We start from the raw sequence: 57,671 nt of genomic DNA on the forward strand, positions 1-57,671 counted from the left end.
TGACGTAACAAAAAGATTCCTTCATCTTTGTCTGCCTAAAAAGGCTTTATAAAGATTTATAATGACGGAAAGAAGTAGAAATCAAAAATCCGTCATTGCGAGGAGAGAAGGACGAAGCAATCTGTAACAAATAATAGTGTCATATCGAGCGGAGTTGAGATAAAAAGGAAATAAAAGTTGTCATTCCTGCGTAGGCAGGAATCCAAATCTATAATTTATAGTAAAGCATGACGAAGCAATCTGTAACAAATAAACCATCATCCTGAATTTATTTAACTCCGTTGAATCGTTGATTTCAGGATATTATGAAAATAAGTATAAGACAAGATGCTGAAATAAATTCAGCATGACGTAATAGAAAAGCATCGTTAATTAAAGTTTTCTAATTCCAATAAAATAAAAAAAACTATTTTTGAACAAAATAAAAAATAATATGAAACAGTGGATAATGGCATTGTTACTAATGTTAGCTATTTTTAATATTCAAGAGGCAACAGCACAGGTAAGTGCAAGTCAAATGGCAGCTATTGATATAGATAGCATGTCAGATGAACAAATTTTAACTTATTGGAATAAAGCAAAAGCAGAAGGATACACATTAGAACAGCTAGAAGTATTGGCTAAATCAAAAGGAATGTCAGCTGTTCAGTTTTCAAAATTAAAGAGTAGAATTAATAAACTAAAATATTCAGAATCTATTTCTGAAAGTTCATCTTCTGAAAAGTCAAATGCAACAGAAATTTCTGATTTGGAAAAATTCGGACTAGAAGGGGGAATTATAGATGAAGAAATTGAGAAAAACCCTTTATTTGGTTACGATTTTTTTAGCAATCCAAATATTTCATTTACACCAAATTTAAATTTGGCAACACCGGCAACATACCAATTAGGTCCTGGAGATGAACTGTTAATTGATATATGGGGAGCTGCGGAGAATAATTATAGAAGACAAGTTGATAGAGAAGGAGCAATTCGTCTTGAAAATATCGGACCTATTTATGTAAGTGGCTTGTCTATAGATAAAGCAAAAGAAAAAATAATAGCCTATTTAAAACGTATTTATAGCGGTATTGGTGCTTCAAGCTCAAGTTACAATAAAGTATATGCCGATGTTTCTTTGGTTGGAGTTAGAACAGTTCAGGTAAATATAATTGGAGAAGTTAAAGTGCCGGGAACATATTCTTTAAGTGCTCTTTCAACAGTTTTAAATGCCTTATATGCTGCCGGAGGTCCAACTGAAAATGGAACATTTAGAAATATAAAAGTAGTTAGAGGTGGAGAAATATTTGGAATTTTTGATATTTATAATTATTTAATTGAAGGTTCAGAAGAAGGAAATGTAATGTTGCGTGATCAGGATATTATCATTGTACAACCGTACATAGGTATAGTTAAGGTTAGTGGTGAAGTAAAACGCCCCGGATTGTATGAAATAAAAAACGGAGAGACCATAAATAACCTTATTCATTACTTTAGTGGATTTACTTCTGATGCTTATAAAAACAGATTGGTTGTAGAAAGAGTAAATGGAGAACAAAAAGAAGTGAATGAAATTGATTTAAACCTTCAGAAAGATTTTATGTTGCGAGATGGTGATAGCATAGCTGTTGGAGCAGTAATTGATCGTTACAAAAATAGGGTAAGTATTGAAGGTGCAGTTTATAGACCGGGAGATTATGAGCTAAGTAAAGGGCTTTTATTGTCAGATTTGATTCAAAAAGCAGCCGGTGTTATGGACAATGCTTTTTTAGACAGAGGTATTATTTATAGAACTATTGACGATGTGAAGCAGGAAATTGTTTCGTTTTCGGTACAACAAGTATTAGATAAAAGCTTTGATATTGAGTTAAAAAGAGAAGATAAAGTACAAATTTTTGATAAATATAGTTTAAAAGAAAAATATACGGTTTCTATAAATGGAGCTGTAAATAACCCTAAAACATTTCAATTCTATGAAAGGATGCGTGTTGAAGATTTAATTGCAATGGCAGGTGGATTTAAAGAAGGAGCTAATGTTGAAGTGATTGATATTTCAAGAAGAGTGGCAGATGGTACTTTTGAAAATATAAGTAAAAATATAAAATACATTAGTTCGAATAATTTAAAGGTTAATTCAAAAGAGGTATATCTTGAACCTTTTGACAGAGTTTCAGTTCGTTATATAAAAGGATTTACAGCTCAAAAAAATGTAAGCATTACAGGTGAAGTTAATTACCCGGGAGATTACTCAATTACAAATAAAGATGAACGTATTTCTGATTTAATTGATAAAGCCGGAGGGCTATCACCTTATGCATATATTAAAGGCGCAACATTAGTAAGAAAATTATCCGAATCTTCTGAAAAAGAACAGATAAAATTGTTAGAAACAATGATAGAACAAGATACAACTTTAGTTGATATTGAAACAGATGTGAAAGAGTTTAAGATTGGGATTGATTTGGGAGAAATTTTAAGTTCAAAAGGTAAAAAATCTAAATACGATTTAATTTTGAATGAAGGAGATGTATTAATTGTACCTTCTGAAAAACAGACGGTAGAAGTTAGAGGTGAAATTTTAGCACCTTCATTGGTGAGATACGATAAATCAAATTCTTTTAAAGATTATATCAATAGTTCAGGAGGTTTTTCTCAAGAAGCTAAAAAGAGTAAAGGCTATGTAATTTATTCAAATGGAGATGTTAGAAGCACTAAAAACTTTCTCTTTTTTAAGTCTTATCCAAAAATAGAACCGGGAGCGTTAATTGTAATTCCTCAAAAAGCTGAAAGAACCAGAATGTCAATACAAGAAGTTTTAGGAATCACCACAGGAATCACCACACTTGGTATTTTAATTGATAATTTAGTAAAATAAAATAGTGTCATTACGAGGAGTGAAACGATGAAGTAAAATATAACAAATAATACTGTCATTCCTGCTCAGGCAGGAATCTAAACTCCGTCATTGCGAGGAGAAAAAGGACGAAGCAATCTGTAACAAAAGAAACGTCATCCTGAACAAGTTTCAGGATCTCATAAAAGCAAGTACAAAACAATAATAAGATGCTGAAACAAGTTTAGCATGACGAAAAAATAATACTGTCATTCCTGCGTAGGCAGGAATCTAAATCCGTCATTGCGAGGAGAGAAGGACGAAGCAATCTGTAACAAAAGAAACGTCATCCTGAACAAGTTTCAGGATCTCATAAAAGCAAGTACAAAATAATAATAAGATGCTGAAACAATACTTCGGCTCCGCTCAGTAACCGGTTCAGCATAACGAAAAAATAATACTGTCATTCCTGCGCAGGCAGGAATCTAAACACCGTCATTGCGAGGAGAGAAGGACGAAGCAATCTGTAACAAAAGAAACGTCATCCTGAATTTTAAACTGAACTGTATCGAAGTAAAGTAAAGGCAGGAATCTAAATAAACATAAAAACCGTCATCCTGAACAAGTTTCAGGATCACATAAAAGCAAGTACAAAACAATAATAAGATGCTGAAACAATACTTCAGCTCCGCTCAGTAACCGGTTCAGTATAACAAGCTGTTGAAATCAACAACTCAAAGGAGTTAAACAAGTTCAGCATAACGAAAAAATAATACTATCATTCCTGCGCAGTCAGGAATCTAAATCGGTCATTGCGAGGAGAGAAGGACGAAGCAATCTGTAACAAAAGAAACGTCATCCTGAATTTTAAACTGAACTGTATCGAAGTAAAGTAAAGGTGGGAATCTAAATAAACATAAAAACCTTCATCCTGAACAAGTTTCAGGATATCATGAAACAAGGACAAAACAATAATAAGATGCTGAAACAATACTTCGGCTCCGCTCAGTAACCGGTTCAGCATAACGAAAAAATAATACTGTCATTCCTGCGCAAGCAGGAATCTAAACTCCGTCATTGCGAGGAGAGAAGGACGAAGCAATCTGTAACAAAAGAAACGTCATCCTGAATTTTAAACTGAACTGTATCGAAGTAAAGTAAAGGCAGGAATCTAAATAAACATAAAAACCGTCATCCTGAACAAGTTTCAGGATCTCATGAAACAAGTACAAAATAATAATAAGATGCTGAAACAATACTTCGGCTCCGCTCAGTAACCGGTTCAGCATGACGAAATAATAATACTATCATTCCTGCGCAGTCAGGAATCTAAATCGGTCATTGCGAGGAGAGAAGGACGAAGCAATCTGTAACAAAAGAAACGTCATCCTGAATTTTAAACTGAACTGTATCGAAGTAAAGTAAAGGCAGGAATCTAAATAAACATAAAAACCGTCATCCTGAACAAGTTTCAGGATCACATAAAAGCAAGTACAAAACAATAATAAGATGCTGAAACAATACTTCGGCTCCGCTCAGTAACCGGTTCAGCATAACGAAAAAATAATACTGTCATTCCTGCGCAGGCAGGAATCTAAACAAATCCAAATCATATAAATTCCAGAATCACATAAAAAATATGACAAAAGATACTACAAAACTACCCGAACATCCAATAGAAGATGATGAAATAGACTTAATCGCACTGGCAAAAACTCTATGGAATGGTCGAAAAACTATAATTAAAACTACGTTGATTTTTATGGCAATAGGTCTGTTTATTGCTATTTTTTCTCAAAAAGAATATACAGCATCTACTACTTTTGTGCCCCAAACTTCTAATAGTAAAGTAGGCGGTAGTTTAGGCGGTTTAGCAGCAATGGCTGGTATTAATTTAGGAGGAATGAGTTCAGAATCTGGAATACCGCCGACATTATATCCACAAATAATCACTAGTATTCCGTTTCAAAAAGAATTACTGCAAAACCCTTTAACAATTGAAGGACAATCACAACCAGTAAGTTTTACCGAATATTATACAACTATTTATAGCCCCGGAATATTAGGGTATATAAAAAAATACACGATTGGTTTACCGGGAATCCTTATCAAAGCCATACAAGGAAAGTCTACGAGTAACCAGAGACTAACAACCAACAACCAAATACTAACCATTAGTGAAGAAGAAAAAGAATTAATTGAGAGATTAAATAATCAAGTTTCTTTGTCAGTCAACGATAAAGAAGGTTATATCACTTTATCATCAAATATGCCGGAGGCTTTAAACGCTGCAGAATTAACAAAAAATGCGCAAGAATTATTACAACAGTATATTATAAATTTTAAAGTCCAAAAATCTGCTGAACAGTTAAAATTTATTCAAGAACGCTATACTGAAAAAGAAAAAGAGTTTAGAATTGCGCAACAGCAATTAGCGAGTTTCAATGATCGAAATCTATTTATGAATTCTGCATTGGCGCAAACAACATTAACCAGATTACAATCTGAATATGATTTAGCATATAGTGTGTACTCAGAATTAGCCAAGCAAGTAGAAACCCAACAAATCCAAGTAAAAGAAGATACGCCTGTTTTTACAGTTGTAAAGCCCGTAGTGGTGCCTATTGAAAAATCAAAGCCTAAAAGATTTATGATTTTAGTTATTTTTGTTTTTGTAGGAGTTGTGGTCAGTATAACAGTAGTATTAGGAAGAAAGGTTTTGAGAGATTTAAAGAGGAGTTGGAATAAAGAAATATAAGTAGCAAAGATCAATGAAAATATTAGTTACAGATGCAGCCGGATTTATAGGTTTTCATTTAGGATAAGCTTTATCAAGCAGAGGATATAAGGTTGTAGGGATTGATAATATAAATTTAAAATACGAGAAATTAAATGAATCAGGAATTTTAAGAAATTTAATTGATTCAAATGGGAGTTTGGTAAAAAGAAAGAAGTATCCTAACTATTCTTTTGCTAAAATAGATATTATTGATTTTAAAAAATTAGAAATTATTTTTCAGCAAAAAAAATTACACATGTAATTAATTTGGTAACACAAGCTGGAGTTAGGTACTCCTTAGAAAACCCTAATGCATATATATAATATAGTTGGTTTTGTAAATGTATTAGAATGTTGTAGAGATAATAATATTCAACATTTAGAATGTGCTTCTAGTTCCTCAGTATATGGTGCGAATTCAAAAATTCCATTTTCTGAAGAGGATAGAGTAGATAACCCTGTTAGTTTGTATGCAGCTACTAAAAAGAGTAATGAATTGATGGCATATACCCTATAGTCATTTGTATAATTTATCAATAACTGGTCTTCGCTTTTTTACAGTATATAGATGGGGTAGGCCAGATATAGCACTGATGATTTTTGCAAATGCAATATTTAAAGGAGAGCCAATAAAAGTATTTAACAACGGAGATATGCAACGCGATTTCACTTATATAAATGATATTGTTGAAGGAGTTGTTCGCTGTATAACTACGTTGCCAATAAAACAACCAAAGGCTAAAGTTTTTAATATAGGGAATTCTAAACCTGTTGATTTGATGGAATTTATTATAATAATGGAAACTTGTTTGGGTAAAAAAGCCACTAAAAATTTTTTACCGATGCAAGAAGGGGATGTAAAAATGACTTATGCCGATACTACTCATTTAAAACAAAGCATAAAATACAATCCTTTAACACCACTAAAAAAAGGAATTATTGAATTTACAAACTGGTTTTATAATTATACTAAAATAATTAATGATACAGAGATTTAAAAGTATATTTAAAAAAAATAAAACGTTAATTCATAATTTTAGTTACTTGTCAATTTTACAAGTATTTAATTTGCTGCTACCCTTAATTACGTATCCTTATTTAATTAGGGTTCTAGGTGGTGATCGATATGGATTAGTAATATTTACTCAATCAGTAATAGGTTATTTAGTTATATTAGTAAGTTTTGGTTTCAATATATCGGCGACAAAGGAAATAAGTATTTACAGAGATAACAAAAATAAATTGGATGAAATAGTAAGTTCAACCTTATTAAGTAAATTTTTATTATTTATAATATCTTTTTTAATATTGGGTATATTATTATATATACTTCCCCAAGCTAAAGATTATAAAACACTTTTTATATTGACTATGTGGATGTGTCTCTATGAAGCCATATTTCCTATGTGGTATTTTCAAGGGTTGGAAAAAATGAAATATATAACTTTTATTACCTTAATTAGCCGGTTAATTTTTCTAGGATTAATATTTGTTTTTATTCACCATCCATCAGATTATTTATATATACCCATAATTAATGGGATAGGGGCTATTATAGCAGGAATAATATCATTGATAATTGTTTTTAAAATTGATAAAATTAATTTTATCATTCCTAAATTAAGTACTTTTAAGAATAATTTAGAAGATTCTTATCCTCTATTTATTTCTAGAGTTTCTAGCATTAAAGATAATACTCCGATATTTTTAATAGGAATGTTTATGGGGAATCAAGCCGTGGCATATTATGATTTATCTTATAAAGTAATAAAAATAATTATTTCAATTTTTGATAATGTTACAAATGTAGTATTTCCTAAAATAGCGAATAGTAAAAACCATACGATGCTTAAAAAAATAGTAAAAGTTGAATTCTTATTGCTTATTTGTAGTTATTTATTAATTACAGCCTTAAGCAAATACATAATTCTATTTTTAGGAGGATCAAGTATGTTACCTGCACAACCTCTATTTTTTATAACAGGTGTTCTTTTATTAAGACCTTTAAGTTCTATTATAGGGTCTAGTGTATTGATAATAAACGGATTAACTAAGGAGTTTATGTTAAATTTAATATATTCTACCATTTTTTATTTTTTTATTACAATAGTACTTATTCCTCTTGGGTATATTAATATTTATACATTATCTTCTACTATTGTCTTAGCACAAATCTTTGAGTTTATTCACAGAATATATATTATTAAAAAAAATAACTTAATACATTGGGTAGTATGAGCGTGTTTCCTTTAGTAACAATTATGATTCCTACTTACAATCAGGAGCAATATATAGAAAAAACAATTCGTAGTGCTTTATATCAAGATTATAATAATTTAGAAATTATTGTTTCTGATGATTGTTCTAGTGATAATACTGAAAATATTATTAAAAAATTAGTTTCAGAGTTTCCTCAAATTAAATATTTTAGAAATTTTAACAATATAGGTAGAGTGAAAAATTATCGAAAACTACTCTATGAATATGCAACCGGCGAATATGTAGTGAATTTGGATGGGGATGACTTTTTTATATATAAAAAATTTATTTCAGATTCAGTAATAAATATAAAAGAAGAAGAAATAAAAGGGAATAAAATTATGTTTTTAATGGCATGTAAAAGATTTTTTTCTCCAGAAAAAGGATTTGAGCTAATTCATAAAATAGATAATCAAGAGCTTGTTATACCTGGAAAAGAATTTATTTTGGGTTTGTTTAGTAAGTATTATTTTTCACATTTAACCACTTTGTATAATAGAAAGGAAGCACTTAAAATAGATTTTTATCGAAGTAATATTATATCCAGTGATTTAGAATGTATTGGAAGGTTAGCTATACAAGGGGATGTTATTTTGACTAAGAAAATTGTTGGACAATGGAATGGCACAGGTAATAATGAAAGTAAAGTACCAGATGTTTCTAAGCAGATAGTAAATTGTAAGTGGATTGAAAGTGTCGCTAACGAATTAAGAGGTAAGGTTTCTTTATTTAAATATTATTACTGGAAATTAAAAGCAAAAATATATTATTCATCATTTATTGCATCAGCTTTATTTAGAGAAAGAAAAATAACTAGTAAAGATTTAATTAAGATGAGCGAGAATAAAATGGTTCTTCCATTCATTTTATTCATTTTGATTAGTCCATTAAAAAAAATATTAGTAAAATAATTATGGAAGAACCTAAGTCAATAGTATTTGTAATGCCTAATTTAGGAGGAGGTGGAGCAGAGAGAGTAATATCTATATTACTAAATAATTTAGATAGAAAATTATTTAAACCAAAATTAATAATAATAAAAAAAGAAGGGGTAAATGTATATATTGATGATTTAAAAGAAGACATAGAAATAGTAAATTTAGGCATCAAGCATGGTTTGAAATTTTCTACTTTGACTTTTTTATCTAAACTATTAGTTTATATAAAAAAAGACACGCCAGATATTTTATTTATGGGAGCAGGAACAATAAACGCTTTTATTTCTCCTTTTTTATTTTTGTTTCCAAAAGGGATTAAAAAAATCGCAAGAGAATCTAATTTACCATCACTATTTGAAAGGTTTAAGATTATAAAATATTTTTATAAAAAGTTTTATAATAATTATGATGCTATAATAGCACAATCAGATGATATGGTTAATGAACTTGTTACTAATTTTAATGTAGATAAGAATAAAATTAAAAAAATAAATAATCCTGTAGATAGTAATTATATTTTTAATAAATTAAAAGAAAGTGATGATTTTAAGTTAGATGATAATAAGGTTAATTTGTTAGCAGCTGGAAGATTAACATACCAAAAAGGTTTTGATTTATTGATAAATGAATTTTCAAAAATAACTAATAATAATTATTTTTTAATCATTTTAGGGGATGGTGAAGATAAAGAAATTTTAAAAAAGCAAGTAAAAAAATTAGAGTTAGAAGATAAGATTAAGTTTTTAGGGAATGTTAAAAATCCATATATCTATATGCAAAAGGCAGATTTATTTATTTTGAGTTCAAGATTTGAAGGTTTTCCAAATGTTTTATTAGAATCTTTAATATGTGGTTGCCCTATATTAGCTAATGACTGTCCAGGGGGAATTAGAGAAATAGTTGAAGAGGGCATCAATGGATATATTTATTCTTATAATGAACAGAATTTTAAAAGTAAATTAGAAAAAATAAAAAATATGGATTTTGACAATAAGATTATAAGGCAAAATGCCCTTAAAAAATATGGTATAGAATCAATAATTCCAGTTTATTCTAAATTATTATTGGAAATATAAAACTTATATTTTAAAGAATTAATGACTTCCTTTGGACTTGTTTGGGTTTTATTATGTATAAGTACTTTTTTTTTACCAAAAAAGTACTTAGCAGGGCTTCTTATTTTTTCTTGTGTATTTCAAACAGCAGGTGTCCTACAGTTTGGTGGTAAAAGTTTATCTCCTTTGTTTGTAACAGAATGTTTTTGTGTTTTAAGGTTAACTCCTATTATATTTCAAAAGAAAAAAATTAGAATTAACACTATTCTTAAGTATCTTGGGGTTTTTGTCTTAATTGCTGTTATTACAACTATTTTTTTGCCCTTAATATTTGAAAATAAGGTTAGGGTTTATAGTACTGATATGGGAATAGATACTAATTATTTTATGGGTGGAGTACCGCTAAGACTATCTTTCTCTAGTGTAATTCAAATAGTTTTTTTAAGCTTACATTATTTAGTGCTGCTCTTGTTGTTCACTGCTAGAGGTAAATTAGGTGATAAAATATTTTATACAAAAAGTTTTATTTTCTCCATTGTATTTGTGGTATTCATTGGTTTATGGGAATTTGTATCTAAATTTTATAATTTAATTTATTTTCCTAAAAGTTTCTTTATTACAGATATACGTAGTTTAGATCAACAAACTGCTTTAGGGGGATTGATGCGTTTAAATGCTACTTTTTTAGAGCCGTCTTTTGCAGGAGCTTTTTTAGCGGCTTCTTTTTGGGCGGTATATGTTTCTAAATTTAGATTTTCGAAGTTATTAAGTGTTTTTATACTTATAGCTTTGGTTTTTAATCTTTCGGGCACAGGAATTGTAAGTTTTATTTTTGGAGCAGTTATATATATATTAACAAATAACATGAAGAAAATATTCTGGATTATTCCGGTTGTAATAGTAGGATATTTAGGTTTAGTATATTCGGGATATTTTGATATAATTATGTTATTGATAACAAGTAAGGGAGATAGCCATTCAGGAGGAGTAAGATTGGGAGCTGTTTTGTTCTCTTGGGAGTTATTTGTAAATACTTATATGTTAGGTGTAGGTTTAGGAAATCATAGGGGAGCTAGTTTTATTTTAAATATATTAACGACTACAGGATTAATAGGAGCTATTCTTTTTGGTCTTTTTTATCTAAGATTAATGAAATATCTTTATAAGAAAAATAATGATAAAGCTTCTTCATTATTTATTTTTTATTTTGCTCTTGTTTTGATGTTTGCGCAAATTATTGCCATTCCAGATTTAAGTTTTTCTCCCTTTTGGATGTGGATTTTTTACATGTTTTTAACCATTCAATTAACTTCTAAAGAAGAAGTAAGTGTGTTAGGTTGAAAATTAATTTCATTTTTAGAAAAGGGATTATTAAACAATTATAGAAAATAATAATATAATTTTTTAGAGATGTCAAAAAAAATAATTTATATAAATGCACGTTTTTTAACCCAACCCATAACGGGCGTTCAGCGTTTTGCTATAGAGATTTCTAAGCAATTAAAAGAAATATTAGGAGATGAACTACAATTGGTATCCCCAAAAAATATTTTAGATATTAATTTAGCAACGGAGTTGGGCGTAAAAATAATCGGGAGAAAAAAAGGTCATGTATGGGAACAAATAGATTTGCCTAATTACTTAAATAAAAATAATAGTCCTTTATTGTTGAATTTTTGTAATACAGCACCCTTATTTTATAAAAATAAAATTAGTACAGTACATGATATTGCATTCATTAAATATCCTGAATCATATTCTTTTTTATTTAAACTTATTTATAAAAATATAATTCCTAGATTGTTAAGTGTTAGTAAGCATGTTTTGACGGTAAGTGAATTTTCAAAAAAGGAAATATGTGATTATTATAATATTGAATCTAATAAGATAAGTGTAGTTTACAATGCTGTATCAAAAAAAATTAAGAATAAAGAAGAAAAAAGAGAGAAATTTATTCTAGCATTATCATCTTTAAATCTTCAAAAAAATTTTCATGGAATGCTTAAAGCATTTGAGATGGTTGGATGTATAGAAACCAAATTATTAATTGTGGGAGGTAATAGTAAAAGTTTTTCAAACGTGAATCTAATTGGTAGAAATAAAAATGTTAAGTTTTTAGGAAGAATAACCGATGATGAATTGGTTGATCTTTATAATAAAGCTAAACTATTTGTTTTTCCTTCATTTTATGAAGGGTTTGGGATACCTCCATTAGAAGCTCAATCTTGTGGTTGTCCTTGCTTAGTTTCTAATCAAGCTTCATTACCCGAAGTATATGGTGAGTCTGTGGTTTATTTTAATCCTTATGATATTTCAGAAATGTCAAGTAAGATAAGATTGGCGCTTAATGATGAAAAATTATTAGAAGAATTAAAATTTAAAGGATTGAAAAATTCAAAAAAGTATGACTGGGAAGTTTCTGCTCAAAAAATATTAAAAATATTAGAAATTGGAAAATAAATTAGAAGGAAAAAAAATAGTATTATCAGCTGATTGGCTAGATAAATATGGAGGAGCTGAGCGTGTAATTTCAGCTTTAAATGAAGTGTTCGATTTTTCATCTTGCTTTACATTGGTTAATTTAATGAAAGAAGAAGATATAAAAAAGACATTTGTAGGAAAAAAAGTTAAGGTTATTAATTCAAATTTACAATTTTTTGGATTTTCATTTAGAAAATTAATTTTGTTATTTCCTTTTTTTGTGAATAATTTAAATAAAAAGGCGAGAAAAAGTAAAGCAGATTTGATAATAAGTTCATCTTTTGCTACAGCTAAGTCTTTAAAAATATCTAATGCATTTCATATAAGTTATTTCCAAGCTAGAAATATGAAATATATTTGGGACGAGGTCGATTTGTATTTTAATTCTTACCGAAAGATTTTTAGATTTATTTTACCTTTACTAAGGAAATATGATATAAAACAGGCCTCAAACCCGAATGTTATCATTGTCAATTCTATTTTTGTTCAGCAATGGGTTAAAAACATTTATGGAAGAGATTCGATAGTTATTTATCCTCCCGTAGATGTAGACTATTTTAAACCAATGGATATCAAGGAAGAATACTATGTTACTGTCGGTAGGATTGTTGAATATAAGCGGTTTGATACTATTGTTGAGGCGTTTAATAAGAATAAAAAGAGATTAGTTATTGTTGGAAGTGGGTCAATGCTTACTAAGCTAAAGAAGAAGGCGTCTTCCAATATTGAATTTACAGGTTTTCTTGATAAATCTCAAGTTTATGAAAAAATTTCAAAAGCCAAAGCATTTATATATGCAGGAGTAGAAGATTTTGGTATTTCCTTGGTAGAGGCCCAAGCCTGTGGGACACCTGTTATAGCTTACGATAAAGCAGGAGCGAAAGAAATAGTAATAGATGGGAAGACTGGTGTTTTGTTTAAAGAACAGACGGCTAATTGTATAAATAGTTCAATAGATAAATTTGAAAATAACCCTAAGCCCTTCAGTTCAAATGAAGCTCGAGAAAATTCACTAAGATTTTCAAAAGATAGATTCAAGAAAGAAATTTCGGATTTTGTAAATATGTATTTTAAAACAGAATTATAAAAAATACAACAATGAAAGTAATGCAAACAATCATTCCCGATGTTTTAATTTTTGAACCTAAAGTTTTTGGAGATTCAAGAGGCTATTTTTTAGAATCTTTTCGAGAAGATGTTATAAAAGAGTACATTGGAAATGTGAATTTTGTGCAAGACAATGAATCTTTTTCACAATATGGAGTTTTAAGAGGATTGCATTTTCAACGTCCACCATTTACACAAGGAAAATTAGTCCGTGTTTTACAAGGAGAAGTATTAGATGTAGCAGTAGATATTCGGTTAGATTCTCCAACATATGGAAAACACGTAGCGGTAAAACTTTCAGAACAAAATAAACGTCAGTTATGGGTGCCAAGAGGGTTTGCGCATGGTTTTGTGGTGTTGAGTGAAACAGCATTGTTTAGTTATAAATGTGACAATTATTATACACCAAGTCATGATGGCGGAATTAGCTGGAAAGACCCAACTATAGGAATAGACTGGTTATTAGAAGAAAAGGATATTCAGCTATCTGAAAAAGATAAAAAGCATCCTTCTATTTCAGAAATTAAAGATTTTACATACGAATTATTTAAAAAAGAAAATGTTTATTAAGTAAACATAAAATGAGTAATGAATATACTTGTAACAGGAGCCAATGGACAATTGGGGAGTGAAATTAGAAAAAGAGAAAACGAATATAAAAGTTGGAATTTTGTGTATGTAGATTTACCGGAATTGGATATCACTAATTTAGCAAAAATTAAAGAGGTTGTTCAGCGTAAATCAATTACGGCTATTATAAACTGTGCAGCTTATACAGCAGTAGATAAGGCAGAAACAGTTGCCGAAACAGCCTATAATGTAAATGTTACTGGTGCGGAAAATTTGGCGAAAGTTGCTGCTGAATTTAAATTAAAATTGATCCACATTTCTACAGATTTTGTGTTTGACGGACATTCTTATTTGCCTTATATTGAGTCTGATACGCCAAATCCATTGAGTGTTTATGGAAAAACAAAATTAGAAGGAGAAGAAAAAGTGATGCAAGTACATCCTTCTTCAATAATACTACGAACCGCTTGGTTATATTCAACATATGGAACTAATTTTGTAAAAACCATGCGGAAGTTAGGTAATGAAAGAGAGGAATTGAAAGTAATTTTTGATCAAGTTGGTACACCAACATGGGCAGGAGATTTGACAGCATCAATTTTAATAATTCTTTCAAGTTTAGAAGAGGGGAATGAAAAAAGAGGCATGTATCATTTTTCAAATGAAGGAGTTGCTTCTTGGTATGATTTTGCTGTTGAAATTATGGCACTTTCTAAAATTAAATGTGTGGTGCTTCCTATTGAAACAAAGGAATACCCAACGTCGGCTCCAAGACCTTCATACAGTGTATTAAATAAGAAAAAAATAAAAACTGATTTTGCGATTGAAATTCCTCATTGGAAAGAAAGCTTGCGAAAATGTATTTTAGAAATTGAACAAAAAGAATATCTGCAACATGAAAAATAAAACAATTTTAATTACTGGAGGTGCGGGTTTCATTGGCTCTCATGTAGTTCGTTTATTCGTTACTAAATATCCAAATTACCATATCGTAAATTTAGATAAATTAACCTATGCAGGAAATTTAGCAAATTTAAAAGATATTGAAAACCAACCAAATTATGAGTTTGTAAAAGCTGATATTGTTGATAGTGAAGCTATGTTTCAATTATTTGAAGAAAAACAGTTTGATGCGGTAATTCATTTAGCAGCGGAATCTCATGTAGATAGATCAATTACAAATCCAACTGAATTCGTCTTTACCAATGTAATAGGAACTGTTAATTTGTTAAATGCCGCAAAAAATAGTTGGAAAGATAAATTAGAAGATAAATTATTTTATCATATTTCAACAGATGAAGTGTATGGTTCATTAGGTGAAGAAGGAATTTTTACGGAGAATACAAAGTATGATCCTCATAGTCCATATTCAGCATCTAAAGCAAGTTCAGATCATTTTGTAAGAGCATATTACGATACTTTTGGAGTTCCCTCACTAATTTCAAACTGTTCTAATAATTATGGTTCATTTCAATTTCCTGAAAAATTAATTCCTTTATTTATCAATAACATTAAAAACAACAAACTGTTGCCTGTTTATGGAAAAGGAGAAAATATACGAGATTGGCTGTGGGTTGAAGACCATGCACGAGCAATTGATGTTATTTTTCATCAAGGGAAAGTTGGAGAAACCTATAATATTGGAGGACATAACGAATGGAAAAATATAGACTTGATTAAAATAATGTGTGCTATTATGGATAGAAAACTTGGAAGAGATTTAGGAACTTCTGAAAAATTAATTACTTATGTGAAAGACAGAGCAGGACACGATTTGCGTTATGCGATTGATTCCACAAAATTACAAAAAGAGCTTAATTGGATACCAAGTTTACAATTTGAAGAAGGTATTGAAAAAACCATTGATTGGTACTTGGAAAATGAAACCTGGATGCAAAATGTAACGAGTGGAGATTACCAAAAATATTATGAAAATCAATATCAAAAGAGATAATTTATGATGAAAGGAATAATTTTAGCAGGTGGTTCAGGTACGCGTTTGTATCCAATTACTAAAGGGATCTCAAAACAATTATTACCGGTATATGATAAACCAATGATCTATTATCCGTTAAGTGTATTGATGTTAGCGGGAATTCGAGAAATACTAATTATATCAACACCTCAAGACACACCCTTATTTGAAAATTTATTAGGAAGTGGAGCACAATGGGGCTTAAAATTATCGTATAAAGTACAACCTTCGCCGGATGGATTGGCTCAGGCTTTTATATTAGGAGAAGAATTTATTAGAAATGATAATGTATGTTTGGTTTTAGGTGATAATATTTTTTACGGACACGGTTTTCCAAGTTTATTAAAAGAAGCTGTTAAAACTGTAGAAGAAGAGGGGAAAGCACGTATTTTTGGATATTATGTTGGTGATCCGGAACGTTATGGGGTGGCAGAATTTGATGAAAATGAAAATGTGATAAGCATTGAGGAAAAACCCTTAAAACCAAAATCTAATTTTGCAGTAGTAGGATTGTATTTTTATCCAAATTCAGTTGTTAAAATTGCTAAAAATATAAAACGATCTGCACGTGGAGAGCTTGAAATCACTACAGTAAATGAAATGTATTTAAAACAAAATCAATTAAAACTTAGTTTAATGGGACGTGGTTTTGCTTGGTTAGATACAGGTACACATCACTCTTTATTACAAGCTGCAAATTACATTGAAGCAATTCAAACACGTCAAGGGTTGATGGCTTCTTGTTTAGAAGAAATTGCTTGGAGAAATAAATGGATTACCGATAAAGAATTAAAAAAACAAGCAAATGATTTGTCTAAAAATAGCTATGGACAATATTTGCTTAAATTATTGAAGTAATATTTATAAAATTAAATTAAAACCGAGCATTTGATTGCTCGGTTTTTTTATTGAATTACTAAAATATAAACTAAAAAAATAAATTTTATTTTTAAATATGGGCTATAAAAAACTATATTTGTATTGCTATACAAAAAGAATATATATGAACGCCCCAATAGTATTTGATCAAATTCTTTTCCTTTTATCAAGTAATATCTTTTTTATTTTTAATTATAACACGTCAATAAAACTTCAAAGAAGTTATTGTCAAGGTTTTTTAAAGTGTCATTTTATTGATTTTTAATTTTTAAGAAATAAAATTTCATTAATTTTATAATAATAATTTATTTGTTATGCCTAAAGGAAAAACTAAATTCATACCTCTAATTGATTTTACAGTTGATATTTTACTCTTATTTTTATCTTTTTTTATTGCAAGTTGTATAAGGTTTGGAGGTATAATACCTGATAATTTATTTTACTATTCGTTATTTTTAGGCTGGGTTATTTTGTGGATTATAATAGTTTTGAAATTCAATTTATATGAAATTCCGAGAATTATTTATATTCATAAAGTTGTATCAAAAAACTTAAAAGCATTACTAACTTTTGCGTTTTTAAGTGCTGCACTAATTTATTTAATAACGGATTATAAATTCTCAAGAGTATTTTTTGTTATTGCAATAGTTGATTTTACTGTATTGGTGTTACTTTGGAGAGTTTTTATGGTAAAATTTTTCAAAAACTATAGACACCGAGGCTATAATTTTAGAAAAATAGTATTGGTTGGCTATAATGAAAATATGGAAAAACTGTTTGATAAAGTTTTTTTGAACCCTGATTTCGGTTATCAAATTGAAGGATTTTTTACCGATGTGAAGCTAGAAAACCATTTAAAAGAGTATTATAAAGGAACACTGGATGAAGTAATTGGTTATTGTGAAGAAAATAAGGTTGATGATATGATTATTTCTTTACCACATCATAAAAGTGATTTGATAAATGATTTACTGCGCTTTGGGGATAATAACATGATACGAGTTAAAATTATACCGGAGTTTTCAGAATACTTATCTCAAGTATTTTCAATTGAATATATCCAAAACATACCAATTTTAAAATTCAGGGAAGAGCCTTTGCAAAGTTTAGCAAATAGAATTTTAAAAAGAGGTTTTGATGTTGTTTTTTCTTCGTTGGTAGTATTGCTTTTATTTTCGTGGTTATTTCCTGTAATTGCGGTCATTATAAAATTGACAAGTAAGGGACCTGTATTTTTTTCTCAAGAACGTACAGGGAGAAATGGAATCCCATTTAAATGTTTGAAATTTAGAAGTATGAAAGTAAATGCAGAGTCTGATACTTTACAGGCGACTAAAGGAGATTGTAGAATTACTCCGTTTGGTGCTTTTATGAGAAAAACCAGTATTGATGAATTACCTCAAATTTTAAACGTATTGGCAAACCACATGTCTTTGGTAGGACCAAGACCTCATATGCTAAAACATACAGATGAATATAGAGTGCTTGTAGATAAATTTATGGTGCGTCATTTTGCCAAACCGGGTGTAACAGGATGGGCTCAAATAAATGGCTTTAGAGGCGAAACAAAAACAGTACAAGATATGGCTAATAGAGCGGAAGCCGATATATGGTATATTGAGAACTGGAGCTTTATGCTGGATATGAGAATTATTTTTATGACAGTATGGACAATGCTCTTTAGAAGAGATGAAAACGCATATTAGTAATATTTCTTTTAGATAAATCGTTTAATTAGGCTATATATTTTATCTATATTTAGATTTTGTTAGTATGATAAAATATGAACCCAAAAATTTACCTTTCTCCACCGCATCTTTCTTCTACAGAATATGATTTTGTTGATGAAGCATTGAGAAGTAACTGGATTGCTCCTATAGGTCCATACATAGATAAATTTGAAAATGAACTACAAAAATATATTTTCAATTCTTCAAAAAAAGCATTTCTTCAAAATAACATATTAGCATTAAATTCCGGTACTGCAGCAATACATTTAGGTTTAAAACTTTTGGGTATTTCAAAAGGAGATGTGGTAATTTGTCAATCATTTACGTTTATGGCAACAGCAAATCCAATTTTATACTTGGAAGCAGAGCCTGTTTTTGTGGATAGTGAAAAAGAAACTTGGAATATGTGTCCTGTTCTATTGGAAAAAGCCATTCAAAACGTAATAAAAAAGAAAAAAAAGCCAAAAGCTATTATTGCTGTGCATAGCTACGGTATGCCTTATAATGTTGAGAAAATTCATGCAATTGCAAAAAAGTATGAAATTTCAGTAATAGAAGATAGTGCTGAAGCTTTGGGAAGTAAGTTTAAAAAGGAGTTTTGTGGAACTTTTGGTGATTTCTCTGTATTTTCATTCAATGGAAATAAAATTATTACTACATCAGGTGGTGGTGCATTAATTTGTAAGAATGCTGAAATAAAAGCAAAAGGACTTTACTTGGCAACGCAAGCACGAGACAAAGGAAGTAATTATATACACAATGAAATAGGTTATAATTACAGAATGAGCAATATTAGTGCAGCTATTGGATGTGGGCAAATGACTGTGATTGATAAGAGAGTTAAAGCTCGAAGAAATAACCATCAGTTTTATAAAGAAGAATTAAAAGAATGCACTGACATTGAGTTTTTAAATGAACCTAAAGGTTTCTATTCTAACAGATGGTTGTCTTGCATTTTAACTTCATCCCAAAAAATGAGAGATGAGATTATTTTTGCTTTAAAAGCGGAAAATATAGAATCCAGAACTTTTTGGAAACCCTTACACACACAACCTGTTTTTAGAGACAATAATGCTTTTGTAAATGGTATTTCAGAAGATTTATATAGCAAAGGAGTATGTTTGCCAAGTGGTTCAAATTTATCTGAAAATGATTTACAAAAAATTACTGCTGTTATAAAAAAAGTATATAGGTTATCTTTATAAGAAAAAGAAGTGTTTAAATGAATTTAGAAAAGTTACTTAATAATGATTTTCAGTTTAAAATAACTGATCAGGTAAAAGCAACACTTAAAAATAAAACTATTTTAATTACAGGTGTAGCAGGATCAATAGGCAGTGAAATTTCAAAAATAATAGCTGAAGAAAATTGTTGTGAATTGATTTTGTTGGATCAGGCGGAATCTGATTTATACAATCTTCAGCAAGAATTAATTCTTAAAAATTATAAAAATCATACAATTGTAGTTGGTGATGTTTGTGATAAGGCTTTAATGGAAGTTTTGTATAAAAAATACCAACCTCAAATTGTTTACCATATAGCAGCGTATAAACACGTACCATTGATGGAAGATCATCCATATTTAGCAGTAAAAGTAAATGTTTTGGGTACTAAAATTATAGCAGATTTATCAAAAAAGTATTCCGTTTTACACTTTATATTAGTTTCTACAGATAAAGCAGTAAATCCTGTAAGCGTAATGGGAGCGACTAAAAGAATTGCAGAATTGTATGTAGGTAATTTAAATGATGAAACTTCCAAAGTATTTAAAGTGGTTAGGTTTGGAAATGTTCCATATTCTAAAGGCTCTGTAATCCCTCTTTTTAAAAAGCAATTGTATCTAAATCAGAAAATTACCATAACAGATACTATGATATCCCGATATTTTATAACAATGAAAAATGTATGCAAATTATTAATACAAGCACTTGTTATTAACGATTGCAATTTACTGATTTATAATATGGGAAAGTCTGTTCCTATTGAAGAGTTAGCAATTAAACTTATAGAACAAGAAGGACTTGCCATAGAAAATATTAAAATAGAAAAAATAGGATTACGTCCCGGTGAAAAATTGAATGAAGAAATAGTATATGGTGATGAAATTGAAATACGAACAGATACTAAGGCTGATATAAAAAAGTATAATTTAATTTTAGATGAAGATATCAATACTAAAATTAAAAAATTGACAGCAATTACTCCTGATTTTTCAAGAGAAAAAATCATCGATTTATTGCAAGATATAGTACCTCAATACAGTTAATTTATGAATGATGAAGTTAACACTACATATCAAAACAGATTGACTTTTAATCAGAAAGTTATCAAAAGGGTTTTTGATTTCATTTTTTCATTTTCAGGGATTTTAATAGTTGGTTGGTTTATCATCCTATTAATATTTTTAGCTTCTGTTGATACCAAAAAGTTTGGATTATTCGTTCAAAAAAGAGTAGGATATAGGGGTAAGTTGTTCAATATTTATAAGATACGAACATATAAAGAAGAAAAAGGAAATTTAAAAACCACTTTTTTTGGTAAATTTCTTCGGAACACAAAATTGGATGAATTACCTCAACTTTTCAATGTTTTATTAGGAAATATGAGTTTTGTTGGGCCAAGACCTGATGTTGTTGGTTTTGCAGATGAGTTGAAAGGTGAAAACAGATTAATTTTATTAGTAAAACCGGGTATAACCGGACCTGCAACGTTGTATTTTAAAAATGAGGAAATAGTATTGGAGTCTCAAAAAAATCCTGATAAATATAACGAACAAGTTATATGGCCTAAAAAGGTTGAATTAAATCTTAACTATGTGAAAAACTACAGTTTTAAAAGAGATTTACGTTACATTTTAAAAACCATCGGTTTAGTAGGCTAGGAAAAGTTGCAATTGTTAAATCGTACTTTTCCGCTGTTTATTTTGTTGTTTAAATTTAATTCTTCTATTTAGCATAATGAAGCAATTTTTTTAACCATTGTTAGGCAACGTTTTTATCTTCAAATTTTTTTATTTCCTGCAGTTCTGCTTTTTTTTCATCCCTTTCTTCCTCTATATCGAAATCATCTTGAAGTCCAAGCCAGAATTTAGCTGAATTCCCAAAATATTTACTTAAGCGTAGTGCTGTATCGGCTGTTATTCTACGTCTGCCTTTTATGATTTCAGAAATTCTTGTCTGTGGTATTTTCAAGTCTTTTGAAAGTCTGTAAGCTGTAATTTCTAAAGGTTTAAGAAATTCAAAGTTTAAGATTTCTCCAGGATGTACATTTGCTAACTTTTCCATTTTTTCTTTTATTTTAGTGATAATCTATAATTTCAACTTCACTTGCGTTTCCATTATTCCATTGAAAAACGATTCTCCATTGTTTGTTAATTCTAATACTGTGAAATTCGTTTAGCTTTCCTGTCAGTTTTTCAAGTCGATTAGAAGGAGGAATTCTCAAATCCATAATATCTTGTGAGTTGTTCAACATTCTTAATTTTCGACGTCCCATATTTTGTATTTCAATCGGCATTTTTTTGATTCGGACACCATTCCATATTTTTTCTGTTTCTTTCGAGCCAAACGAAATTATCATAATTCTATTTTGCGTTACTAACGTCAAAGGTAAGTATAAGTTTTCTAATATCCTAGTGTTGCCTAACTCAGGTTAAAAAATACCGTTTTTCGTTAATTTTATATAACCTCCAAAATTATCCGGTCTGTATGTTCCGGTATCAAAAGCAGCTCCCAAAGATATGTTGAATGGCAATTGATTGAATTCAGGTAAATAAAATTCAAACAATCCTGAAAATTGCTTCGGATTTGGGTCGTATTCCTCCTCAAACCAGCCATAATAAGTGGTATAACTTAAGATTGTTTTATACTGAACGTTCTTTAAATTACCTTTAAATCCAAGGTTTAAAGCTAAAAATCGGTTGTCTTGTAAAATGGTACCTTCCGTAATTCCGTTAACTTCAGGTTTTGGAGTAAAATAAGGAGTACCAATAATGTCTCCAAAATAAGTCCAACCAGAACGATAAACACCATTATTAAAATACTCGTCACGCCCACTAGCTGCATGAGCTACTCCTTGGTCATCAACATAATGAGGCGCATCACCGCTTACATCTTTAGTGTATGTAACCTCTGTTAGTAAATGGGTTATAACTGCTTCCGGTTTTTTAAAATCGATAAAAAGACCGTACAAAGCATCAGGATAGTTTGTTAACTCTCTACCTGATCTATCTTCAAAAGGGTGCGACCAATAAAAGTTCCAGTTTGTTTTTTCTCCTTTATAATCCAATTGAACCAAGTAAGCTCCTACATGATTTCCCAAAGCATTGATTTGGTCACCTTCCAGGGCATTGCTACCACCTTCTTTACCGGTAATTATTTTTATATAATCTTTAAAGCCGGAAGGTTGTTTTCCTGTAGTTAAAGAAGTTCCTCCCCATTGCGCATAATGATCTAAACCTACTATTAAATCTAATTTTTGATTCAATTTCGATTTAAAATACAAACTTTTATGGTGTAAACGTGTATTGTCAACAAAACGTTTATCATTCATCAAATAATCACCATAACTTGCTTTAAACGATAGCCAACTTTTGGCAAAAGGTAGCTTTACATAGTCAATCAATTGAAAATTATAACCTGGGTATGCTCTTGAATTGGTTGATTTGATAAAGTTTCCGTTAGATGATGATAAACCTTCCCACTTAATTTCATCGTATTTACTGCCTAAATCTAATTGTAATTTATTTAATTTAAAGCTTAAATAGAGTTGATTAATAATTATATCATTTTTATCAGCTATACTTGCCGAAGTTTGAATTCCATAACTGATTCCATGGTTATAATAAGATTTTTCATCAAAATCTTTAAACAAACCAAAGCTTAAAATTCCGTTATTATTATTTGGAACAGCACCAAATTTATTGGCAACCATCCAAAAAGGCAATGTGTTCTCAGTAGAAACGTTCGATTGTAAATCTACACTATAACTCAATTCTTTATGTTGAGCATATCCGTTACATAAAATAAAAAGTGAAATTGCTGAAAGAGAAATGTGAATTTTTTTCATTGGTATGAACAAGTTTTTATGCAAATGTAACTAAAATTTAAATGTTTAAATTTATTGTAAGTTTCACAATTTTTGGAAAAAATTGAAAAATAAGCGAACTTTACAGAAACTAAAGTTATGATGCGTATCGATAACATAAAAAATAATTTGATAGACAGAATTCTTGCAACAAAAAATGAAAAATTGTTGCAAGCAATCAAGAACATTTTTGATTCTACCCTAGTAGCTGATGAAATTGTTACTTTATCATCTGAACAGATTGAAATGTTATTAATGAGTGAAAAAGATATTGAAAATGATAATCTTATTTCGGAATCTGAATTAAATGATATAGACTCTGAATGGATGAATTAAATATATTTTGGACAAAAACTGCTATCAAACAGAGAAATCATATTTTTGAATATTGGAATAGTAGAAACAAAAACACAAGCTATTCTAAAAGATTAAACTAAAGTATTAAAGAAAGAATTAACATTCTAAAAACAAATCCTGAATTAGGTAAGAAAACTGAATTTGGTGAAACTAGGGTTATTTCATTAGGTCATTATAGTATTCTTTACAAAAAAGTTGATTTAAAAATAATAATTACCGGTTTTTGGGATAACAGGCAGGATTCTAAAAAACTATGGCAACTTTTATTAGAAAATCAAAATAGTGTAAATAGTATCTAAATTATATTTTGATAGATTTTTTGCAAATAATTTTTTTGTTTAAGAAATTAATTGTGATGGTGTCAAAACTTGCTGATTTTTCTGTAATGATTATATAACTTATACGAATGTATGAAATATTTTCTTCGAAATAAATTTAAATAATCAGTATTAAATACCTAAAAATTATAGTTAAGAAAGGTAAATCTGGTAAAAATTATATGTTTTTATTATTATTTCAATAACGATGTTTAATTTTTGTAAAAAAATATTGTTTTTTTAAAATTAATGTATAGATTTGTCGGACAAAAATGAATTATGACAACATTTAACACTTGGAACAGCTTCTATTTTTACTTTTATTTTAGCAATAAGAGGTGAGGCTTTGTATGTGTTATTTTAAAAAATATAAATAAAAAAGTCTCGAAATATTTCGGGATTTTTTTTTGATAAAAATCTAATAATGAAAGTAGCAATTCAGGGAATTAAGGGTTCTTTTCATCATATTGTAGCCGAAGAATATTTCGGTAAAAATATTGAATTGATTGAGTGCATGTCATTTAGTGAAATGCCGGGTCTTTTGCACGATAAAAAAGCAGAGGTTGTTATTATGGCTATCGAAAATTCTATTGCCGGAGCCATTTTACCAAATTATGCACTTATTGATGAGAACAAACTGACAATTTGTGGTGAATACCATTTACCAATTCATCATAATTTAATGGCATTAGAGGGACAAAAAATTGAAGATATAACAGAAGTATACTCACATCCAATGGCATTATTACAGTGCCATAAATTTTTTAAAGACTTTCCTCATATCAAATTAATTGAAGATAAAGATACGGCAGTTGTTGCTAAAAGAATTCAGGAAGGAAAACTTAAAGGTGTTGGAGCCATTGCCAGTAAGTTGGCAGCCGAAACCTATGGTTTAGAAATTTTAGCTTCTGAAATTCAAACGATAAAAGGAAATGCAACGAGGTTTTTTATTTTAACAAATTCTGAAAATAAAAGCAGCGTTTCGGCAGATAAAGCATCTATAAAATTTATTACAAGTAATGAAACGGGAAGTTTGGCTTTGGTTTTAACAATTTTGGCTAAACACGATTTAAATTTATCTAAAATTCAATCGATGCCGGTAATTGATACACCCTGGAAATATGCTTTTTTTGCTGATTTTATTTTTAAAAGTTATGCCGATTATTTCAATGCAATTAATGAAGTAAAAGAAAAAGTTGAAATGTTAAAAGTTTTGGGTGAATACACTAAAAGTAAAAGATAATGATACAAAAAGCTGACAGATTAAATGATGTAAAAGAATACTACTTTTCAAAAAAATTGAGAGAAGTGGCAGCTTTAAAAAGTGAAGGAAAACCAATTATAAATATAGCTATTGGAAGTCCTGACTTACATCCGCCTTTAAGTGTTATTGAAGAGTTAAAAAACGCTGTAAATTTATCAAATGCACATCAATATCAAAGTTATCAAGGAATCCCGGAATTAAGAAATGGGATAAGTGATTTTTATCAAAAAAAATACAATGTTAAACTAAATGCAAATACCGAAATTTTGCCTTTAATGGGTTCAAAAGAAGGTATTATGCATATTTCAATGGCATTTTTAAATAAAGGTGATAAAGTTTTAATTCCTAATCCTGGATATCCAACGTATGCATCAGTCACCAAGTTGGTAGAAGCTGAACCGGTTTTTTACAATTTAAGTGAAGAAGAAAATTGGCTGCCAAACTTTGAAGAAATTGAAAAAGAAGATTTATCAGGTGTAAAAATTATGTGGGTAAATTACCCTCACATGCCAACTGGAGCATTAGCAAGTAAAGAAGATTTTAAGCAATTAATAGATTTTGCCAAAAAGCACCAAATTTTAATTGTGAACGATAATCCGTACAGTTTTATATTGAATGATAATCCTATAAGCATATTAGAGGCAGAGGGAGCAAAAGAAGTTGCTATTGAATTGAATTCATTAAGTAAAACTTTTAATATGGCGGGCTGGCGTATTGGAATGGTAGTTGGCGATGCGCAAATTATCAAAACAATTTTAGAGGTGAAAAGTAATATGGATTCGGGTATGTTTTTAGGAATTCAAAAAGGTGCTGTTGAAGCTCTAAAACTTTCGGATGATTGGTTTAAAAAACAAGATGAAATATACAAAAATAGAAGAAAGTTGGTTTGGCAAATTTTTGATGCTTTAGAGTGTACATACAACAAAAATATTGGAGGCTTATTTGTATGGGCTAAATTGCCAAAAGATGCAGATGCCAAAGAATTTACAGATAAATTATTGTACAATAATGATGTATTTATAGCACCGGGTACAGTTTTTGGAACTAATGGTGAAGGTTATATAAGAGCATCGTTATGTGTTTCGGAAGAACAATTAACGCAAGTTTTAAGTAAATTAATAACAGCAAAAGTTTAAAAATGGAAAAATTAGTTGTTATCGGTTTAGGTTTAATAGGAGGTTCTTTAGCATTGGATTTGAAGAAAAGAGTTAATTTTAAAGTTTATGGTATAGACCAAAATCCTAATCATGTTACAAAAGCTTTGGAATTGGGTATTATTGATGAAGAAATTGATTTTGAAAAAATTTCAGATGCTTCGGTAGTAATTATTGCAGTACCTGTAAATGTAGCTGCTGATGTTACCAATGAAGTTTTAAATAGAATTTCAAAAAATACATTGGTTTTTGATGTAGGTTCAGTAAAACAAGGGATTTGCGAAACCATTTTAAACCATCCTAAACGTAAAAACTTTGTGGCTGCACATCCTTTGGCGGGAACAGAATTTTCCGGTCCGGAGGCGGCTATATACAATTTATTTGACGATAAGGTAAACATTATTTGTGAAGCTGATAAAAGCGATTGGCAAATTTTAGATAAAGCAATAAGTATATTTAAAAAATTGAATATGCGTATAAAAATGATGAATCCTGAAGAGCACGACAGACACATTGCGTATGTTTCGCATTTGTCTCACGTAAGCTCATTTATGCTCGGTAAAACAGTGTTGGAAATTGAAAAAAACGAACAGCATATTTTTGATATGGCCAGTACAGGTTTTGCTTCAACAGTACGTTTGGCAAAAAGTTCAGCAAATACATGGACACCAATTTTCCTTCAAAATAAAAAAAATATCATTCGTTCTTTAGAAGAGTACATCAAAAATCTAAATGAATTTAAAGAAATGATTGAAAATGACGATGCTGTTGCTTTAAATGAAATAATGAATAACACAAACTATATCAAGACAATTTTAAACGGAATAAGACATAACAACTAAGAAAAGAACTTAACGAAATGGAAATTACAAAAGAAAATAGAAAGTGGTTAGATGGCATGAATTTGTCGCATCCAATAGTAATTGCAGGACCATGTAGTGCTGAAACAGAAGAACAAGTTTTAAAAACAGCTCATTTATTGAAAGATACAGACACAAATGTTTTTAGAGCCGGTATTTGGAAACCGAGAACTCGTCCGGGAGGTTTTGAAGGTGTTGGTGAGAAAGGGTTGCCTTGGTTGCAAAAAGTAAAACAAGAAACGGGTATGCTTATTACTACTGAGGTTGGTAATACAGATCATGTTGAAAAAGCGTTGAAACACGGAATTGATATTTTATGGATTGGAGCACGAACTACAGTTAATCCTTTTGTAGTACAAGAAATTGCGGATGCTTTAAAAGGAGTTGATATACCTGTTTTGGTAAAAAATCCTGTAAATCCCGATTTACCTTTATGGTTAGGTGCTGTTGAGCGTTTTCAGGCAGCCGGTATTTCACAGTTAGGAGTTATTCACAGAGGTTTTTCTACCTATAATTCTTTGCATTACCGTAATAAACCAAAATGGCATATTGCAATTGAATTGAAAAAAGAATTTCCTGATTTACCTTTAATTTTAGATCCTTCTCATATTTGTGGGCGAAGAGATACTATTTTTGATGTTTCACAAACAGGGTTAGATTTAAATTACGACGGATTGATGATTGAAACGCATATCGATCCGGATAATGCTTGGAGTGATGCCAAACAACAAATTACACCTGCAAGATTAGTTGAAATAACCCAAGAGTTAATAATCAGACAAAAAAACAGTACTAAAGAAGAGTTTCAACGTAAGTTGAATATGTACAGAAAAGAATTGGATTTGCTGGACAGTAATTTAATTGATTTATTAAAAGACAGAATGTCTATATCTGAAGAAATAGGCAGATTAAAACACAAAGAGAATGTAGCTATTCTGCAAAGTGGACGATGGTCTGAAATTTTGGAAAGCATGATTCAAGCCGGTGAAGAAAAAGGGTTGAACAAAGAATTTGTTGAAGAAATTTTCAAAGCAATTCATGTAGAATCAATCAACATTCAACACAATGTAAAATAATAAAAAGGGAAGCAATTGCTTCCCTTTTTTATTCAGTAGTCAAACATACTTTAAAACTTTAAAGTATATTTGTGTTTACGAAAAAAGTAAAATGAAAGGAGTTGTAACAAAATCTACCGGAAGTTGGTATACGGTTTTTACCGAAAACAAAAACAGTATTGATTGTAGGTTAAAAGGAAAGTTTAGAATTAAAGGCATTAAAAGCACAAATCCTGTTGCTGTTGGAGATCATGTTATTTTTGAATTTGAAGAAGGTAAAGAAACTGGCGTAATCAACCAAATAGTAGACAGAAAAAACTACATCATTCGTAAATCTGTAAATCTTTCAAAACAAACTCATATTATTGCTGCAAATATTGATATAGCATTTTTATTAGTCACTATTGATAATCCACCAACATTTACCGGTTTTATAGACAGATTTTTAGCAACTGCCGAGGCATATGGCATTAAAGCAGTTATTCTTTTTAATAAAATAGACATGTATTCATCTGAATTGTTGGAAAAAAAAGAGGAATTAGAAAAAATATATACTTCAATAGGTTATAAATGTATTGATGTTTCAGCTACTGAAAATATCAATTTAGAGAAGGTTAAAGAGTTAATGAAAGGGAAAACCACCATGTTTTCAGGGCATTCGGGTGTTGGAAAATCTACCTTAATAAATGCAATTGAACCTTTATTGAATTTAAAAACAGCCGAAATATCCAAACAACACAAACAAGGATTGCACACCACAACTTTTGCCGAAATGTTTGAGTTAAGTTTTGGTGGTTTTATAATTGACACTCCGGGTATTAAAGGTTTTGGAGTGGTTGATTTCGAACCTCAAGAAATTACAGATTATTTTCCTGAATTTTTTAAGTTGAAGTCTGAGTGTAAATTCAATAATTGTCTTCATATCAACGAACCAAATTGTGCCATTAAAGAAGCACTTGCTAACGATAAAATTGCATTTTCACGTTATAAAAGTTATTTACAAATAATTGAAGGTGAAGAAGAAAATTACAGAACCGATATTTACGCTTAAATTATGAGAGCAGTTATTCAAAGAGTATCAAAAGCTTCTGTAACAATAAACAAGGTTAAGGTAAGTGCTATTAACAATGGTATTTTAATTTTATTGGGAATTGAAGACGATGATAGTATTGATGATATTCAATGGCTAAGCAAAAAAATTGTCAATCTCAGAATTTTTAATGATGAAAATGAGGTAATGAATAAATCTTTGATTGATGTTAATGGTGATGCTATAGTTGTGAGTCAATTTACACTTCATGCAAGTACTAAAAAAGGAAACAGACCTTCTTATATAAAGGCAGCAAAGCCCAATATAGCAATTCCTTTATATAAAAGTTTTATACAACAAATTGAGCAAGACCTAAATAAAAAAGTTGGTACAGGTGAGTTTGGTGCCGATATGAAAGTTGAACTTATAAATGATGGACCGGTTACCATAATAATAGATACAAAAAAAAGGGAATAATTTTTTCATTAAAAAAAGATTTTTTTATCTTTATATAAAGATAAATTTCTATGAAAAAATTAAAAATTGCCCCATTTTTATTGTTTTTTATCACATTCTCCTATTCTCAAGACTTCAATTTTAAAGAGTTATCAATTCCTGAAGCGTTAAAAAAAGACGCTAATTCTGTTGTTAGATTTGAAAACCTTTCGCTAGAGATGAAATCTCAACAAGAAATGATTATCAAAGTTGACAAAGCTATTACAGTTTATAATAATTTAGCTGACGGATATGCAGACCTCACAGTATATTATGATAAACGAACCGATGTAAAAAATATCAAAGGCTATGTTTATGATAAAAATGGAGAGGAAATAAAGAAGATTAGAAAAAGTGATTTTAAAGATTATAGTGCTTCCGGCGGTTCACTTTATACAGATAATAGAGTTTTATATTATGACTATATCCCAACAGTTTATCCATTTACAATACACTATTATTACGAGGTTAAAACGTCAAATACTGCCTTTATTATACCATGGTTTCCTGTAGATTCATATTATCAAAGTGTACAAAAATCAACCTATAGTTTAAAATATCCGTCTGATGTTACATTTGCAAAAGCTGAAAACAATTTTGAAGAGTATACTATTAAAAAAGAAGAAGCCGAAGGAATATTAACTTATGAAATAGAAAATGTAGCTTCTATAGAGCGAGAACCATATTCACCTCCATTTAGAAATTTTTCACCTAATGTGAGATTTGGAGTAAATAAGTATAATCTTGAAGGAGTTAATGGTGAAGCAAATGATTGGAAAGAATTTGGAAAATGGTACTATGAAAACCTACTTAAAAACACGTTTGAATTATCGGAAGCTACAAAAATAGAAATGCAAAACTTAACTTCAACTATTGATGATCCAATCCAAAAAGCAAAAATTATTTATGAATATGTACAAAATAAAGTGCGATATATAAGTATACAAGTTGGTATTGGAGGTTATAAACCAATGTTGGCAAGTGAAGTTGATAAATTAGGTTATGGCGATTGTAAAGCGTTAACTAACTACACCAAAGCATTGTTAGATGCTGTTGGAATTTCATCAAACTATACGGTAATATACGGGGATAATGATAAAAGAGATATTACGAACAGATTTTTATCTATTCAAGGAAATCACATTATTCTAAACGTTCCGACTGATAAAGATGATATTTGGTTAGAATGTACCAGTCAAAAAGTACCATTTGGGCATTTAGGAAGCTTTACTGACGATAGAGATGCTTTGGTGATAACTCCGGAAGGCGGAATTATTAAGCATACCAAAGTTTACAAAGCCGATGAAAATTTGCAATTAACAAAAGGTTCCTTTTCAATTGATAATAAAGGAAAAATAAGTGCTAAAGTTAACATAGAATCGAAGGGAATTCAGTACGATTATAATTTGCAGTACGATGGTAAAAGTGAAACCGAATTAGACCTTGAGTTTAAAGAATACCTTTCGAATATTAATAACATTCATTTTACAACTATCAAAGTTTTAAATAATAAAGAGGATTTTAAATTCTTAGCAACTCTAGAATTTACTGCCGAAGATTATGTTTCGTTTAGTGGAGATCAAATGTTGGTTCCTGTCAATGCATTTAGCCAAGGTGTGTACGTGCCTAAACGAATTAGAAACAGAAAATTACCAATACAAATAAGCAGAGGTTATATAGATTTAGATGAGGTAGAAATAAAACTACCTAAAAGTTACAGTATTGAGTTTTTACCTGAAACTACCGAAATCACATCCAAATTTGGAACGTATTCAATACATATTTCCAAAATAAAGGAGAATACATATTTGTATAAAAGAAAACTGAAGATAAATGAAGGAACATACCCAAAAGAAGACTATGATGTGTATAGAGATTTTAGAAAAAATATTAGAAAACACGATAATTTAAAAATAGTTTTAAAAAAGAACTCAATATGAAAAAGGTATTAATCACGTTGTCATTTGTTTTAGTAACAAGTTTTATTTTTTCTCAAGATTACAGGTTAGGTAAAGTATCTAAAGAAGAATTACAAGAAAAATATTATCCGTTAGATTCTTCAGCCAATGCTGCGGTGCTATATAAAAAAAGCAAAACGTACTATACGTATAATGAACAATTAGGGTGGACTTTGATAACGGAAGTTCATGAGAGAATAAAAATTTATAATAAAGAAGGGTATGATTGGGCAACAAAAAAAATAACTCTTTATGCTGAAGATGAACAAGAGAAACTAACCATAAAAGCTTATACCTACAATTTAGAAAAAGGCAAAATAGAAAAGATAAAACTTAAGAATGGTGATATTTTTTCAGAAAATATGAATAAATATTGGAATGCTACAAAATTTACCATGCCAAATTTAACAGAAGGTTGCGTTGTAGAATGGGAGTATACCATAAGATCGCCTTATTATTGGCATATTGATGAAATTCAAATTCAATATAAAATACCTGTTAAATTTATTGAAGCACAAGTAACAACACCAGATTTTTTTGTGTTTAAAAACCAAACAAAAGGATATATTCCTTTTAATATAAATAAAACCCAAAAACAATCTTCAATGGTATTTCTTAACAAAAGAAGAGAAAGTAATGGGTATGTAGAAAAAACGTCATTTAATCAAGAAAAAGTAACCTATGTATCTAACGTATTAGAATTTCAGCTAAATGATGTGCCTGCCATTATAGAAGAACCTTATGTAAATAATATAGATAATTATACCTCATCATTAAAATTTGAATTAACAGCCTATACACCTAAGTACGATACTCACAAGTATTACAATACAACTTGGGAAGATGTTACCAAAAAACTATTTATAAAAGTTCTGATTTTGGGAAAGAACTTGAAATCACATCACATTTTAAAGATGATTTAGCTTCTTTAGTAGCAACTGAAGCACCTTCAGCTGAAAAAATTGGTAAGATTTTTCAATTTGTTAAAAGCAAAATAAAATGGAACGGATATCACAGTAAATATACAAGTGATGGTGTAAGAAAAGCATATAAAGAAGGCGTTGGTAATGTAGCGGAGATTAACTTAACACTGGTTGCTATGCTGCGCGAAGCCGGTATAAAAGCAAATCCTATTTTGGTGAGTACCAGAGATAATGGAATTCCTATTTTTCCTACAACCGATGGCTTTAATTATGTAATATCGGGTGTGGAAATTGGAGATCAAATAGTAATGTTAGATGCTACTGAACAATATAGTTTGCCTAATGTTTTGCCGTTAAGAGATATTAATTGGCAAGGTCGAATTGTGAGAGAAGACGGTACTTCTGATTGGGTTGATTTAACTACAAATAATCCTTCATTAAAAAATTCAATAATGAAAATTGATATCAATGATGAAGGAGAAATTGAAGGAATGAACAGAGTTCAATACTCAAATTTAGAAGCATTAAAGTATAGAAATAAGAATGCAAAAATTAAAGAAGAAGACATAATTATTAAAGCTGAAGAAGAAAACGGAGGAATAGAGATTTCAGAATTTAAAGTTGATAATAAAACAAATTTAGACAAGTCGGTTATTGAAGTGTATAAATTTTCTTCCGAAGAATTAACCGATGTTATGGGAGATAAAATATATTTTAAACCATTGTTATTTAATGCTTTAGAAGAGAATCTTTTTAAGCTCGAAAAAAGGGAATATCCAATTGATTTTGGAACTCCGTTAGTATCAAAAAATATGCTAAGTATAACAATCCCGGAAGGTTTTTCTGTTGAGTCTTTGCCCGAAAATTTAGCAATAGGGTTGCCTAATAAATATGGTGTGTATAAATTTGATATTTCTGTTAACGGTAATAAAATTGATATATATTCAATATTACAAATAAATACTCCGGTGTACCCAATTCAATTTTATTCTGAAATTAAAGAGTTTTATAAGCAAATAGTAAATAAAAACGTAGAACAAATTGTTTTAAAAAAGGTTTAAATGTATAGTTAAGAAATCATTAAAAATAAATAGTATTCAAAAGTTTGTTAATTTTTTAGTATAATTGTTCTTTTAAATTTAAAACTAACTATTAAAATAAATAAAAATGAAAAAACTAATTGCATTATTATTTTTGGTAAATATTGCTTTTGTTTCTTGTAAAACAGATAAACCTAAACAACAAGAAGCTGAAGTTGAAGCAGATAAAACTGAAGTAACCATGGCTTCGCTTGAAGATGGAAAGTATACGGTAAACCCGGAATCTTCATTATTAAATTGGAAAGGATTTAAACCAACAGGTGCGCATAACGGTACTGTAGCTATTAAAGAAGGTAGTTTTACCATTCAAGAAGGAAGTTTAACTTCCGGTTCATTTGCGTTTGATATGAGTACTATTACAGTTTTAGATATTCCTGCAGATGATGAGTTTAACGGTAAATTGGTTGGACATTTAAAAAGCGGTGATTTTTTTGATGTTGAAAATTTTGAAACATCAACATTTGAAATTACTGAAGTTGAAAAAGTTGGTGAAGGTTATAAAGTAAAAGGTAATTTAACAGTTAAAGATATTACCAAACCAATTGAATTTGCTGCTTCTGTTTCTTCGGAAGAAGGAGTGGTGGTTTTAAAAGGAGATAGCTTTAAAATTGACAGAACCGAATTTGATATTAAATATAAATCAGCAAAATTCTTTGACAATTTAAAAGATAAATTTATAAATGACGAGTTTGAAATTTCTTTTGAAGTAAAAGCTTCAAAATAATATAACAGTAATTTTGAAAAAAGGCTGTAATTACTTTAATTACAGCCTTTTTTATTCAATAGGCAAACAAGTATATTCTTTAACCGAGCTCAAAACAAAATTACTTTGAACATTCGCTACAGGTTCTAAAACAGAAAGTTTATTTTTTAAAAATAATTGGTACGATTTTATATTTGGAGTAATTATTTTTAACAGATAATCAAAATTACCGGCTATATGGTAGCATTCGGTAATTTCAGGCATTTTTTTTATGGCACTCTCAAATTGCTTAATAAGTTTGTTTGAGTGTACTTGCAGAGTTACCTGACAAAATACCTCTAAATGCAATCCAACTTTTTCTTTGTTTAATTTTGCAATATAATCTTGAATTACACCGGTTTTTTCTAGTCTTTTAATTCTGTCGTATGTTGGTGAAGCGGTTAAACCAATTTTAACGGCAATTTCTTTTACATTCATTTTTGAATTCTCTTGTAAAAGCATTAAAATTTTTTTGTCAATTAAATCCAGGTTGGTCATCTCAGTAAAATTTTCTAAAAATAGTATATAACAGTAAATATAAAAGTAAATAATACTGAATACAAATTAAAATTTAGTAAAATTATCTGTTATGAATATATATAACAGTTTATTAAGTTGTTTTTTTATAATTTTATATAATTAATTAGTTAGTTATGAGTAATAAACCGGCAAATAATATCCAAGATTTACAGTATTTTGGAGAATTTGGAGGTGTAAATCCTTCAATATCAGATTCAGCTACCTATACATTTTTACATGCCAAAACAATGCTTGATACTTTTGAAGGTCATGCAGAAGGCTGTTATTTGTATTCGCGACATTCAAGTCCAAGTAATTTATATTTGAGTGAAGCTTTGGCAGCTATGGAATTTACTGAAACTGCAAATGTAGCAGCATCAGGTATGGGAGCAATAACATCAGTTATATTACAAGTATGTGGAGTTGGAGATCATATTGTTTCAAGTAGAACAATTTATGGAGGTTCTTATGCTTTTTTGAAAAATTTTGTTCCAAAATTTAATATTTCAACATCATTTGTAGATATTACATCGCTTGAAAAAATAGAAGCGGCAATTACTTCTAATACAAAAATGATATACTGCGAGGCTATTAGCAATCCTTTATTGGAAATTGCTAATATTCCGGAATTATCTAAAATTGCTAAAAAACACAATATAATTTTAGTAGTAGACAACACATTTTCACCATTAATATTTTCACCTCAAAAATTAGGAGCCGATATTACAATTCACAGTTTAACCAAATTTATAAATGGAACAAATGATACTGTTGGAGGTGTAGTTTGTGGTACACAAGAATTTATTGATAGTTTACGAAATGTAAATAATGGAGCGGCTATGTTATTAGGTCCGGTAATGGATAGTTTAAGAGCAGCAAGTATCTTAAAAAATCTGAGAACACTTCATATTAGAATGAAAAAGCATAGTGAAAATACAATGTATTTAGCAGAACGCTTTGAACAAGATGGATTAAAGGTTGTTTATCCTGGTTTAAAAAGTCATAAAGATCATAATCTTTTTAAAACAATGTACAATGAAGAATATGGTTTTGGAGGCATGATGACAATTAATGTTAGAAATTTAGCTAAAGCTAATGAGCTGATGGAGTTAATGCAGCATGATAATTTAGGTTATTTGGCTGTAAGTTTAGGTTTTTATAAAACCTTATTTAGTGCACCGGGTACAAGTACCTCTTCTGAAATTCCTGAAGAAGAACAAATTGAAATGGGTCTTTCAGACGGAATTGTTCGCTTTTCGATAGGTTTAGATAATGATATTGAACGAACTTATAGAGCAATGCGAAAGTGTATGAAACAAGTTGGAATAATTTAATTTTATGTTCGATTGATAACGAAAAGCCCCACTCAATATTGAGTGGGGCTTTTCATTTGCATAAGCCTTCAATTTTACGTATCATTACAGCTTTAAAAAAAAGTAATAAAATGCAAGAAAACAACAATTTAACCGAAGTAGAAATTGATGATGAGATTATAATTGAAAATAAAGAGTTAAGCCTATGGGAATCTTTAATTCCGGTAATTATTTTGATGGCTATGCTTTCGTATAATATATTTTTTGCCGGGGGTGAATTGTTAGGTGAATACTCTAATCAGTACATTTTGTTAATGGGAGGTTTGGTTTCGGCTATAGTTGGTTTTTTTAATAAAGTAACTCTAAAAACAATGTTTGTTGAAGTTGTAGAAAACTTAAAAAGTGTTTTGGTTCCTATAATGATATTGTTTTTAGTAGGTGCGCTAGCAGGTACTTGGTTAGTTAGCGGTGTTATACCTGCAATGGTTTATTACGGACTTAAAGTGTTAAGTGCATCTATATTTTTACCGGCTTCGGTCGTTATTGCAGCAATTATATCAGTAGCAACAGGTAGCTCTTGGACAACATCAGCTACAGTTGGTATCGCTTTGGTTGGTATAGGTACTGCTTTAGGTATACCAACCGGAATGATTGCAGGTGCTGTTATATCAGGTGCTTATTTTGGAGATAAAATGTCTCCTTTGAGTGATACAACAAATTTAGCGCCTGCAATGGCAGGAACCGATTTGTTTACACATATACGATATATGACTATTACAACAGTTCCAACAATACTGATAACAATAATTATTTTTAGTATTTTAAGCACAACTATTGATACAAGCGGAAATGCAGATGTTAGTGGTTTATTAACAACTATTGAAAAAACTTTTAATATAACACCCTATTTATTTGTAGTGCCATTGGTAGTAATTGCTTTAATTTTATTTAAAACAAAACCCCTAATTGCTTTGGGTATTGGTGTAATTTTAGCTGCGGTTTTCGCATTTATTTTTCAGCCGGAAATATTAAGCACTCTTTCTTCTTCAAATTTAAAATCTATTATCAATGCTATTTTTGTTGATACTGAAATTGCTACTGATAATGAAAAGTTGAATGAATTGTTTAGTGCTGGAGGAATGAAAGGAATGCTTTGGACTATATTTTTAATTATTTGTGCAATGGTTTTTGGAGGAATAATGGATGGTATTGGAGCATTGGCGAGGATAACCAGTGCATTATTAAAAATAGCTACATCTGTTTTTGGTTTATTTTTTAGTACAGTTATGAGTTGTATAGGACTAAATGCTATAGCTTCAGATCAATATTTAGCCATTGTAATTCCGGGGAAAATGTTTAAAAAGGCTTTTGAAGATAGAGAATTAGCTCCCGAAAATTTGAGTAGAACTTTAGAAGATTCAGGCACCGTTACTTCTGTATTAGTACCATGGAATACTTGTGGAGCTTATCAATCAGGCGTTTTAGGAGTTGGAGTAGGAGAATATTTTATCTATGCAATATTCAATTGGTTAAGTCCAATAATGACTTTAATTTTTGCAGGATTTGGCATTAAAATTAAAAAATTGATTTCAGAAAAAGAACCTGTTATTTCAGCAGAATAATATGATAAAATATATAGTAAGTTTATTAACTGTGTTTTAACTGTTTTAATTAATTGAACTCACTTTAAATAAAGAAATTCCAAACCAAACCAAAACGTACAGTTAAATCTCTGTAAGGATAACTAGGTGCAGAATAATAGTTCCTACCTGTAAAACTTGCACTAAAGTTTTCAACTTTTAAAAATAAACGAGTTCTACGTACCTGAGCATTTACAAAAAAGTCAAGTATTGGATAATTGCCAATTTTGGTATCGTTTTGTATAACAAATTCACTTATTAAAGGGTTATAAGCATTTGATCTGTATTCTGTAAAATATTTTAATGTTACACCGGTTTGTAAATACATAGGTTTTCCTTTAAATACATGGTTAGAATAGTATAAAGTATTTTGGGTAACTAATTCCGGAACCCTAAAAAACGATTCTCCTTTCACTACGTTTTGATACATTATGGTATTATCTAATGTAAATCGGCCATAAGTGAAGGATTTACTCGCTTTAATTTTGATGTAATTAAGTGTTTCTGATGCTTGCGTAGGTCTAGACTCATCATTAAAATAAGTATAGTCTTTTATTAAGTTGTAAGATGCTTTTATTTTTCCCCATTTATTAGAGTCAAATTCAAAACCTATTGAAGTAATTTTTTCATTGTTAAAATGCGTGTACCAATTATAATTTTTATAACTACTTTGATATAAACGTTTATTAAATTCAGGTGATTTTGATGTGAATTCAGCTAAACCTTTAAAACTAAAAATACTATCTTTTTTAAACCCGGCTGCAGCTTTTATGGAGCTTCCGGTTAAATCTCCCGATATGATTGATGAGGCATCGGCTTCTAAAAAAATATTATCATAAATAGTTTTCCATTCAGCACCAAAAGCTAAAGCATTTCCATCTAGTTTGTTTGGAATGGTTTCAGTCTCATAAAATAATATGCTGTTATAGTGATAATTATAATTATAGTAATTTATTTTTGCTTTAAGCATTCCTGTATAGGCAGAATTTAATTGTGCATATACTTCGTTGTTAGTTTGCTGGAACGAAGTATTGTCAGAAATTCTACTTTCAACAACATCTCCAAAAATACTGGTAGCACTAGTTTGTTTGTATCTGTAATATTTAGATTCATACATAAATGAATGACCCACTTTTATATCAAACTCTTTGTTTTTGGTGTATTTTATAAATTGGCTTGAATCAATATTTATACTTGAAGCAAGTTGAGAAATAGAATCAATTTTTTCTAGTTTTTTAACGGCCAGTGAATCTATTTTTAAAGCTAAAGTGTCTTTTTTTAAAGTATTAACCAGTTTAATAAGGGCATCGTATTTTTTAAAATTCTTTTCAATAACGGTATTGTGTTCTTCAATTTTTGTTTTGTTTGAAAATATCATAAAATTATGATCTAAAAAATAGCGTTTTCCTTCATACATATTATCGGCATTGGTAAAGTTAACCTCTAAACGCCCTCTGTCTCTAAAATTTGAGTCATTATTTTCAAATAATAGAATTGAATAATCGGTTAAACCACCATTTTCTTCATTAAAAAAGTCGAAAGAAGAAAAATGACCTCTTAAATAATATCTTTTATTTTTAGTATGATAGTTGAAAGTAGTTCTAAAATTTCCATGACTTGCTAAAGCATGTCGATATTTTCCTAAAGATCGTAAACCTTTATAGGCAAAAGAAAAATTGAATTGCCTGGAGGTATTCATTGTAATAAAAGCATCTAAAACCTGCCCTTGTTCCAGCCCGGTTCTGTACATAAGTTCCGAAGTTGGTGTGGGCACATAGTAATAATAAATATCTTCAACTTTTTTATAATTGTATTGTTTTGCTGTAAAACCCATATCGGGTATAACAGAATTGTTTTCAAAAGAATATCCTAATTTATTAAATGTTTGTCCTTGATTATGAAAAGGAAGCAATTCAAAATTGTCTTTTCTAATATAGTTATGTATAAAATCTTTTTTTAAGGTAAGAGTTGTATCAACAAAAGTAGTATCGTTTTTTAAAGAAATTATTTTGTAATCTTTATAACTGGTTTTACCATCAAGTTTTACTTTTACTTCATCATTAAAAGAAGTACTATCACTTTTAAAAACACCATTGTTTCTGTCTGGTCTAATAATTTGAGCTCCCACACTTAAAAAACAAAACCCAAAAAATAATGCTAAAGATATTTTTCTCATAAACTACTTAAAGTGGCAAAGGTAAAATATTTGAACGAAATGTACCTTAATATATTTTATAGAGTTGTATAAGAATAATTTACAAATAGTATGCATAGCTTGTTTGGTAATTAATGCTAATTTTGTATTTCTTAAATAAACTATGGGATTAAAACATTATTTTTTGAATAATGCTGTTGAAGCAGGTACAGATGAAGCCGGCAGAGGATGTTTGGCAGGTCCGGTAGTTGCCGCAGCAGTTATTTTACCAAATGATTTTGAACATCCGCTTTTAAATGATTCGAAGCAATTAACCGAAAAGCAACGAGAACAATTGCGTCCTTTTATTGAAAAAAATGCCTTGGCGTACGGAGTTTCATTTATTTTTGAAGACAAGATTGATGAAATTAACATTTTACAAGCCTCTATCTTGGCAATGCATAAATCTATCGAAAAGCTTTCAATAATTCCTGAACATATTATTGTTGATGGAAATAAATTTAAAACTTATAAAAATATTCCTCATACAACCATTGTAAAAGGTGATGCTAAATTTATGAGCATTGCTGCGGCATCGGTTTTAGCAAAAACGTATAGAGATGAGTTTATGCAAAAAATTGATATTGAGTATCCTAATTATTTCTGGAAAAAAAATAAAGGATACCCAACACAACAGCACAGAGATGCTATTCAACAATTTGGAATAACCAAATATCATAGAAAATCATTTAAATTATTGCCCGAGCAATTAAAATTAGACTTGTAAATTACAAAAAAATAGCTTTAAAATTTTACATTTGCGTTCCTTTAAAATTTAGAAAATGATTAAAAGAACACGAGCAACAATTTCAAAATTCATTATTCACAAAGTAGGCAATAAATTTAACAGTGCCACCAATATTTTTTCTGAAGATGTTATAACTTTTGATGAAGAAAGTTACGAGTTAATGAAACCTTTTTTATTGAAATCTTTTGGAAATATTGCCGAAAGTTATCGTTTCAATCATCATGCAAATATTGAATTGAATGAAATAAATAGTTATGCATCTCAAATTTTTAATGATGAAACTTCTTTTATTGAGGTGTCTAAACACATTGTAAATCATTTATTTGAACAATCTAATTCTGCTCAAATTAAAACTGGCGATGTAATTATTGCACTTTTTGAAGATATTGAGTTTAAAGATATTGTTACTCAGGCTGTTGGAATTTTTAAAATTGAAAATAAGGTTGATTTTTTTCAAACTTATATGGAAAATGAGAGTTTAGATGTGTTTGTGCAAAAAGGAATTAGTACTAAAAAATTGGATAAGGGTTGTTTAATAATTAATTATTCTGATGCTGAAGGAAGAGTTATTTTAAGTGTAGATAATAATAATTACGATGCACAATATTGGATTAAGAATTTTTTAAATGTAAAGTATGCTGATGATAACAATCAACATACCCAAAATTATTTGGAAATGTGTAAAGATTTTTCTGAAGAAGTAATTAAAGAAGATTTTGGAATACAAGAAAAAAGTAAGTTTTTGGCAAAAACAGTCGATTTTTTTAAAGAAAACGAAACTGTAAATATTCAAGATTTTAAAGAAGAAATTTTTGAAGAAGACAACCAAAAAATACTGTTTGACGATTATAAAAAGCAGTTTGAAACACTAAATGATGTTTTGGTTAGAAATCAGTTTGCTGTTTCTGATATCGTTCTAAAAAAACAAAAGCAAAAAATTAAAACAGAGATTAAATTAGATACAAATATTCAAATTAAACTGGATATTGATGCACCCGATGCAGCAAGCGAATATTTAGAAAAAGGTTTTGATGACGATAAAAAAATGAAATACTATAAAGTGTATTATAATGAAGAAAACTAGATTACTGAAACCTTTTATCAGATTTAATTTTAGTTAAGTTAATCGTTTTACCGGTTAACCAGCCAATTTTATCGGTTTCAAAATTATCAAATTGAGGCACAAATGGTTTGATATCTAAAAGAGGTGTTTTATCAAGCATATCAACACCTTCAACTTCAATCATATTTTCTTTAATAGTTAAAATTTTTACAACCGAAATTCCAATTGGATTTGGTCTTTTTGGAGCTCTTGTAGCAAAAACACCATGTTGTTCACTATCTAAAAAAGGAGTTACAAGTAAACTGTAATTAATGGATTTATGTAAGTGATAAATTAAATAGATATGAGAAAATCCGTTTAAATCTTTCAGTCCTTTTGTAAACTTCTTTTTTAATTTTATAGTTCCTTTAATACCCGCAGCTCCTTTAGATTGTATAGGCATTTCTTCTTTCAATTTGAAAGGTGTGTAAATGGTTCCTATTGATTTAAATTTGATGGACATGTTAAAAGACAACAATTATATTATAAATTCCACTTCAAATAATTCTTGAAAGTGCTTTAAAATTTTTTCTTTAACTTCTTCCAAAGGAATTTTTTTATTTAATTCAGCTTCCATAGAAGTTACAGCTTTTCCTCTTATTCCACAAGGAATAATATTATCGAAATAACCCAAATTAGCATTCACATTTAGCGCAAAACCATGCATGGTAACCCAACGGCTGGTTCTAACTCCCATAGCACAAATTTTTCGTGCAAATGGTGTTCCAACATCTAACCAAACACCTGTTTCTCCTTTACTTCTTTCAGATGTAATATTGTATTCGGCTAAAGTTTTTATAATAACTTCTTCTAAAAAGCGTAAATATTTATGAATATCAGTAAAAAAACTCTCCAAATCAATAATAGGATACCCAACAAGTTGACCCGGACCATGGTAAGTAATATCACCGCCGCGATTAATTTTATAAAATGAAGCGCCTTTTTGGGCAAGCTGTTCTTCATTCAATAATAAATTGCTCATATCGCCACTTTTACCTAAAGTATAAACATGAGGATGCTCAACAAATAAAAAATAATTTGGTGTTTTGGTAGCAGAATTCTTTTTTCTATTATTAATTTTTATATCAATAATACTTTGAAAAAGTTCTTCTTGATAATCCCAGGATTCTTTGTAATCTTTTAAGCCTAAATCTTTTATTTGAACCTTTTGCATTAGTTTTTTGGGTTGTTATTTATAATTAAAGCTGCAATAACACCTGGTATCCAGCCCAAGCATGTTAAAATAAATACAATGATAAATGAGCCACATCCTTTATCAATTACAGCTAAAGGTGGAAAAATAATACATAATAAAACTCTAAAGCAACCCATTTGGTATTTTTTTCAAAGGTCTTAAAAATAATTTTATGATACAACGTTAATACTATGAGTAAAATTATAATTAAAATGTATTTTTGTTAAAACTCTATTGAATGTCTGTTAAAGTAAAAAATATAACCAAACTCTACGGTAATCAAAAAGCATTGGAGAATGTTAGCTTTTCAATTGAAAAGGGAGAAATTGTAGGCTTTTTAGGTCCAAACGGAGCCGGAAAATCAACAATGATGAAAATTATAACAGGTTATATTGATACTTTTGAAGGTGAAGTTAAAATAAACGATTTAGATATTAGCAAACAAAAAATAAATGTTCAAAAAGAAATAGGTTATTTGCCGGAGCATAATCCTTTGTATTTGGATATGTTTGTTAAAGAATATTTACAGTTTTGTGCTTCGATTTATAAAATGCCAAAAAATGAAGTTGAACATATAATTGAAAAAGTTGGGTTAACACCAGAAGCACATAAAAAAATAAACCAGCTTTCTAAAGGTTACAGGCAAAGAGTTGGTATAGCTGCGGCAATTTTACACAATCCGGAAGTATTGATTTTAGATGAACCAACTACAGGTTTAGACCCAAATCAGTTGGTAGAAATTAGAAATTTAATTAAAGAATTGGGTAAAGATAAAACCGTATTATTCTCAACGCACATTATGCAAGAAGTTGAAGCAGTTTGTAATAGAGTTATTTTGATAAATAAAGGATGTATTGTTGCTGATTTAAGGTTGAAAGAATTAAAAGAAGGTCAGGAGCAATTAATTGAAGTTGAATTTGATTTTAGGGTTGAAAAACGATTTATTGAAGAAATACCAAACTTACTTGAAGCCGAAAACACCTTTGATACAACTTGGGAACTAACCTTTGATACAACTAAAGACATGAGATCTGTAGTTTTTGATTTTGCCCACGATAACGGCTTGAAAATTCTAAAACTCAATACAAAAAATAAGAACTTGGAAACGTTATTTAAAGAACTTACTCTTTAAAAATCAACTTTCCGTATTTATTATTTTCAATAACATCAACAACCGGAGGTCTGTTATATGAAATTACATCGCCGGTAGAATGAATTTCTCCGGTTAAACTTTCAACAGGATACACCACCATATCGTTAGAACTTATTTGATTTACTACTACATTTTTTGCAATAAGTTCTTTGCCTTCAAAGCGAGGGTCGCCGTCTGAAAAGGAAATATCTAAATTGTTTGTTTTTCCTTTTATATAGAAATTACCCACAGCATTGCCCCAAACTCGTAATTTTTCGTTATCAACGGTAATATTAAAATCGCCTACAGCCAAAAACTTGTCTTTATCACCAACAGACATCAGATATAAATTAGGGTAAGTCAAAATGCCATTAGATGTAACACTATATTCAGAAGCATTTCTAATTCTGGTAATGTTTGGAGATGTTATATAAACTTTGGTAACATTATAATCTCTAACAAAGTTACACGAATTATTATCTCTTATTATGATTTCTTTATTCTCTACTTTAACTGTAACATCATTCAATAAATTTTCACCTGTTTCAACAATTACTTTTTGAACATCACCTTGTGTAATAAATAATTCAACTTTTTTATGGAAAACAATTTTGTCAAATTCTGGAACATCAAATTCTTGTTGTACAATTGGTCCGGCTGTTTGAAAACAGTCGTTAGCATTTTCATCATCACAACTAATAGCTAAACCTATAAAACATATGAATAAAAATAATTTTTTCATTACTAATTTTTTAAAATTTATAACCTATTCCCAGTTCTAAAGCTTCGGCTCTAAACAAATTCACTTTCATGGTTACTTCGCTAAACCAATGGTTGCTTAGCTTATATTTAAATCCAAAACGTTCATAAACACTACTTACATAAAAATGAGGTTCATAAACCATAACGCCAATTTGGGTTACAAAAATAAAGTTATGTTGTGGTAATTCATGTCCTACAAAAACACCAACTCTTCTATAAGCACTTTCATTATAGTTTGAACCATTATTTTCATTTTGCTGTTTGATGTATTCTTTTAAAAATTTAGCATCAAAAAAATCAATACCGGCCGTTAAAGTTGAATAGTTGTTTAAGGCTTTACTTCCATAAAAAGAAACAGTATAAAACGGATAAAGTCCACTGTCAATAATTTTAGATTCGTTATAACCACCTCTTAAAGTTAAGTTATAATGAATAGATGTATCTATATTTTCTTTATTTTCAATTTCTTGAGGAATTGAAATTTCAACAGGTTCAAGTTTGTAATTTATACCTAAGTTAAAAGTTATGGTGTTTAAGCCTAAATTAGGATTTTTAAAACTTATGTTTGAAAAATGAATTAAACTCATCCCGGTATTTAAGCTCAACCTTTCTCTTTCCAAAAGTTTGAAATACTGAAGTTTAAGATATGCTGAAACCAATAATTTAGAACCATGAGCAAAATTTTGGTCATTATGAATTTCATCGTAGGATTTTGTTGCATAGCCCAAGCCAAAAGCTGTAGTAAGTTTTAAATGATTTTTGCGTTTGGGCGTTAAATTATAGGTAAAATGTCTGTAACCTCCATACACTTCGCCTAAAATATCTGAATTTAAATTTTGATATAAGAAAGAATAACCTCTTTCCGGATAATTATATAAAAGATTGAATTTATTGTTTTTAGAGTTTACTTTATTCCAACTTAATAAAAATCCATAAGCATTGCCTTGTATGGCTTTGTCTAAAGATTTGTCATGTTCAATAGGAATTCCAATAAAAAGATCTGTTTGGAAATTTGAATATCTTAATGTAGTATTTTGAGAAAACGTTTTGAACGTTAAAAACAGCACCGGAAAAATTACATAATATTTTTTCATTTAAAACAGATTAAATTCTTATTCCTACACCAAATTCAACAGTTTCAGCATTAGCGGCATGTGCTTTCAACCTAACAGAAGCAAACCATTTATCATTTAAATAACGTTTTAAACCTAAGGTTTCGTAAACTCTGCCTTCATAGTCAAAAGGATATTTCACGTAATAACCAATTTGAGTTTCAACAGATATTTTATTGATAAACAACTCATGTCCTATAAAAAGTCCAACTCTCGAAAAATCATCAGTTTCTCTTAAATCGGTTCTATAAATGGTTTTGTTTATTTCGTAATAATCCTTTAACATAGGAGAAATGTACAAATCTGCTCCAAATTGAATAGCAGATTTTCGGTTTAAACGTTTGTCTGCATAGACTGATGCTACAAAAAATGGTTTTTGGCCACTTCCTATAATTTCAGATTCATTTATTCCACCTCTAACGGCAAAATTATATTTTATAGGTTCAGTAAATTTTTTGCTGTCGGGTGACGGAATTAGTTCTCGCTCATTTATTTTTTCGTCTAAATTATAATTTAGTCCTAATGTTAATGCCCAAACATTTACTCCTGAATTAGGCGATTTTACATTTGAATTTGAAGCATGAATAAAAGTTAGTCCTGCATTTACACCAATATTTTTAAATATATTTTCTCGTTGATAGTATAATTTAAAATATGTGCTAGAGTTTAAACGGGTTCCTAAAGCAGTATTTTTATTGTTTGTTACTTTATCGTACGGATTTGTACTATACGCCAAACCAATACCGGTTCTAAGTATTAGATGATTTTTGGATCTTCGGTTTAATAAATAAAAGTTGTAGTGACCATATATTGAATATAATTTACCTAAAACTTCAGAATGATAGTCTTGATAGCCAAATGAATAACCAAAATCCGGATAATTATAATGCTCATGCCAACTTTCTTCTCCAAAATTTCTTTTGTTGTAACTGATAAAAAAACCTTGAGGATGTCCAAGTAAAAAAGCATTGGCATCCGGATTTTGGGCATATATGTTGCCATAAAAATAATCGGCTTGAATATATGATGAATTTGACTGGCTATAGCAAATGGAAAAACTGAAAATTAATAGAGTAAAGATTACCTTTCTCATGCACAATTTATAACTTAGTTAAGTTTAAAGTTTATTTGTTCTTTTTTTAATATTTCTAATAACTCATTTGAAATGTTAACTTTATAGCTTCTGCTAGGTAAGTTTAATTTTAATTTTTCTTGTGTGTCATACACCAAAAAATTCACTATTTTTTTTCCTTTATATTTGTTTAAAATAGTGTTTAACTTACTGATATTTTTCTCGTTAACTTCATTTATGTTTAAGTTTAGAGTAATTTTTTTTGAAAAGTCCTCTAAAACGTCTTGCAATAATTGAATGTTTACAAATGATAATCGAACATCATTATTCCATCCTTTTTTACCATAAATTTTAATATATAAAAATGAATTTGGAATTAAAAAATGTTTGAATTTTAAATATTCTTCGCCAAAAATATTAAATATATATGAACTAGAATAATCCTCAAGCGTAAATATGGCCCAACCTTTGCCATTTTTAGTAATTCTATGTTCTACATTTGTAACAATACCACCAACAGCAATATCACGATTTAATATATTTTCAAGGTTTTGAAGAATGGTTAAAGGAGTGTTACAAAAATATTCTATTTCAGTCTTAAAATCATCTAACGGATGCCCTGATATGTATATGCCAACCACCTCTTTTTCTTTAGAAAGTTCTTCCATTATGGTCCATTTTTTAGCTGAAGGAATTTCAGGTTCCGGGAATTGAACTTCAGAAGCTTCTCCAAATAATGATACTTGAGCAGAATTTTTATTTTCTTGAAATTTATTGCCGTATCTAATTGCTCTTTCAATAAAAGTTACACCTTTTTCATCTAGTTGGTAGTATTGAGCACGATGCACATTTGTAAATGAATCTAAACCACCGGCCATTACTAAACCATCAAACGCTTTTTTATTGGCTGCACGTAAATCTACTCGTTTTGTAATATCAAAAATGGATGTATAATTACCGTTATTTTTACGTTCTTCAACAATGGCTTCAACAGCTGCAGCACCCACACCTTTAATAGCTCCCATTCCAAATCGAATTGCTCCTTCTTTATTTACTGCGAATTTGTAAAAAGATTCATTAATGTCAGGACCTAAAACAGGTATTCCTGCTCTTTTGCACTCTTCCATAAAAAAGGTTACCTGCTTAATGTCGTTCATGTTGTTTGACAAAACGGCGGCCATAAATTCGGCAGGATAATGAGCTTTTAAATAAGCAGTTTGATATGCAATATAAGCATAACAGGTTGAGTGTGATTTGTTAAAGGCATAAGCAGCAAATGCTTCCCAGTCTTTCCAAATTTTTTCAAGGATTTCTTCAGGATGATTATTGGCTTTACCACCTTCAATAAATTTAGGTTTTAGTTTTTCAAGTAAGGCAAAAATCTTTTTCCCCATGGCTTTACGCAGCATATCGGCTTCACCTTTGGTAAAACCGGCAAGCTTTTGAGAAAGTAGCATTACCTGTTCCTGATATACAGTAATACCGTAGGTTTCCTTCAAATACTCTTCCATTTCAGGCAAGTCGTATTCAATAGCTTCTTCACCATGTTTACGCATAATAAACAAAGGAATGTATTCCATTGGACCGGGGCGATAAAGTGCATTCATGGCAATTAAATCGGCAAACTCTGTTGGTTTTAATGCTTTCATGTGCTTCTGCATTCCGGGAGATTCATATTGAAATATACCTATGGTTTCACCTTTTTGGAATAGCTCATACGTTTTAGGATCATCTAGAGGAAAATCATCCGGAATTAATTCTATATCATGAATTGCTTTAACAATTTTAACGGTGTCTTTTATTAGAGTTAGGGTTTTTAATCCTAAAAAATCCATTTTTAAAAGTCCGGCACTTTCCACAACATTATTGTCAAACTGCGTTACATACATGTCTGTATCTTTTGCAGTTGCAACAGGAATTAAATTGGTGATGTTTTCAGGAGTTATAATTACGCCACAAGCGTGTGTTCCTGTATTTCTAACAGAGCCTTCTAAAGCACGAGCCTGATTAATGGTTTGTGCTTCCAAATCGTCACCATCAGCAAGTCTTTTCAGTTCATTAACATTCTCTAATTCTTCAGAACGTAAGCCTTTAACTTTACTTTTACTTTTTTCATCTTCACCAAAAATATTTTGAAGCTTTATTCCGGGAATCAGTTTGGCAATTCTATCGGCATCAGATAAAGGTAAATCTAAAACTCTCGCAGTATCTCTGATAGATGATTTAGCAGCCATAGTACCATAAGTAATAATTTGCGCTACCTGACTTGCACCATATTTTTCTATTACAAAATCGATAACTTTTTGTCTGCCTTCATCATCAAAATCAATATCAATATCGGGTAATGATACACGATCGGGATTTAAGAAACGCTCAAAAAGTAAATCGTATTTAATTGGGTCAATATTGGTAATCCATAAACAATAAGCAACTGCTGAACCTGCAGCAGAACCACGCCCGGGGCCAACAGAAACTCCCATTTTTCGTGCTTCTAAAATAAAATCCCAAACAATTAAAAAATAACCCGGATAACCTGTTTTTTCAATAATTGACAATTCGAACTCTAACCTTTCGGTAGTTTCTTTATCTAAATTTTCTCCATAACGTTTTTTGGCACCTTCAAAAGTTAAATGGCGCAAATAGGCGTTTTCACCTCTAACGCCGCCATCTTTTTCATCTTCAGGATGCATAAATTCTTGAGGAATATCGAATTTTGGAAGTAAAACATCTCTTGCTAGGGTATAAGTTTCAATTTTATCTACAATTTCTTGAATAGTTGTAATAGCCTCAGGTAAATCGGCAAATAAATCCTTCATTTCTTCCTGAGATTTAAAATAGTATTGGTTATTTGGTAACCCATATCTAAATCCTCTTCCTTTACCTTTTGGAGTGGCAATTTTTTCACCATCTTTTACACATAATAAAATATCGTGTGCTTCAGCCTCATCTTCTGTAGTATAAAATGTATTGTTGCTGGCAACTAATTTTACATTATGCTTTTTTGAAAATTCAACGAGTACGTTATTAACATGGTCTTCATTTTCTTGATTATGACGCATAACTTCCAAGTAAAAATCATCACCAAATTGTTCTTTCCACCATAATAAAGCTTCTTCAGCTTGTTTTTCTCCAACATTCAATATTTTACTTGGTACTTCTCCATATAAGTTACCGGAAAGTACTATTAAATCTTCTTTATATTGTTCAATAACACTTTTGTCTATTCTAGGTACATAGTAAAAACCGGCAGTATGAGAAATGGATGACATTTTGGCTAAATTATGATAGCCATTTTTGTTTTTTGCTAAAAAAACTACTTGATAACCATTGTCTTTTTGGCTCTTATTTGTATGATTTTCACATACGTTAAATTCACATCCTAAAATGGGTTTTATAGGAAGTTTAGGTTTCTCATTTTCTTTTAAATTTTTATTGTGATTTTCAACTGATTTGTTGTAAGTCAAAGCTTCTTTTACAAAGTAAAAAGCTCCCATCATATTGCCTGTATCGGTTAACGCCACTGCAGGCATTTTATGTTTTACAGCAGAATTAATGAGGTTATTTATACTGGAAGTTGATTGTAAAATAGAGAATTGAGAATGGCAATGTAAATGTGTAAATTGTGCTTTTTCAAGCTGATTTAATATTTTTTCTGAATGAATTGTAGCTTCAGTTTGTGGCTCAGTACTTGTTTTTAATTTATCACTTTCTTTTTTAAGGTTTAAGTGCTTTAAACCAACTAGTTGAATTGGAAAAGGGTTTTTTTTGTTAAAATTTTGAAAATAATCAGCAGGTACATCTAACTCTTCTTTGGTGAAAATACCTTTTCTAATTAATTCTAAAAAACAGCGTGTAGTAGCTTCAACATCGGCTGTTGCGTTGTGAGCTTCAGCAAACGGTACATTAAATAAAAATTCGTGTAATTCAGTTAAGGTTGGCAGTTTAAATTTACCATATCTTCCTCCGGGAATTTGGCATAAACTTGCTGTTGTTTCAGTACATGTATCTAAAACAGACATTTCATTTAATGCAGTATCAATATTTTCTCTATAAAACTCACAACCCATTATATTAAGGTCGAATGATACATTTTGTCCAACTACAAATTTTGATTTAGAAAGTGCTTCATTAAATAAATTTAAAACTGTTTCTAAATCTTTACCTTTTTCTTCAGCTAATTGAGTAGATATGCCATGAATTTGCTCTGCATCGTACGGAATATTATAGCCTTTGGGTTTTATTAAATAATCTTGTTGATCAATTAATTTACCATATGTATCGTGTAGTTGCCATGCTATTTGAACACATCTGGGCCAATTGTCAACATCGGTTATAGGAGCATTCCAATTTTTGGGTAAACCGGTAGTTTCTGTGTCAAATATTAAATACATGTGATAGATTTTTTCTTAAAAAATGAGATTTTAAAAGTATGAATTTAATAAGATTTCGAATTCTTAACCTTAGTTTTTTTATTAACAAAATCTTTTCTTAAGTTAATTGAATCGTCATAAATAAGAAAGTTAGGTAACATAAGTTACATTTGTAAGTATAAATAAAAAAGGTGTAAAAAAGCTAACAATAGTCATATTTTATTGTTTTCAGATACTTTAATTTTGTCTCGTAATATTATGTAGTTTAATGGAAAAAATAGATTTAGAGAGTTATAGAGCTAATAACAAAGGGATGTTAACACATGCCGGTGTTGTGTCTAAAATTTCTAAAAATAACATAACAGTTTCTTTGCTTGGTGATATTCATTGTGAGGCTTGTAATGCAAAAGGGGCGTGTGGAGTGTCTGATTCTGATTCAAAAGAAATAGATATTGTAAGTTCAGAAGAATCATTTAAACTTAATGAGTCTGTTGAAGTGGTTTTGAAAAAAGAATTAGGTTTAAAAGCAGTTTTTTGGGCTTATGTATTTCCTTTTATTTTATTGCTGTTAACACTTATCATCGCTTCACTGTTTTTTAAAGAATGGATTGCGGGTTTATTATCGCTATTTGTACTAGTACCATATTATCTAATGCTTTATGTTTTAAAAGATTCATTTAAAAAAGCATTTAAAATTTCAATATTAAAATATACTTAAGAATGACAGATTCAGTTTTATATAGTGTTTTATTGTTGGCATCTTTAGGGGTTATTGCTTCAGTAGTTTTATACATAGTTTCCAAAAAGTTTTATGTATATGAAAATCCCTTAATTGCTGAAGTAGAAGAAATTTTGCCGGCGGCTAATTGTGGAGGTTGTGGCTCACCGGGTTGTAAATCTTTTGCTGATAAATTGGTTAATACTGAAGATATTTCAGATTTATTTTGTCCTGTTGGTGGTAATGATGTTATGAAATTGGTCGCTGAAAAGTTAGGAAAAACAGTAGCCGAAAAAGACCCAACTGTAGCCGTTGTTCGTTGTCAAGGAAGTTGTGAAGTAAGACCAAAAACCACCGAATATCAAGGACCGAGAACTTGTGCAATTTCTGCAATGATTTATAGCGGAGAAACAGATTGCCAATATGGGTGTTTAGGTGATGGAGATTGCGTGGCTGTATGTCAGTTTGATGCCATGTATATGGATGAAGAAACTGGTTTACCTGTTGTTATTACTGATAAGTGTACATCTTGCGGAGCATGTGTTGATGCTTGCCCTAGAGATATTATTGAAATGCGGCCTAAAAACAAAAGGGATTTAAAAATTTATGTAGGTTGTTTAAATGAAGATAAAGGAGGTATTGCTAAAAAAGCGTGTTCTGTAGCTTGTATTGGATGTTCAAAATGTGAAGATGTTTGTCCAAAAGATGCTATTACAATGTTTAATAATTTGGCTTATATAGATCCGGTACTTTGTACATTATGTAGAAAATGTGTTCCTGTTTGTCCTACAAACTCTATTATTGAGACTAATTTTCCTCCTAGAAAAGAAAAACCAGTTGTGAAAAAAGTAGAGTCTAAAGTTGCAGTAAACGTAGAATCAGTTAAACCAAAAACCGATGCTTAAAACATTTCCAAAAGGAGGAATTCATCCTCCAGAAAATAAACTAACATCCTCAAAAAATATCAAAAGAATGCCGGTGCCAAAAGTTGTGTATGTACCAATTTCACAACACATTGGTATTCCTTCTGAAATTGTAGTAAATGTTAAAGATAAAGTTGAAATAGGTCAGGTAATTGCAAAATCTGGTGGCTTTGTTTCTTCAAATATACATTCTCCGGTAGCAGGTACTGTTACAAAATTGGATAAAATTATTGATACCAGCGGTTATAAAAAACAGTGTATTGTTATTAGAACCGATGTTAAAAACGAATCTAATTTTGAAGAAATAGAGTATCCTCTAAAAAAAGAAATTGAACTTCAACCAAAAGAAATTCTACAAAGAATTAATGATTTTGGAATTGTTGGTTTAGGCGGAGCAACTTTTCCTTCACATGTAAAATTAAATGTGAAAGAAGGTGTAAAATTAGACTGTCTTGTTATTAATGGTGTAGAATGTGAGCCATACCTAACTGCCGATCATAGATTAATGCTAGAAAAGGGCGAAGAAATTTTGGTGGGTATTAAAATTTTAATGCATGCTTTACATATTGATAAAGCCATTATTGGAATTGAAAATAATAAAAAGGATGCCATTGAAATTTTCAAAAATCTTACTTCAACAGAAAAAGGTATTCAAGTAGCAGCTTTACAAGTAAAATACCCGCAAGGTGGTGAAAAACAATTGGTTAGAGCTTTGTTGAAAAGAGAAGTTCCTAAAAACGGTTTACCGCTTGATGTTGGTGTTATTGTGCATAATGTAGGAACTATTTTTGCCATCTATCAGGCTATTCAACATAATAAACCATTAATAGAACGCGTGGTTACAGTTACCGGAAAAAAAGTAGAAAATGCTTCTAATTTTTGGGTAAAAATTGGAACGCCAATAAGTGATTTAATTACTGAAGTTGGTGGTTTGCCGGAAGGAACTCGTAAAATTGTGAATGGAGGCCCAATGATGGGAAAAGCCATTAAAAATACCGATGTGCCTGTAACAAAAGGGACATCAGGAATTTTAGTTATTTCAGAAGATGAAGCAAGTAGAGGCGAGCCAAAAAATTGTATTCGTTGTGGTGAATGTGTTTCTGTTTGTCCAATGGGATTAGAGCCACATTTATTGATGAATTTAACCGAAAAAGGATTTTACGAAAAAGCTTCTAATGAAGATATTATGACATGTATTGAGTGCGGTTCGTGCAGTTATGTTTGTCCATCTCACCGTCCGTTATTAGATTATATCAGATTTGGAAAAAATATTGTTAAAAAGTTAGAAACAGCTAAAAATTAAAAATGAGTAATCAGCCAATAATTGTATCAGCGTCACCTCACGTACATTCCGACAGGACTTCAAAAAAATTAATGTACGATGTTGTAATTGCTTTAATCCCTGCTTTTTTAGTTTCATTATATGTATTTGGGGTAGGAGCTTTAATAGTAACTTCAGTTGCAATCATATCCTGTTTATTATTCGAATATTTAATTCAGAGATATTTATTAAAAACAGCAGTAACAATAAATGATGGATCGGCATTAATAACAGGAATTTTATTAGCCTTTAACCTACCGTCTAATTTACCTATTTGGATGATTATAGTTGGTAGTTTAGTTGCTGTTGGTGTAGCAAAACTTTCTTTTGGAGGTTTAGGATTTAATATTTTTAATCCGGCGTTAGTTGGACGTGTGTTTTTACTGGTATCTTTTCCTGTACAAATGACCATGTGGCCAACGGCGGTAGAAAATAGTACAAAAATTGCCGATGCTGTTACAGGTGCAACCCCCTTAGGAATTATTAAAGAAGGTCTGATGTTTGGTGAAACTATGACAGATTTAAGCTCAAAAATTCCATCAAATATGGATATGCTGTTAGGTATTACAGGAGGATCTTTAGGAGAAATGTCGGCAATAGCTTTGCTGATTGGAGGTTTGTATTTAATTATCAGAAAAGTAATTTCATGGCATATTCCGGTAGCAATGTTGGGTACAATTGCGGTAATGACCGGAATTTTTTGGCTCGTAAATCCGGAGCACTATGCAAATCCTTTAATTCATATTCTTTCAGGAGGTGCAATTTTAGGAGCCTTTTTTATGGCAACTGATTTAGTTACAAGTCCGGTTACCAAAAAAGGAATGGTAATTTTTGCTATTGGTATTGGAGTAATAACGGTAGTAATTAGGTTATTTGGAGCATATCCGGAAGGTGTATCATTTGCAATTATAATAATGAACGCGTTTGTACCATTAATTAACAGTTATTTCAAACCTCGCCGATTTGGAGCTAAAATCAAATCTAAAATAGTGTAATTATGAGTAAAAAGAAAGATACATTTATGAATATGGTGGTATCATTATTTGTGATTACCATAATTTCAGGTTTTTCATTAGGGTATGTTAATGATTTAACTGTTGGGCCAAAAGCAAAAGCTAGATTACAGCAAAAAGTAAATGCTTTAAAACTGGTATTGCCAGAGTTTGATAACAATCCTGTTGAAGATGTAAAAAAAGTAAAATTGGATTTAGCAAAGGATAGTATTGAAATTTATCCTGCATTCGCTAATAACGAATTTGTTGGTAAAGCCATAATAGGTTCTTCTGAAAAAGGATTTAGTGGATTGGTAAAAATTATGGTTGGTTTTAAACCGGATGGAGCAATTCAAAATATAGTTGTACTAGAACAAAAAGAAACTCCGGGTTTGGGAACAAAAATGAAAGATGAAAAGTTTTTACAACAGTTTAGGGGTAAAAACCCTTCAACTTTCAATTTAAAGGTTATGAAAGATGGAGGAGAAGTTGATGCCTTAACAGGAGCAACCATAAGTTCTAGAGCTTTTACTGAAGCAACTCAAATGGCTTATGATGAGTTTGTAAAAAATACTGATTCAACTAATGAATCTAAAAATTAAGAATTATGGCCGATAAACTAAATCAAACACAAAATTTCTTAAAAGGAATTATAAAAGAAAATCCAATTTTTGTGATGTTATTGGGTATGTGTCCTACATTAGGAGTTACATCCTCAGCATTTAATGGGTTTGGAATGGGTGTAGCAACATTATTTGTATTGTTAATGTCTAATATTGTAGTGTCGTTAGTTAAATCTCAAATACCAAGTAAAGTACGTATTCCTGCTTTTATTATCATTATAGCATCATTTGTAACAATTGTTGAAATGGTTTTAGAAGCATTTGTTCCATTTTTATATGAACAACTAGGAATATTTATTCCGTTAATTGTAGTAAACTGTTTAATTTTAGGAAGAGCAGAAGCATTTGCATCAAAAAACAATTTATTTTCTTCAATTTTAGATGCTTTAGGAATGGGTTTAGGTTTTGTGTTAGCTTTAACTGTTTTAGGTGCAACACGAGAAATATTAGGCAGTGGAAGTTTATTTGGGATGAAATTTGTTCCTGAAAATGCAAATACATTCATTTTATTCATATTACCTCCGGGAGCTTTTATCGCTTTAGCATACTTAACCGTTTTATTCAATAAAATAACAATTAAAACAACTTAAAAATGGATTATGTAATTATACTTATAGCTGCTGTATTTGTTAATAATATTGTACTATCTCAATTTTTAGGAATTTGTCCTTTTTTAGGTGTTTCTAATAAAGTTTCAACATCGGTTGGTATGTCTGGTGCGGTATTGTTTGTTATGACTATTGCAACAACAGTAACCTATTTGTTACATCAATATGTATTAATCCCTACAGGTTTAGATTATTTAAGAACCATTACTTTTATATTAGTAATTGCCGCTTTGGTGCAAATGGTCGAAATTATTTTGAAAAAAGTGAGTCCGCCATTATATCAGGCATTAGGTGTATTTTTACCGTTAATAACTACTAACTGTGCGGTTTTAGGTGTTGCTATTTTAGCTTTAGGATTAGATAATGGAAGCTTGTTAAAAGCTGTATTTTTTGCAATTTCTA

At 29.9% G+C, this 57,671-nt stretch carries 53 protein-coding genes (1 of these 53 running past the window's edge); 41 read left to right on the forward strand and 12 right to left on the reverse strand.

Features of this window, described 5'->3' with window-relative positions:
- The first annotated feature begins 433 nt into the window (after positions 1–433).
- From HGB55_RS11600 to HGB55_RS11680, 18 genes are all read left to right on the forward strand, one after another.
- Positions 434–2,854 carry an SLBB domain-containing protein gene (locus HGB55_RS11600; protein WP_247649213.1) on the forward strand — a complete coding sequence of 807 codons (2,421 nt, stop codon included), beginning with the start codon at positions 434–436 and terminating at the stop codon, positions 2,852–2,854.
- A gap of 1,597 nt (positions 2,855–4,451) precedes the next feature.
- Complete coding sequence (locus HGB55_RS11605) at positions 4,452–5,570, forward strand: Wzz/FepE/Etk N-terminal domain-containing protein (RefSeq protein ID WP_168817067.1); 1,119 nt, start codon at positions 4,452–4,454, stop codon at positions 5,568–5,570.
- A gap of 331 nt (positions 5,571–5,901) precedes the next feature.
- Positions 5,902–6,108 carry a GDP-mannose 4,6-dehydratase gene (locus HGB55_RS15670; protein WP_371807818.1) on the forward strand — a complete coding sequence of 69 codons (207 nt, stop codon included), beginning with the start codon at positions 5,902–5,904 and terminating at the stop codon, positions 6,106–6,108.
- Between the two features lie 4 nt (positions 6,109–6,112).
- Positions 6,113–6,589 carry an NAD-dependent epimerase/dehydratase family protein gene (locus HGB55_RS15675; RefSeq protein ID WP_371807819.1) on the forward strand — a complete coding sequence of 159 codons (477 nt, stop codon included), beginning with the start codon at positions 6,113–6,115 and terminating at the stop codon, positions 6,587–6,589.
- A complete protein-coding gene (locus HGB55_RS11615; RefSeq protein WP_168817068.1) occupies positions 6,573–7,829 on the forward strand; it encodes an oligosaccharide flippase family protein in 1,257 nt (418 codons plus the stop codon). Before HGB55_RS15675 ends, HGB55_RS11615 begins: the two co-directional genes overlap by 17 nt.
- A gap of 23 nt (positions 7,830–7,852) precedes the next feature.
- Entirely contained in the window at positions 7,853–8,761 is a 909-nt protein-coding gene (locus tag HGB55_RS11620) for a glycosyltransferase family 2 protein (protein ID WP_168817069.1), read from the forward strand.
- A 32-nt stretch (positions 8,762–8,793) separates the two neighbouring features.
- On the forward strand, positions 8,794–9,864 hold the full coding sequence (locus tag HGB55_RS11625; RefSeq protein ID WP_168817070.1) for a glycosyltransferase: 1,071 nt from the start codon (positions 8,794–8,796) through the stop codon (positions 9,862–9,864).
- 21 nt (positions 9,865–9,885) lie between these two features.
- Positions 9,886–11,184: a hypothetical protein gene (locus HGB55_RS11630; protein WP_168817071.1), complete on the forward strand. Its 1,299-nt coding sequence runs from the start codon at positions 9,886–9,888 to the stop codon at positions 11,182–11,184.
- Positions 11,185–11,253: 69 nt separating this feature from the next.
- Complete coding sequence (locus HGB55_RS11635) at positions 11,254–12,303, forward strand: glycosyltransferase family 1 protein (RefSeq protein WP_211047386.1); 1,050 nt, start codon at positions 11,254–11,256, stop codon at positions 12,301–12,303.
- Positions 12,293–13,411, forward strand: coding sequence for a glycosyltransferase (locus HGB55_RS11640; RefSeq protein ID WP_211047387.1), 1,119 nt, complete (start codon positions 12,293–12,295; stop codon positions 13,409–13,411). The genes HGB55_RS11635 and HGB55_RS11640 overlap by 11 nt, the downstream gene beginning before the upstream one ends.
- An 11-nt stretch (positions 13,412–13,422) precedes the next feature.
- Positions 13,423–14,001, forward strand: a complete 579-nt coding sequence (rfbC, locus tag HGB55_RS11645) for a dTDP-4-dehydrorhamnose 3,5-epimerase (protein ID WP_168817072.1) — start codon at positions 13,423–13,425, stop codon at positions 13,999–14,001.
- 18 nt (positions 14,002–14,019) lie between these two features.
- Entirely contained in the window at positions 14,020–14,907 is an 888-nt protein-coding gene (gene rfbD / locus HGB55_RS11650; RefSeq protein WP_168817073.1) for a dTDP-4-dehydrorhamnose reductase, read from the forward strand.
- Positions 14,897–15,955, forward strand: coding sequence for a dTDP-glucose 4,6-dehydratase (gene rfbB / locus HGB55_RS11655; protein ID WP_168817074.1), 1,059 nt, complete (start codon positions 14,897–14,899; stop codon positions 15,953–15,955). Before rfbD ends, rfbB begins: the two co-directional genes overlap by 11 nt.
- Positions 15,956–15,961: 6 nt before the next feature.
- On the forward strand, positions 15,962–16,834 hold the full coding sequence (gene rfbA, locus HGB55_RS11660; protein WP_168817130.1) for a glucose-1-phosphate thymidylyltransferase RfbA: 873 nt from the start codon (positions 15,962–15,964) through the stop codon (positions 16,832–16,834).
- A gap of 335 nt (positions 16,835–17,169) precedes the next feature.
- Positions 17,170–18,561 carry an undecaprenyl-phosphate glucose phosphotransferase gene (locus HGB55_RS11665; protein WP_168817075.1) on the forward strand — a complete coding sequence of 464 codons (1,392 nt, stop codon included), beginning with the start codon at positions 17,170–17,172 and terminating at the stop codon, positions 18,559–18,561.
- 77 nt (positions 18,562–18,638) lie between these two features.
- Complete coding sequence (locus HGB55_RS11670) at positions 18,639–19,790, forward strand: aminotransferase class I/II-fold pyridoxal phosphate-dependent enzyme (protein WP_168817076.1); 1,152 nt, start codon at positions 18,639–18,641, stop codon at positions 19,788–19,790.
- 17 nt (positions 19,791–19,807) lie between these two features.
- Positions 19,808–20,851 carry a polysaccharide biosynthesis protein gene (locus tag HGB55_RS11675; RefSeq protein WP_168817077.1) on the forward strand — a complete coding sequence of 348 codons (1,044 nt, stop codon included), beginning with the start codon at positions 19,808–19,810 and terminating at the stop codon, positions 20,849–20,851.
- A 3-nt stretch (positions 20,852–20,854) separates the two neighbouring features.
- Positions 20,855–21,466 (forward strand): sugar transferase, encoded by a 612-nt coding sequence (locus HGB55_RS11680; RefSeq protein ID WP_168817078.1) that lies wholly within the window; start codon positions 20,855–20,857, stop codon positions 21,464–21,466.
- A 100-nt stretch (positions 21,467–21,566) separates the two neighbouring features.
- Here the strand turns inward: HGB55_RS11680 and HGB55_RS11685 are convergent, their stop codons facing one another.
- From HGB55_RS11685 to HGB55_RS11695, 3 genes are all read right to left on the reverse strand, one after another.
- A complete protein-coding gene (locus tag HGB55_RS11685) occupies positions 21,567–21,869 on the reverse strand; it encodes a HigA family addiction module antitoxin (RefSeq protein ID WP_168817079.1) in 303 nt (100 codons plus the stop codon).
- A gap of 13 nt (positions 21,870–21,882) precedes the next feature.
- On the reverse strand, positions 21,883–22,164 hold the full coding sequence (locus tag HGB55_RS11690; protein WP_168817080.1) for a type II toxin-antitoxin system RelE/ParE family toxin: 282 nt from the start codon (positions 22,162–22,164) through the stop codon (positions 21,883–21,885).
- A 72-nt stretch (positions 22,165–22,236) separates the two neighbouring features.
- The gene (locus HGB55_RS11695; protein ID WP_168817081.1) at positions 22,237–23,652 is read right to left on the reverse strand and encodes a capsule assembly Wzi family protein; all 1,416 of its coding nucleotides are present in this window, start codon (positions 23,650–23,652) and stop codon (positions 22,237–22,239) included.
- Between the two features lie 117 nt (positions 23,653–23,769).
- On the opposite strand from HGB55_RS11695, the gene HGB55_RS11700 reads away from it, so the two are divergent.
- The 11 genes from HGB55_RS11700 to HGB55_RS11750 all read left to right on the forward strand — a co-directional run bounded on the left by HGB55_RS11700 (position 23,770) and on the right by HGB55_RS11750 (position 34,907).
- Positions 23,770–24,006 carry a hypothetical protein gene (locus tag HGB55_RS11700; RefSeq protein WP_168817082.1) on the forward strand — a complete coding sequence of 79 codons (237 nt, stop codon included), beginning with the start codon at positions 23,770–23,772 and terminating at the stop codon, positions 24,004–24,006.
- A 762-nt stretch (positions 24,007–24,768) separates the two neighbouring features.
- A complete protein-coding gene (locus tag HGB55_RS11705) occupies positions 24,769–25,587 on the forward strand; it encodes a prephenate dehydratase (protein ID WP_168817083.1) in 819 nt (272 codons plus the stop codon).
- On the forward strand, positions 25,587–26,744 hold the full coding sequence (locus HGB55_RS11710; RefSeq protein ID WP_168817084.1) for a pyridoxal phosphate-dependent aminotransferase: 1,158 nt from the start codon (positions 25,587–25,589) through the stop codon (positions 26,742–26,744). The genes HGB55_RS11705 and HGB55_RS11710 overlap by 1 nt, the downstream gene beginning before the upstream one ends.
- A 2-nt stretch (positions 26,745–26,746) precedes the next feature.
- Positions 26,747–27,604 (forward strand): prephenate dehydrogenase, encoded by an 858-nt coding sequence (locus tag HGB55_RS11715; protein ID WP_168817085.1) that lies wholly within the window; start codon positions 26,747–26,749, stop codon positions 27,602–27,604.
- A gap of 17 nt (positions 27,605–27,621) precedes the next feature.
- Complete coding sequence (locus HGB55_RS11720) at positions 27,622–28,698, forward strand: bifunctional 3-deoxy-7-phosphoheptulonate synthase/chorismate mutase type II (RefSeq protein ID WP_168817086.1); 1,077 nt, start codon at positions 27,622–27,624, stop codon at positions 28,696–28,698.
- 91 nt (positions 28,699–28,789) lie between these two features.
- On the forward strand, positions 28,790–29,728 hold the full coding sequence (gene rsgA / locus HGB55_RS11725; RefSeq protein WP_168817087.1) for a ribosome small subunit-dependent GTPase A: 939 nt from the start codon (positions 28,790–28,792) through the stop codon (positions 29,726–29,728).
- A gap of 3 nt (positions 29,729–29,731) precedes the next feature.
- Entirely contained in the window at positions 29,732–30,184 is a 453-nt protein-coding gene (gene dtd / locus HGB55_RS11730; protein ID WP_168817088.1) for a D-aminoacyl-tRNA deacylase, read from the forward strand.
- Positions 30,185–30,234: 50 nt separating this feature from the next.
- On the forward strand, positions 30,235–32,142 hold the full coding sequence (locus HGB55_RS11735) for a DUF3857 domain-containing protein (RefSeq protein ID WP_168817089.1): 1,908 nt from the start codon (positions 30,235–30,237) through the stop codon (positions 32,140–32,142).
- Entirely contained in the window at positions 32,139–33,083 is a 945-nt protein-coding gene (locus HGB55_RS11740; protein ID WP_168817090.1) for a DUF3857 domain-containing protein, read from the forward strand. The genes HGB55_RS11735 and HGB55_RS11740 overlap by 4 nt, the downstream gene beginning before the upstream one ends.
- Complete coding sequence (locus HGB55_RS11745; RefSeq protein WP_168817091.1) at positions 32,996–34,144, forward strand: transglutaminase-like domain-containing protein; 1,149 nt, start codon at positions 32,996–32,998, stop codon at positions 34,142–34,144. Before HGB55_RS11740 ends, HGB55_RS11745 begins: the two co-directional genes overlap by 88 nt.
- A gap of 106 nt (positions 34,145–34,250) precedes the next feature.
- A complete protein-coding gene (locus tag HGB55_RS11750) occupies positions 34,251–34,907 on the forward strand; it encodes a YceI family protein (protein ID WP_168817092.1) in 657 nt (218 codons plus the stop codon).
- A gap of 51 nt (positions 34,908–34,958) precedes the next feature.
- Here the strand turns inward: HGB55_RS11750 and HGB55_RS11755 are convergent, their stop codons facing one another.
- The gene (locus tag HGB55_RS11755; protein WP_211047388.1) at positions 34,959–35,423 is read right to left on the reverse strand and encodes an Lrp/AsnC family transcriptional regulator; all 465 of its coding nucleotides are present in this window, start codon (positions 35,421–35,423) and stop codon (positions 34,959–34,961) included.
- Positions 35,424–35,578: 155 nt separating this feature from the next.
- Here HGB55_RS11755 and HGB55_RS11760 point away from each other — a divergent pair, with 155 nt between their 5' ends.
- On the forward strand, positions 35,579–36,778 hold the full coding sequence (locus HGB55_RS11760) for an aminotransferase class I/II-fold pyridoxal phosphate-dependent enzyme (protein ID WP_168817093.1): 1,200 nt from the start codon (positions 35,579–35,581) through the stop codon (positions 36,776–36,778).
- Positions 36,779–36,888: 110 nt separating this feature from the next.
- The gene (nhaC, locus tag HGB55_RS11765) at positions 36,889–38,379 is read left to right on the forward strand and encodes a Na+/H+ antiporter NhaC (RefSeq protein WP_168817094.1); all 1,491 of its coding nucleotides are present in this window, start codon (positions 36,889–36,891) and stop codon (positions 38,377–38,379) included.
- Between the two features lie 64 nt (positions 38,380–38,443).
- Here the strand turns inward: nhaC and HGB55_RS11770 are convergent, their stop codons facing one another.
- Positions 38,444–40,573: a putative porin gene (locus HGB55_RS11770; protein ID WP_168817095.1), complete on the reverse strand. Its 2,130-nt coding sequence runs from the start codon at positions 40,571–40,573 to the stop codon at positions 38,444–38,446.
- A gap of 142 nt (positions 40,574–40,715) precedes the next feature.
- Between HGB55_RS11770 and HGB55_RS11775 the strand changes: the two genes are divergently transcribed.
- A complete protein-coding gene (locus tag HGB55_RS11775; RefSeq protein ID WP_168817096.1) occupies positions 40,716–41,318 on the forward strand; it encodes a ribonuclease HII in 603 nt (200 codons plus the stop codon).
- A gap of 55 nt (positions 41,319–41,373) precedes the next feature.
- Entirely contained in the window at positions 41,374–42,423 is a 1,050-nt protein-coding gene (locus HGB55_RS11780) for a nucleoid-associated protein (protein ID WP_168817097.1), read from the forward strand.
- A 1-nt stretch (position 42,424) separates the two neighbouring features.
- Here HGB55_RS11780 and tsaA read toward each other — a convergent pair whose 3' ends face one another.
- Genes tsaA through HGB55_RS11795 form a run of 3 tightly spaced genes read right to left on the reverse strand, consistent with a single transcriptional unit; the run spans position 42,425 to position 43,773 of the window.
- Positions 42,425–42,904: a tRNA (N6-threonylcarbamoyladenosine(37)-N6)-methyltransferase TrmO gene (tsaA, locus tag HGB55_RS11785; protein WP_168817098.1), complete on the reverse strand. Its 480-nt coding sequence runs from the start codon at positions 42,902–42,904 to the stop codon at positions 42,425–42,427.
- A gap of 15 nt (positions 42,905–42,919) precedes the next feature.
- Positions 42,920–43,615, reverse strand: a complete 696-nt coding sequence (gene lipB / locus HGB55_RS11790) for a lipoyl(octanoyl) transferase LipB (protein WP_168817099.1) — start codon at positions 43,613–43,615, stop codon at positions 42,920–42,922.
- The gene (locus HGB55_RS11795) at positions 43,615–43,773 is read right to left on the reverse strand and encodes a YqaE/Pmp3 family membrane protein (RefSeq protein ID WP_168817100.1); all 159 of its coding nucleotides are present in this window, start codon (positions 43,771–43,773) and stop codon (positions 43,615–43,617) included. Before HGB55_RS11795 ends, lipB begins: the two co-directional genes overlap by 1 nt.
- Before the next feature lie 101 nt (positions 43,774–43,874).
- Here HGB55_RS11795 and gldA point away from each other — a divergent pair, with 101 nt between their 5' ends.
- A complete protein-coding gene (gene gldA, locus HGB55_RS11800; protein WP_168817101.1) occupies positions 43,875–44,768 on the forward strand; it encodes a gliding motility-associated ABC transporter ATP-binding subunit GldA in 894 nt (297 codons plus the stop codon).
- Here the strand turns inward: gldA and HGB55_RS11805 are convergent.
- Genes HGB55_RS11805 through dnaE form a run of 4 tightly spaced genes read right to left on the reverse strand, consistent with a single transcriptional unit; the run spans position 44,758 to position 52,105 of the window.
- Positions 44,758–45,510 (reverse strand): head GIN domain-containing protein, encoded by a 753-nt coding sequence (locus HGB55_RS11805; RefSeq protein WP_168817102.1) that lies wholly within the window; start codon positions 45,508–45,510, stop codon positions 44,758–44,760. The genes gldA and HGB55_RS11805 overlap by 11 nt on opposite strands.
- Positions 45,511–45,520: 10 nt before the next feature.
- Positions 45,521–46,624: an acyloxyacyl hydrolase gene (locus tag HGB55_RS11810; protein WP_168817103.1), complete on the reverse strand. Its 1,104-nt coding sequence runs from the start codon at positions 46,622–46,624 to the stop codon at positions 45,521–45,523.
- A 10-nt stretch (positions 46,625–46,634) separates the two neighbouring features.
- Positions 46,635–47,735 (reverse strand): acyloxyacyl hydrolase, encoded by a 1,101-nt coding sequence (locus HGB55_RS11815; protein ID WP_168817104.1) that lies wholly within the window; start codon positions 47,733–47,735, stop codon positions 46,635–46,637.
- A gap of 14 nt (positions 47,736–47,749) precedes the next feature.
- Positions 47,750–52,105, reverse strand: coding sequence for a DNA polymerase III subunit alpha (gene dnaE, locus HGB55_RS11820; protein WP_168817105.1), 4,356 nt, complete (start codon positions 52,103–52,105; stop codon positions 47,750–47,752).
- Between the two features lie 247 nt (positions 52,106–52,352).
- On the opposite strand from dnaE, the gene HGB55_RS11825 reads away from it, so the two are divergent.
- The 7 genes in view from HGB55_RS11825 to HGB55_RS11855 are tightly spaced (at most 5 nt apart) and all read left to right on the forward strand, a layout consistent with a single transcriptional unit that may run on beyond the window.
- Positions 52,353–52,802: a SoxR reducing system RseC family protein gene (locus HGB55_RS11825; protein ID WP_168817106.1), complete on the forward strand. Its 450-nt coding sequence runs from the start codon at positions 52,353–52,355 to the stop codon at positions 52,800–52,802.
- Between the two features lie 2 nt (positions 52,803–52,804).
- Entirely contained in the window at positions 52,805–53,707 is a 903-nt protein-coding gene (locus tag HGB55_RS11830; protein WP_168817107.1) for a Fe-S cluster domain-containing protein, read from the forward strand.
- Positions 53,700–55,028: an electron transport complex subunit RsxC gene (gene rsxC, locus HGB55_RS11835; RefSeq protein ID WP_168817108.1), complete on the forward strand. Its 1,329-nt coding sequence runs from the start codon at positions 53,700–53,702 to the stop codon at positions 55,026–55,028. The genes HGB55_RS11830 and rsxC overlap by 8 nt, the downstream gene beginning before the upstream one ends.
- A gap of 2 nt (positions 55,029–55,030) precedes the next feature.
- The gene (locus HGB55_RS11840; protein ID WP_168817109.1) at positions 55,031–56,041 is read left to right on the forward strand and encodes an RnfABCDGE type electron transport complex subunit D; all 1,011 of its coding nucleotides are present in this window, start codon (positions 55,031–55,033) and stop codon (positions 56,039–56,041) included.
- 2 nt (positions 56,042–56,043) lie between these two features.
- The gene (locus HGB55_RS11845; RefSeq protein WP_168817110.1) at positions 56,044–56,640 is read left to right on the forward strand and encodes an RnfABCDGE type electron transport complex subunit G; all 597 of its coding nucleotides are present in this window, start codon (positions 56,044–56,046) and stop codon (positions 56,638–56,640) included.
- A gap of 5 nt (positions 56,641–56,645) precedes the next feature.
- The gene (locus HGB55_RS11850; RefSeq protein ID WP_168817111.1) at positions 56,646–57,251 is read left to right on the forward strand and encodes an RnfABCDGE type electron transport complex subunit E; all 606 of its coding nucleotides are present in this window, start codon (positions 56,646–56,648) and stop codon (positions 57,249–57,251) included.
- Between the two features lie 2 nt (positions 57,252–57,253).
- Positions 57,254–57,671 carry the 5' portion of an electron transport complex protein RnfA gene (locus HGB55_RS11855; RefSeq protein ID WP_168817112.1) on the forward strand. Its footprint extends 158 nt past the window's final position, so the window shows 418 of its 576 coding nt (coding positions 1–418); the start codon lies at positions 57,254–57,256; its stop codon lies off the right edge, out of view.

The sequence above is a fragment of the Lutibacter sp. B1 genome, assembly GCF_012524075.1.
Taxonomy (GTDB): Bacteria; Bacteroidota; Bacteroidia; order Flavobacteriales; family Flavobacteriaceae; genus Lutibacter.

Bases quoted from the DNA above. Each gene is read 5' to 3' on its own strand.
- HGB55_RS11625 (WP_168817070.1), top strand. From the start codon at position 8,794: ATGCCTAATTTAGGAGGAGGTGGAGCAGAGAGAGTAATATCTATATTA.
- HGB55_RS11715 (WP_168817085.1), top strand. From the start codon at position 26,747: ATGGAAAAATTAGTTGTTATCGGTTTAGGTTTAATAGGAGGTTCTTTA.
- HGB55_RS11780 (WP_168817097.1), top strand. From the start codon at position 41,374: ATGATTAAAAGAACACGAGCAACAATTTCAAAATTCATTATTCACAAA.
- HGB55_RS11850 (WP_168817111.1), top strand. From the start codon at position 56,646: ATGGCCGATAAACTAAATCAAACACAAAATTTCTTAAAAGGAATTATA.
- HGB55_RS11690 (WP_168817080.1), bottom strand. From the start codon at position 22,164: ATGATAATTTCGTTTGGCTCGAAAGAAACAGAAAAAATATGGAATGGT.
- HGB55_RS11705 (WP_168817083.1), top strand. From the start codon at position 24,769: ATGAAAGTAGCAATTCAGGGAATTAAGGGTTCTTTTCATCATATTGTA.
- HGB55_RS11615 (WP_168817068.1), top strand. From the start codon at position 6,573: ATGATACAGAGATTTAAAAGTATATTTAAAAAAAATAAAACGTTAATT.
- HGB55_RS11815 (WP_168817104.1), bottom strand. From the start codon at position 47,735: ATGAGAAAGGTAATCTTTACTCTATTAATTTTCAGTTTTTCCATTTGC.
- rsgA (WP_168817087.1), top strand. From the start codon at position 28,790: ATGAAAGGAGTTGTAACAAAATCTACCGGAAGTTGGTATACGGTTTTT.
- HGB55_RS11675 (WP_168817077.1), top strand. From the start codon at position 19,808: ATGAATTTAGAAAAGTTACTTAATAATGATTTTCAGTTTAAAATAACT.
- HGB55_RS11770 (WP_168817095.1), bottom strand. From the start codon at position 40,573: ATGAGAAAAATATCTTTAGCATTATTTTTTGGGTTTTGTTTTTTAAGT.
- HGB55_RS11700 (WP_168817082.1), top strand. From the start codon at position 23,770: ATGATGCGTATCGATAACATAAAAAATAATTTGATAGACAGAATTCTT.
- tsaA (WP_168817098.1), bottom strand. From the start codon at position 42,904: ATGTCCATCAAATTTAAATCAATAGGAACCATTTACACACCTTTCAAA.
- HGB55_RS15670 (WP_371807818.1), top strand. From the start codon at position 5,902: ATGCATATATATAATATAGTTGGTTTTGTAAATGTATTAGAATGTTGT.
- HGB55_RS11695 (WP_168817081.1), bottom strand. From the start codon at position 23,652: ATGAAAAAAATTCACATTTCTCTTTCAGCAATTTCACTTTTTATTTTA.
- dnaE (WP_168817105.1), bottom strand. From the start codon at position 52,105: ATGTATTTAATATTTGACACAGAAACTACCGGTTTACCCAAAAATTGG.
- HGB55_RS11755 (WP_211047388.1), bottom strand. From the start codon at position 35,423: ATGACCAACCTGGATTTAATTGACAAAAAAATTTTAATGCTTTTACAA.
- HGB55_RS11775 (WP_168817096.1), top strand. From the start codon at position 40,716: ATGGGATTAAAACATTATTTTTTGAATAATGCTGTTGAAGCAGGTACA.
- HGB55_RS11750 (WP_168817092.1), top strand. From the start codon at position 34,251: ATGAAAAAACTAATTGCATTATTATTTTTGGTAAATATTGCTTTTGTT.
- rfbD (WP_168817073.1), top strand. From the start codon at position 14,020: ATGAATATACTTGTAACAGGAGCCAATGGACAATTGGGGAGTGAAATT.
- HGB55_RS11735 (WP_168817089.1), top strand. From the start codon at position 30,235: ATGAAAAAATTAAAAATTGCCCCATTTTTATTGTTTTTTATCACATTC.
- gldA (WP_168817101.1), top strand. From the start codon at position 43,875: ATGTCTGTTAAAGTAAAAAATATAACCAAACTCTACGGTAATCAAAAA.
- HGB55_RS11600 (WP_247649213.1), top strand. From the start codon at position 434: ATGAAACAGTGGATAATGGCATTGTTACTAATGTTAGCTATTTTTAAT.
- nhaC (WP_168817094.1), top strand. From the start codon at position 36,889: ATGCAAGAAAACAACAATTTAACCGAAGTAGAAATTGATGATGAGATT.
- HGB55_RS11795 (WP_168817100.1), bottom strand. From the start codon at position 43,773: ATGGGTTGCTTTAGAGTTTTATTATGTATTATTTTTCCACCTTTAGCT.
- HGB55_RS11845 (WP_168817110.1), top strand. From the start codon at position 56,044: ATGAGTAAAAAGAAAGATACATTTATGAATATGGTGGTATCATTATTT.
- HGB55_RS11825 (WP_168817106.1), top strand. From the start codon at position 52,353: ATGGAAAAAATAGATTTAGAGAGTTATAGAGCTAATAACAAAGGGATG.
- HGB55_RS11630 (WP_168817071.1), top strand. From the start codon at position 9,886: ATGACTTCCTTTGGACTTGTTTGGGTTTTATTATGTATAAGTACTTTT.
- HGB55_RS11685 (WP_168817079.1), bottom strand. From the start codon at position 21,869: ATGGAAAAGTTAGCAAATGTACATCCTGGAGAAATCTTAAACTTTGAA.
- HGB55_RS11810 (WP_168817103.1), bottom strand. From the start codon at position 46,624: ATGAAAAAATATTATGTAATTTTTCCGGTGCTGTTTTTAACGTTCAAA.
- lipB (WP_168817099.1), bottom strand. From the start codon at position 43,615: ATGCAAAAGGTTCAAATAAAAGATTTAGGCTTAAAAGATTACAAAGAA.
- rfbB (WP_168817074.1), top strand. From the start codon at position 14,897: ATGAAAAATAAAACAATTTTAATTACTGGAGGTGCGGGTTTCATTGGC.
- HGB55_RS11605 (WP_168817067.1), top strand. From the start codon at position 4,452: ATGACAAAAGATACTACAAAACTACCCGAACATCCAATAGAAGATGAT.
- rsxC (WP_168817108.1), top strand. From the start codon at position 53,700: ATGCTTAAAACATTTCCAAAAGGAGGAATTCATCCTCCAGAAAATAAA.
- HGB55_RS11665 (WP_168817075.1), top strand. From the start codon at position 17,170: ATGCCTAAAGGAAAAACTAAATTCATACCTCTAATTGATTTTACAGTT.
- HGB55_RS11710 (WP_168817084.1), top strand. From the start codon at position 25,587: ATGATACAAAAAGCTGACAGATTAAATGATGTAAAAGAATACTACTTT.
- HGB55_RS11840 (WP_168817109.1), top strand. From the start codon at position 55,031: ATGAGTAATCAGCCAATAATTGTATCAGCGTCACCTCACGTACATTCC.
- rfbA (WP_168817130.1), top strand. From the start codon at position 15,962: ATGAAAGGAATAATTTTAGCAGGTGGTTCAGGTACGCGTTTGTATCCA.
- HGB55_RS11760 (WP_168817093.1), top strand. From the start codon at position 35,579: ATGAGTAATAAACCGGCAAATAATATCCAAGATTTACAGTATTTTGGA.
- HGB55_RS11720 (WP_168817086.1), top strand. From the start codon at position 27,622: ATGGAAATTACAAAAGAAAATAGAAAGTGGTTAGATGGCATGAATTTG.
- HGB55_RS11740 (WP_168817090.1), top strand. From the start codon at position 32,139: ATGAAAAAGGTATTAATCACGTTGTCATTTGTTTTAGTAACAAGTTTT.
- dtd (WP_168817088.1), top strand. From the start codon at position 29,732: ATGAGAGCAGTTATTCAAAGAGTATCAAAAGCTTCTGTAACAATAAAC.
- HGB55_RS11670 (WP_168817076.1), top strand. From the start codon at position 18,639: ATGAACCCAAAAATTTACCTTTCTCCACCGCATCTTTCTTCTACAGAA.
- HGB55_RS11805 (WP_168817102.1), bottom strand. From the start codon at position 45,510: ATGAAAAAATTATTTTTATTCATATGTTTTATAGGTTTAGCTATTAGT.
- HGB55_RS11635 (WP_211047386.1), top strand. From the start codon at position 11,254: ATGTCAAAAAAAATAATTTATATAAATGCACGTTTTTTAACCCAACCC.
- HGB55_RS11620 (WP_168817069.1), top strand. From the start codon at position 7,853: ATGATTCCTACTTACAATCAGGAGCAATATATAGAAAAAACAATTCGT.
- HGB55_RS11680 (WP_168817078.1), top strand. From the start codon at position 20,855: ATGAATGATGAAGTTAACACTACATATCAAAACAGATTGACTTTTAAT.
- rfbC (WP_168817072.1), top strand. From the start codon at position 13,423: ATGAAAGTAATGCAAACAATCATTCCCGATGTTTTAATTTTTGAACCT.
- HGB55_RS11830 (WP_168817107.1), top strand. From the start codon at position 52,805: ATGACAGATTCAGTTTTATATAGTGTTTTATTGTTGGCATCTTTAGGG.